Annotated in this window: 43 protein-coding genes and 4 pseudogenes; 18 read left to right on the top strand and 29 right to left on the bottom strand. The window is 73.7% G+C overall.

Going from position 1 to position 41,702, the window contains the following annotated elements:
• Nucleotides 1-50: 50 nt before the first annotated feature.
• Complete coding sequence (locus ACQEUR_RS23385) at nucleotides 51-506, top strand: SSI family serine proteinase inhibitor (protein WP_433034878.1); 456 nt, start codon at nucleotides 51-53, stop codon at nucleotides 504-506.
• Between the two features lie 12 nt (nucleotides 507-518).
• Here ACQEUR_RS23385 and ACQEUR_RS23380 read toward each other — a convergent pair whose 3' ends face one another.
• Nucleotides 519-992, bottom strand: coding sequence for a hypothetical protein (locus ACQEUR_RS23380; RefSeq protein WP_433034875.1), 474 nt, complete (start codon nucleotides 990-992; stop codon nucleotides 519-521).
• A 238-nt stretch (nucleotides 993-1,230) separates the two neighbouring features.
• A pseudogene (locus tag ACQEUR_RS23375) lies at nucleotides 1,231-1,674 on the bottom strand (amino acid permease); the annotation flags it as partial.
• 231 nt (nucleotides 1,675-1,905) lie between these two features.
• Here ACQEUR_RS23375 and ACQEUR_RS23370 point away from each other — a divergent pair.
• Nucleotides 1,906-2,379, top strand: coding sequence for an Lrp/AsnC family transcriptional regulator (locus ACQEUR_RS23370; RefSeq protein WP_433034872.1), 474 nt, complete (start codon nucleotides 1,906-1,908; stop codon nucleotides 2,377-2,379).
• An 85-nt stretch (nucleotides 2,380-2,464) separates the two neighbouring features.
• Here the strand turns inward: ACQEUR_RS23370 and ACQEUR_RS23365 are convergent, their stop codons facing one another.
• Together ACQEUR_RS23365 and ACQEUR_RS23360 are read right to left on the bottom strand one after the other, a co-directional pair.
• Complete coding sequence (locus ACQEUR_RS23365; RefSeq protein WP_433034869.1) at nucleotides 2,465-3,328, bottom strand: MBL fold metallo-hydrolase; 864 nt, start codon at nucleotides 3,326-3,328, stop codon at nucleotides 2,465-2,467.
• Between the two features lie 134 nt (nucleotides 3,329-3,462).
• Nucleotides 3,463-4,107 carry a response regulator gene (locus tag ACQEUR_RS23360; protein WP_433034866.1) on the bottom strand — a complete coding sequence of 215 codons (645 nt, stop codon included), beginning with the start codon at nucleotides 4,105-4,107 and terminating at the stop codon, nucleotides 3,463-3,465.
• A gap of 164 nt (nucleotides 4,108-4,271) precedes the next feature.
• Between ACQEUR_RS23360 and ACQEUR_RS23355 the strand changes: the two genes are divergently transcribed.
• The 3 genes and pseudogenes from ACQEUR_RS23355 (at nucleotide 4,272) to ACQEUR_RS23345 (ending at nucleotide 6,365) form a co-directional block, all read left to right on the top strand.
• Nucleotides 4,272-5,138, top strand: coding sequence for a manganese catalase family protein (locus ACQEUR_RS23355; RefSeq protein WP_433034863.1), 867 nt, complete (start codon nucleotides 4,272-4,274; stop codon nucleotides 5,136-5,138).
• Between the two features lie 74 nt (nucleotides 5,139-5,212).
• Nucleotides 5,213-5,362, top strand: a pseudogene (locus tag ACQEUR_RS23350) (hypothetical protein); the annotation flags it as partial.
• A gap of 37 nt (nucleotides 5,363-5,399) precedes the next feature.
• The gene (locus ACQEUR_RS23345) at nucleotides 5,400-6,365 is read left to right on the top strand and encodes a putative manganese transporter (RefSeq protein ID WP_433034860.1); all 966 of its coding nucleotides are present in this window, start codon (nucleotides 5,400-5,402) and stop codon (nucleotides 6,363-6,365) included.
• 408 nt (nucleotides 6,366-6,773) lie between these two features.
• Here ACQEUR_RS23345 and ACQEUR_RS23340 read toward each other — a convergent pair whose 3' ends face one another.
• Nucleotides 6,774-7,352: a hemerythrin domain-containing protein gene (locus tag ACQEUR_RS23340; RefSeq protein ID WP_433034857.1), complete on the bottom strand. Its 579-nt coding sequence runs from the start codon at nucleotides 7,350-7,352 to the stop codon at nucleotides 6,774-6,776.
• A 153-nt stretch (nucleotides 7,353-7,505) separates the two neighbouring features.
• Here ACQEUR_RS23340 and ACQEUR_RS23335 point away from each other — a divergent pair, with 153 nt between their 5' ends.
• Complete coding sequence (locus tag ACQEUR_RS23335) at nucleotides 7,506-7,805, top strand: hypothetical protein (RefSeq protein ID WP_433034854.1); 300 nt, start codon at nucleotides 7,506-7,508, stop codon at nucleotides 7,803-7,805.
• Between the two features lie 75 nt (nucleotides 7,806-7,880).
• Here the strand turns inward: ACQEUR_RS23335 and ACQEUR_RS23330 are convergent, their stop codons facing one another.
• Together ACQEUR_RS23330 and ACQEUR_RS23325 are read right to left on the bottom strand one after the other, a co-directional pair.
• The gene (locus ACQEUR_RS23330) at nucleotides 7,881-8,576 is read right to left on the bottom strand and encodes a phosphodiesterase (protein ID WP_433034851.1); all 696 of its coding nucleotides are present in this window, start codon (nucleotides 8,574-8,576) and stop codon (nucleotides 7,881-7,883) included.
• The gene (locus tag ACQEUR_RS23325; protein WP_433034848.1) at nucleotides 8,573-9,310 is read right to left on the bottom strand and encodes a YqjF family protein; all 738 of its coding nucleotides are present in this window, start codon (nucleotides 9,308-9,310) and stop codon (nucleotides 8,573-8,575) included. Before ACQEUR_RS23325 ends, ACQEUR_RS23330 begins: the two co-directional genes overlap by 4 nt.
• Before the next feature lie 237 nt (nucleotides 9,311-9,547).
• On the opposite strand from ACQEUR_RS23325, the gene ACQEUR_RS23320 reads away from it, so the two are divergent.
• The gene (locus ACQEUR_RS23320; RefSeq protein ID WP_433034845.1) at nucleotides 9,548-10,189 is read left to right on the top strand and encodes an SRPBCC family protein; all 642 of its coding nucleotides are present in this window, start codon (nucleotides 9,548-9,550) and stop codon (nucleotides 10,187-10,189) included.
• Nucleotides 10,186-11,366 (top strand): annotated as a pseudogene (locus tag ACQEUR_RS23315) (zinc-dependent alcohol dehydrogenase). Before ACQEUR_RS23320 ends, ACQEUR_RS23315 begins: the two are co-directional and overlap by 4 nt.
• A gap of 54 nt (nucleotides 11,367-11,420) precedes the next feature.
• Here the strand turns inward: ACQEUR_RS23315 and ACQEUR_RS23310 are convergent.
• The 3 genes from ACQEUR_RS23310 to ACQEUR_RS23300 are packed head-to-tail and all read right to left on the bottom strand — an operon-like array spanning nucleotide 11,421 to nucleotide 13,488.
• Nucleotides 11,421-12,257: a cytochrome c oxidase assembly protein gene (locus ACQEUR_RS23310; RefSeq protein ID WP_433034842.1), complete on the bottom strand. Its 837-nt coding sequence runs from the start codon at nucleotides 12,255-12,257 to the stop codon at nucleotides 11,421-11,423.
• Nucleotides 12,254-12,724, bottom strand: a complete 471-nt coding sequence (locus ACQEUR_RS23305; protein WP_433034839.1) for a DUF2243 domain-containing protein — start codon at nucleotides 12,722-12,724, stop codon at nucleotides 12,254-12,256. The genes ACQEUR_RS23310 and ACQEUR_RS23305 overlap by 4 nt, the downstream gene beginning before the upstream one ends.
• The gene (locus ACQEUR_RS23300) at nucleotides 12,685-13,488 is read right to left on the bottom strand and encodes a hypothetical protein (RefSeq protein WP_433034884.1); all 804 of its coding nucleotides are present in this window, start codon (nucleotides 13,486-13,488) and stop codon (nucleotides 12,685-12,687) included. The genes ACQEUR_RS23305 and ACQEUR_RS23300 overlap by 40 nt, the downstream gene beginning before the upstream one ends.
• Between ACQEUR_RS23300 and ACQEUR_RS23295 the strand changes: the two are divergent.
• A pseudogene (locus ACQEUR_RS23295) lies at nucleotides 13,423-13,734 on the top strand (GNAT family N-acetyltransferase); the annotation flags it as partial. The gene ACQEUR_RS23300 and the pseudogene ACQEUR_RS23295 sit on opposite strands and share 66 nt — an antisense overlap.
• Before the next feature lie 192 nt (nucleotides 13,735-13,926).
• Here ACQEUR_RS23295 and ACQEUR_RS23290 read toward each other — a convergent pair.
• From ACQEUR_RS23290 to ACQEUR_RS23260, 7 genes are all read right to left on the bottom strand, one after another.
• Nucleotides 13,927-15,189 carry an extracellular catalytic domain type 1 short-chain-length polyhydroxyalkanoate depolymerase gene (locus ACQEUR_RS23290; RefSeq protein ID WP_433034881.1) on the bottom strand — a complete coding sequence of 421 codons (1,263 nt, stop codon included), beginning with the start codon at nucleotides 15,187-15,189 and terminating at the stop codon, nucleotides 13,927-13,929.
• Between the two features lie 131 nt (nucleotides 15,190-15,320).
• A complete protein-coding gene (locus ACQEUR_RS23285) occupies nucleotides 15,321-16,361 on the bottom strand; it encodes a LacI family DNA-binding transcriptional regulator (protein ID WP_433034836.1) in 1,041 nt (346 codons plus the stop codon).
• 154 nt (nucleotides 16,362-16,515) lie between these two features.
• Nucleotides 16,516-17,508 (bottom strand): asparaginase, encoded by a 993-nt coding sequence (locus ACQEUR_RS23280; protein ID WP_433034833.1) that lies wholly within the window; start codon nucleotides 17,506-17,508, stop codon nucleotides 16,516-16,518.
• A 190-nt stretch (nucleotides 17,509-17,698) separates the two neighbouring features.
• Nucleotides 17,699-18,460, bottom strand: a complete 762-nt coding sequence (locus tag ACQEUR_RS23275) for a Clp protease N-terminal domain-containing protein (RefSeq protein ID WP_433034830.1) — start codon at nucleotides 18,458-18,460, stop codon at nucleotides 17,699-17,701.
• A gap of 69 nt (nucleotides 18,461-18,529) precedes the next feature.
• Nucleotides 18,530-18,934 (bottom strand): hypothetical protein, encoded by a 405-nt coding sequence (locus ACQEUR_RS23270; RefSeq protein ID WP_433034828.1) that lies wholly within the window; start codon nucleotides 18,932-18,934, stop codon nucleotides 18,530-18,532.
• A gap of 64 nt (nucleotides 18,935-18,998) precedes the next feature.
• The gene (locus ACQEUR_RS23265) at nucleotides 18,999-19,649 is read right to left on the bottom strand and encodes a hemerythrin domain-containing protein (RefSeq protein ID WP_433034825.1); all 651 of its coding nucleotides are present in this window, start codon (nucleotides 19,647-19,649) and stop codon (nucleotides 18,999-19,001) included.
• Between the two features lie 55 nt (nucleotides 19,650-19,704).
• Complete coding sequence (locus tag ACQEUR_RS23260; protein ID WP_433034822.1) at nucleotides 19,705-20,052, bottom strand: DoxX family protein; 348 nt, start codon at nucleotides 20,050-20,052, stop codon at nucleotides 19,705-19,707.
• A 123-nt stretch (nucleotides 20,053-20,175) separates the two neighbouring features.
• On the opposite strand from ACQEUR_RS23260, the gene ACQEUR_RS23255 reads away from it, so the two are divergent.
• The 3 genes from ACQEUR_RS23255 to ACQEUR_RS23245 all read left to right on the top strand — a co-directional run bounded on the left by ACQEUR_RS23255 (nucleotide 20,176) and on the right by ACQEUR_RS23245 (nucleotide 22,279).
• Complete coding sequence (locus tag ACQEUR_RS23255) at nucleotides 20,176-20,640, top strand: MarR family winged helix-turn-helix transcriptional regulator (protein ID WP_433034819.1); 465 nt, start codon at nucleotides 20,176-20,178, stop codon at nucleotides 20,638-20,640.
• Between the two features lie 109 nt (nucleotides 20,641-20,749).
• Nucleotides 20,750-21,211 carry a pyridoxamine 5'-phosphate oxidase family protein gene (locus ACQEUR_RS23250; protein WP_433034816.1) on the top strand — a complete coding sequence of 154 codons (462 nt, stop codon included), beginning with the start codon at nucleotides 20,750-20,752 and terminating at the stop codon, nucleotides 21,209-21,211.
• Nucleotides 21,212-21,490: 279 nt separating this feature from the next.
• Nucleotides 21,491-22,279 carry an SDR family NAD(P)-dependent oxidoreductase gene (locus tag ACQEUR_RS23245; RefSeq protein WP_433034813.1) on the top strand — a complete coding sequence of 263 codons (789 nt, stop codon included), beginning with the start codon at nucleotides 21,491-21,493 and terminating at the stop codon, nucleotides 22,277-22,279.
• A gap of 85 nt (nucleotides 22,280-22,364) precedes the next feature.
• Here ACQEUR_RS23245 and ACQEUR_RS23240 read toward each other — a convergent pair whose 3' ends face one another.
• Both ACQEUR_RS23240 and ACQEUR_RS23235 read right to left on the bottom strand, forming a co-directional pair.
• A complete protein-coding gene (locus ACQEUR_RS23240; protein WP_433034810.1) occupies nucleotides 22,365-23,165 on the bottom strand; it encodes a hypothetical protein in 801 nt (266 codons plus the stop codon).
• A 76-nt stretch (nucleotides 23,166-23,241) separates the two neighbouring features.
• A complete protein-coding gene (locus ACQEUR_RS23235; protein ID WP_433034807.1) occupies nucleotides 23,242-23,709 on the bottom strand; it encodes a hypothetical protein in 468 nt (155 codons plus the stop codon).
• 358 nt (nucleotides 23,710-24,067) lie between these two features.
• On the opposite strand from ACQEUR_RS23235, the gene ACQEUR_RS23230 reads away from it, so the two are divergent.
• Nucleotides 24,068-24,754: an alpha/beta hydrolase gene (locus ACQEUR_RS23230; RefSeq protein WP_433034804.1), complete on the top strand. Its 687-nt coding sequence runs from the start codon at nucleotides 24,068-24,070 to the stop codon at nucleotides 24,752-24,754.
• A gap of 11 nt (nucleotides 24,755-24,765) precedes the next feature.
• Here ACQEUR_RS23230 and ACQEUR_RS23225 read toward each other — a convergent pair whose 3' ends face one another.
• Nucleotides 24,766-25,884 (bottom strand): nucleotide disphospho-sugar-binding domain-containing protein, encoded by a 1,119-nt coding sequence (locus ACQEUR_RS23225; protein WP_433034801.1) that lies wholly within the window; start codon nucleotides 25,882-25,884, stop codon nucleotides 24,766-24,768.
• A 92-nt stretch (nucleotides 25,885-25,976) separates the two neighbouring features.
• Between ACQEUR_RS23225 and ACQEUR_RS23220 the strand changes: the two genes are divergently transcribed.
• From ACQEUR_RS23220 to ACQEUR_RS23205, 4 genes are all read left to right on the top strand, one after another.
• The gene (locus ACQEUR_RS23220) at nucleotides 25,977-26,315 is read left to right on the top strand and encodes a PadR family transcriptional regulator (protein ID WP_433034798.1); all 339 of its coding nucleotides are present in this window, start codon (nucleotides 25,977-25,979) and stop codon (nucleotides 26,313-26,315) included.
• Nucleotides 26,312-27,154, top strand: a complete 843-nt coding sequence (locus ACQEUR_RS23215) for an ATP-binding cassette domain-containing protein (protein ID WP_433034795.1) — start codon at nucleotides 26,312-26,314, stop codon at nucleotides 27,152-27,154. The genes ACQEUR_RS23220 and ACQEUR_RS23215 overlap by 4 nt, the downstream gene beginning before the upstream one ends.
• A complete protein-coding gene (locus ACQEUR_RS23210) occupies nucleotides 27,151-27,843 on the top strand; it encodes a hypothetical protein (RefSeq protein ID WP_433034792.1) in 693 nt (230 codons plus the stop codon). Before ACQEUR_RS23215 ends, ACQEUR_RS23210 begins: the two co-directional genes overlap by 4 nt.
• 209 nt (nucleotides 27,844-28,052) lie before the next feature.
• Entirely contained in the window at nucleotides 28,053-29,306 is a 1,254-nt protein-coding gene (locus tag ACQEUR_RS23205) for an MFS transporter (RefSeq protein WP_433034789.1), read from the top strand.
• Between the two features lie 44 nt (nucleotides 29,307-29,350).
• On the opposite strand, the gene ACQEUR_RS23200 is transcribed toward ACQEUR_RS23205, so the two are convergent.
• The 9 genes from ACQEUR_RS23200 to ACQEUR_RS23160 all read right to left on the bottom strand — a co-directional run bounded on the left by ACQEUR_RS23200 (nucleotide 29,351) and on the right by ACQEUR_RS23160 (nucleotide 39,956).
• Nucleotides 29,351-30,313 (bottom strand): hypothetical protein, encoded by a 963-nt coding sequence (locus tag ACQEUR_RS23200; protein WP_433034786.1) that lies wholly within the window; start codon nucleotides 30,311-30,313, stop codon nucleotides 29,351-29,353.
• A 97-nt stretch (nucleotides 30,314-30,410) separates the two neighbouring features.
• Entirely contained in the window at nucleotides 30,411-32,450 is a 2,040-nt protein-coding gene (locus tag ACQEUR_RS23195) for an amylo-alpha-1,6-glucosidase (protein WP_433034783.1), read from the bottom strand.
• Nucleotides 32,447-32,872, bottom strand: coding sequence for an SCP2 sterol-binding domain-containing protein (locus ACQEUR_RS23190; RefSeq protein ID WP_433034780.1), 426 nt, complete (start codon nucleotides 32,870-32,872; stop codon nucleotides 32,447-32,449). The genes ACQEUR_RS23195 and ACQEUR_RS23190 overlap by 4 nt, the downstream gene beginning before the upstream one ends.
• Before the next feature lie 33 nt (nucleotides 32,873-32,905).
• Nucleotides 32,906-34,966: an amylo-alpha-1,6-glucosidase gene (locus tag ACQEUR_RS23185; protein ID WP_433034777.1), complete on the bottom strand. Its 2,061-nt coding sequence runs from the start codon at nucleotides 34,964-34,966 to the stop codon at nucleotides 32,906-32,908.
• On the bottom strand, nucleotides 34,963-35,337 hold the full coding sequence (locus ACQEUR_RS23180) for an SCP2 sterol-binding domain-containing protein (RefSeq protein WP_433034774.1): 375 nt from the start codon (nucleotides 35,335-35,337) through the stop codon (nucleotides 34,963-34,965). Before ACQEUR_RS23180 ends, ACQEUR_RS23185 begins: the two co-directional genes overlap by 4 nt.
• Before the next feature lie 221 nt (nucleotides 35,338-35,558).
• On the bottom strand, nucleotides 35,559-35,975 hold the full coding sequence (locus ACQEUR_RS23175; protein WP_433034771.1) for a CBS domain-containing protein: 417 nt from the start codon (nucleotides 35,973-35,975) through the stop codon (nucleotides 35,559-35,561).
• Between the two features lie 207 nt (nucleotides 35,976-36,182).
• Nucleotides 36,183-37,214 carry an aspartate-semialdehyde dehydrogenase gene (locus ACQEUR_RS23170; RefSeq protein ID WP_433034768.1) on the bottom strand — a complete coding sequence of 344 codons (1,032 nt, stop codon included), beginning with the start codon at nucleotides 37,212-37,214 and terminating at the stop codon, nucleotides 36,183-36,185.
• Nucleotides 37,215-37,281: 67 nt separating this feature from the next.
• Nucleotides 37,282-38,628, bottom strand: a complete 1,347-nt coding sequence (locus tag ACQEUR_RS23165; RefSeq protein WP_433034766.1) for a M16 family metallopeptidase — start codon at nucleotides 38,626-38,628, stop codon at nucleotides 37,282-37,284.
• On the bottom strand, nucleotides 38,625-39,956 hold the full coding sequence (locus ACQEUR_RS23160; protein ID WP_433034763.1) for a M16 family metallopeptidase: 1,332 nt from the start codon (nucleotides 39,954-39,956) through the stop codon (nucleotides 38,625-38,627). The genes ACQEUR_RS23165 and ACQEUR_RS23160 overlap by 4 nt, the downstream gene beginning before the upstream one ends.
• 303 nt (nucleotides 39,957-40,259) lie before the next feature.
• On the opposite strand from ACQEUR_RS23160, the gene ACQEUR_RS23155 reads away from it, so the two are divergent.
• The coding region (locus ACQEUR_RS23155) for a M12 family metallo-peptidase (protein ID WP_433034760.1) at nucleotides 40,260-41,702 on the top strand (1,443 nt) is incomplete at its 3' end.

Raw genomic sequence — 41,702 nt, 5'->3', positions numbered from 1 at the left:
CGACCAAATGTGAGACTATTTATCGGCGAACATGGATATCTGGAGGTGCCGTGAAGAATCTCGTTGCCGTTCTCGCTGCGGTTGCCATGGGGGTCAGCGCTGCCGTGCTGCCCGCCGGGCCCGTCCGGGCCGATGGACCGGTCGCGGCCACCCCGTCGGGCACCACCCTTCAGGTGGTGATCGGGGTGCCCCGCGGGTCGGGTCCCAGCGACCGGACCCGGCCGATCGTCGTGTCGTTGCGGTGCGACCTGGTCGGCAACGAGCATCCGTACCCGGTCGAGGCCTGCGCCGAGGTCGAGGCGGTCAAGGGTGACATCGACGCGATCCCGCCCACGGGTGCGGGGTGCACGGACGTGTGGCAGCCGGTCCGGATCAGCGTCTCCGGCACCGTCGCCGACCAGCCGGTCCGGTGGTCCGAGGAGGTGTCGAACGAGGGCTGCGCGGTGATCGCGCACGGACACGTGTTCCGGCTCCCGCTCGACAAGACGGTGTCACCCGCCGGCTGAACAGCGGAGGGCTCAGCTCCGACGGCTCTCCACCGGGATGGTCGACCGCGCCTCGGCAGGTGGCGCCGCCGGGCGGGTGGCCGCCGCAACGGGCCCACGCCGACGGGCGAGGACGGCCAGTACGGTGACGGCGGCGGCCGGGATGAGCGCGTACCCGCTGAAGGCCAGGATGGCGACGACGGCGACGTGCGCGACGGCGGCGGCGATCCGCGCGGGTCCGCGCAGCAGCCGGCAGGCCGCCGCCGTGCAGCCGAGATAGACCACCAGGAAGAAGGTGGTCGGGACGGCGACCAGGTCTGGCATCGAGACGGTGCCGGCGGCGGCCGGTCCGATCAGCGCGCCGCCCGAGACCAGGATGATGGCGAGGTACCAGGCCGGCGGGGTGTCCTCGCGTGCCGCCCGGCGCGCCTGCACCGGACGCACCGAACGGGCGAGGGCGGCGGCGCCCGACAGGTAGGCGTTGGTGGTGCCGACGGTGAGGATCACGGCGCTGACCGCCGCCACGGCGGGCCCAGCGGGCCCGATCGCGATGCCGAGCAGGGCGGCCAGCGGTACCGGGGTGTCGGCCTCGGACCCGAGGGCGGTGACGGTGACCGTGGCCAGGGCCAGGTAGATCAGGCTGGTCGCCTTGCCGTGCCGATGACCAGGCGTTCGCTGTTCGACAGCGGTCAGCGGCGCGATCGCCTCCCAGCCGACAAAGGAGGAGCATCAGCACCGACGCCGCCGGGCCGATGGCGGACCAGCCGTACGGGGCGAACGGCGTCCAGTTGCCGGTGCGGCTCGCCGGCGCCGCTCCGACGATCGCCACGACGACGATGAGCACCAGCAGGCCGACCAGGCCCAGTTGCACCGTCGCCGAGGCGCGGACGCCGCCGAGGGTGAGGGCGAGCACGAAGAGCAGCAGCACGGCCGCGGTCCCCGCGGCGAACCGGGCGTCGGCGCCGAGCAGGTCGGCGACGTAGGTGCCGCCGACCACGCAGACGATCGGGGCGCCGGTGACGATCCCGCAGAGGAAGCACCAGCCGACCGCCCGCCCGGCCCAGCTGCCGAGCCCCGCTTCGGCGTAGGCCCGGACGCCGGTGGCCGAGGGGTGGCGGACCCCGAGGGCGGCGAAGACCACCGCGAACAGGCCCGACAGGACCAGCAGCGCCGCCCAGGCCAGGATCGACGCCGGGCCGGCCCTGGGCTACCCGGCGAGCCGAGGAAGCGAAGCCGGTGGCCGGCCGCCTCGCGGTAGAGCTGCCGCGCGCCGTCCAGGTCGACATCCGTCGTGCCGTCATTCCCCATGCGGTGCAGTTTCGCAGCGCGGGCACCGCACACGATGGCAAATTCGGCCATGCTAGAGGCGCGCGACGCAATCTTGTTTCGCGAATATGCTCGATGGCGGCATGATGTGCGGATGGCCGAATACGACGCGACGGACCGGGCGATCCTCACCCGGCTACAGACCGACGGGCGGATCGCCAACATCGACCTCGCCGAGGCGGTCGCCCTGTCACCGTCGGCGTGCCTGCGTCGGGTACGGGCGTTGGAGCGTGCCGGCCTGATCGCCGGCTACCGCGCGGAACTCGACCGGGCACGGCTCGGCCTGGACCTGACGGTCTTCATCGAGTTGCAGGTCGAGGGGCACTCCCGGCAGACCTCCGCCCGGATCGAGGCGGCGCTGGCCGGGATCCCGGAGGTGGTGGCCTGCCACGTCATCTCCGGCGCCGCCGACTTCCTGGTCGAGGCCGCCGTGCCCAACCTCGCCGGCTACGAGCGGCTGCTGCTGGACCAGATCCTGGTGATCCCCTCGATCACCGACGCCCGGAGCACGTTCGCCATCCGTACGGTCAAGACCCGTGGTCCGCTTCCGCTCAGCCACCTGCGCTGAGGCTGCCCGGCTCAGGCGTCGTCGGCCAGGCCCCGCAGCAGGAGGGCGACCCGCACGGCGACCGGTGACCGGCGGGAGGGACGCCTCAGGCCGGCGGTACCGCGACATCCGGCGGTGTTGGGTCCTCCGGCGGCCCGGAAGCCTCCGGCAGCAGCACCGTCGTCTCCCCGCGCACGATGGGCCGGACGATCGGGGCGATCCCCCGGTCCCGGACCCAGTCGAGGAAGTCCCGCAGCGGCGACCGGAACACCGGGTAGTCGTCGTAGTGGATCGGCACCGCCAGGCCGGGCCGGATCAGCCGGACCAGGTCGCTGCCCTGGCGCCCGTCCATCGTGACGAGGAAGCCGAGCAGCCGGGTGCCGCCGAGATGGATCAGCATCGCGTCGATGTCGGGAAAACGTTCCGGGATCTCGGCCAGACAGGGCCGGTTGAGGGTGTCGCCGGTGATGTAGAGGCGCAGCCGTCGCCGGCCGCGCTCCTCAAGGTCGATGATCGTGCCCATCACCGGTGGCAGCAGCCGGTTCAGCGCGCCGGGCCCGTGCCGGCCCGGAACCGCCGTGATCCGCAGCGTCTGGTCGCCCCGCCGCGTCTCGTGGCTCTCCCACGTCGTCAGTGCCTCCGCCGAGGTGAAGCCCCAACGGCGCAGCCGGCGCTGCGCCTGCGGGGTGGTGATGATCGGCAGGCTCTTCGACAGGCCGGCCCGGGCCACCCGGTCGAAGTGGTCGCCGTGCAGGTGCGACAGAACCACCCCGTCCAGCGCCGGTAGCTCCTCGACCCGGAGCGCGGGATCGGTACGACGCCGGGTCCAGAGCCCGTAGCCGAGGTAGGCCCGCTGGCCGGCATGCAGAAAGTTGGGATCGGTCAGCAGGGTGAACTCGCCCAGATGCAGCACGGTCGTCGCCGTACCCACGAAGGTGGCGGTCGCCCGTGCCGTACGACTCTGCGTCATGCCTGCTCCCCGGGAGGCGGTCGCTGACGTCCCCACCGCTGATCGGCCGACCACGGCAAAAGGTGACAGCTACCGCGTATTCGACCATGTCCACCAGGCTCCTGCCACCGGAGTCGGCACCTGGCGGCGTACCGCTAGAGCAGGCCGGCGTTGCCGGCGAGCGCCGCGGCCTCGGTACGGGTCGACACCCGCAACTTGCGCAGCAGCGACGCGGTCAGCCGTTTCACCGTCCGCTCCGAGACGTGCAGCTCGTCGGCGATCTCCAGCGTGCTCCTGCCCTTGGCGATGAGCCGCAGGAGCTGCCGCTCCTCGTCGTCGAGCAGGGCCGCCGCCGGCAGGGGGGTACGGGCCGGCGCGACGAGCGCCCCGAGCAGCTCCGCGGGCAGCACCGCCCACCCGTCCAGGACCGCCAGCAGGGGCGGCAGCAGCTCCTCCGGTTCGCTGCTCTTGGGCAGGTAGCCCTCGGCGCCCGCCCGCAGCGCCTGCACCGCCAGCTCGGGCTCGGCCAGGCCGGACATGGCGACGACGCGTACCCCCGGGGTGGTCCGGCGGACGGCGGAGATGGCCCGGATCCCACCGGGCGGCGGCATGTGCAGGTCGACCAGGGCCAGGTCGGGCAGGCACCGCCGGACCAGCGCCGCGGCGGCCGACGCGTCCCCGGTCGAGCCGCTGCCCTCGGCCCGGCCCCCGGTGATGCTCGGCAGCAGCAGTTCCAGACCCCGGACGAAGAGGGGATGGTCGTCGACCAGGGCGATCCGGACGGTGGCCGGGGCGGGCACGGGGCTCGTTACCCCCGTGCGGCCGGTTCATGCCCGCCGCCGGGGGCCACGTACCGGCCGCGGGCCCGGCCGGTACGTGGCCCCGGTGGGCCGGTGGTTGGCCTCGGCGGGCCGGGCGAACGGGAATGAGCCGGTGTCTGCCCGCCGTCAACCAGGAGGACGCCGTGTTCAGTCACATCAAGGATCTTCAGTTCGAGGCCAAGCCGGACGGCCCGGACGCCGCCTTCGCCCGGCGCCTACAGGAGGTGCTGGGTGGCAAGTGGGGCGAGATGACCGTCGCCAACCAGTACCTCTTCCAGGGCTGGAGCTGCCGGTTGCCCGGGAAGTACAAGGACCTGCTGCTCGACGTGGGCACCGAGGAGATGGGCCACGTCGAGATGATCTGCGCCATGATCGCCCGGCTGCTGGACAGCGCACCGCTGTCCGTACAGGAGGCGGCGGCCGAGGACAACCCGATGCTGGCCGCGATCTACGCCGGGTCGAACCCGGCGCACTTCATCCACTCCGGGGGCGGTCCGCTGCCGACGGACAGCAACGGGGTGCCGTGGAACGGGGCGTTCATCACCGCCAGTGGCAACCTGCTCGCCGACTTCCACCTCAACGTCACCGCCGAGGCACAGGGCCGGTTGCAGGTGGCCCGGCTGTTCAACATGACCGACGACCCGGGTGTCAAGCAGATGCTGCGGTTCCTGCTGGCCCGCGACACCATGCACCAGAACATGTGGCTGGCCGCCATCGAGCAGCTGAAGGAGGACGGCCTGGAGGAGATGCCGGTGCCCGAGGCGTTCCCGGACGCCGAACAGGAGAACCGGTTCGCGTACCAGTTCATCAACTTCTCCGCCGGCGAGGACTCCGCCGAGGGGCGCTGGGCCTCGGGCCCGAGCCCGGACGGCAAGGGCGAGTTCAGCTACGAGGCAGCGCCCACCGCGTACGCCGGGCCGCCGGAACTGCCGCCGGGTGACCCGCGCCTGCACGGGACCCCGCCGCCCACCGCCGGCGCCAAGGCCGGGGCGGGCAAGAAGAAGCGCTGACCCGATTCCCGCCGCGCCGGGTCGTCCGGTGACCCCGGCCGCCCCGGCGCGGCGCAACCTCGGAGAGGTGGAGCATGGTTGAACTGCTGGTCCGTCCCCTGGCGGACGCCTTCATGCAGGTCGGCGTCTACGTCGCCGTGCTGGTCGCGCTCTTCGGCTGGCTGCGCTGGCGGTACGGCGACCGGGTCACCGACGGGCTGACCCACCGGCCCCGGCTCGGCCCGCTGGTCGGCGCCCTGCTCGGGGTGAGCCCCGGCTGCGGTGGGGCGATCATCCTCCGCACCGCTGTACGCGCGCGGCAAGGTCTCCTTCGGCACCGTCGTGGCGGCCCTCGCCGCGACCATGGGAGATTCCTCCTGGGTGGTCATCGCCGCCGACCCCGCCTTCGCCCTGAAGATCCACATCTTGCTCTTCGCCGTGGGCCTGGCCACCGGCTACGTCGTCGACCTGCTCGGCATCGACCCCGCCCGCCCACTGCGCCGACCGACGGCGACGCCCCCGCCCGCCGAGGCCCCCCGATCCCCGGTGCCGGTGCCGGCCGTACCGGCCGCGCTCGCCGCGCCGCCCCGGCCGGCACCGCTGGCCGTGCTCGCCGGGGCGGACCCCTCGCGCGGCCGGCGGGCGACGCTCTCCGCCGCGTTCTGGGGCCTGACCACGCCGGCCTTCCTGGTCTCCGTACCGGTGGTCTTCCACGCCGTCGACCCGGACGCACTGAGCGCGCCGCTCGGCGGCATCGACCCGTACCTCGGGCTCGGCTTCTGCGGCACGCTGCTGGCCCTGCTGATCTTCTCGGCCGGGCGGGGGCGGTTCGCCGACGACACCCTGGAGACCGCACAGCCGCAGAGCCTGCGGGCCACCTTCCGGCACAGCGCCCACGAGGCGTCCTTCGTCACCGTCTGGGTCGCCGTCGCCTACCTGGCCTGGCAGGTGCTGAGCACGACCACCGGATTCGACGGTTCCCAACTGGCCTTCGCCGGGGTGCTCGGGGTTCTGGTCGGCGCGGTGATCGGTCTGGTGCCCGGCTGCGCCGTGCAGATCGTCTTCACCGGCATCTACGTCAGCGGCGGCCTGCCGATGCCGACCCTGGTCGCCAACGCGATCAGCCAGGACGGCGACGCGCTCATCCCGTTGGCGGCACTGCGCCGTCGGTCCGCCGCGACCGCCACCCTGATCACCACCGTTCCGGCGATCCTCGTCGGACTGGCCCTGCTGCTCCTCGCCCGATGAGCCGCCCGATCCGCTCCGGCGCCGGGTCCGACCGCCCGGACCCGTCCGGCGGTGCGCGCCGCCACCCGGCCCCGGCCGGCCGTCGTCGGGGCCGCCCGAACACGTACAGCGGGGCGGGCCGCCGGCCGGCGGCCGCGGACCTCGGCGGTCGGCGGCCGGCCACCCGGCGGCCCGCCCCGGCACCCGGGCCGCTGGCCCGGACCCGGGTGAACCTGCTCGTGTTCGCCACCCTGAGCACGGTCGCGCTCGCCGTCGACCTCCGGCCGTGGCAGTCGCTCGCACTGCTGGCGACGACCGCGCTGATCCCGGCGGCGGTCGCGGTCCAGGACGGCCGGGCCGGGCTACGCCGGCTCCTCCTGCCGGGAACCGGGTCACCCCGGCTGTTCGGCCCGGGTACGGCGGGCCGGCTCAGTCCTCCCGGTCGCGGTTCTTCTCCCGCCAGTCCCGTACGGCGTCCCGCGTCCGGTCGAACACGGCCAGCGGCGGGCCGGCGATGAGGTTCGCGGACGCCGACTCGCCAGCGTGCGGGTGGGGTCGGGTCGGCGCCGTCGCCTCGGCGGCGCGCAGCGCACCGGCCATCCGACGCAACTGCCCCGGCGAGGCGTGCTCCCGCAGCGACGGGAACTCCTCGGTCTCCTCCCGGGTGGCGTGCTCCAGGACGGCGTTCGAGAACGCCGTCAGCCGCGCGTCGAAATCGGGGTGGTCGACCCCCATCTGGTACAGCTCGTGCAACTCCTTCTTGGCCTGGTCCTCCTCGTGCCGGAGCGTCTCCACCACCGCCTCGCCCCGATCGATCTTCCGCTCGGCGTTCGGGTGTACGACGATCTCCTCCGCGCTCTCGTGCACCGCGAGCAGGCGTACCAGGTCCTGGAACAGTTCCCGCTTCTCGGTGCCCTTCGCGCGGTGCAGCTGACTGAACAGCGCCTTGATCTGGTTGTGCTGCTCGATGAGCAGGTCCACGACATCCTGTTTCACACCTGCTGTCACGGTCTTCCCCCTCCTCCGGCCGGGTTCGGTCCCGCTGGTTGTTCCCCCTGCCGGGCCGTCCATGTCCTCCCCCGCCGGCGGCCGCGCGGGCGCCGCCGCACCCGAGGGGGCGGTGGCCGAGTACCAGGGCACCGGAGTGGGTAGTGGGCAGCCATGACGACACGTGATGACGCGATCCTGGTCGGCGGTCCCCGAGACGGGACCTCGGTGCCCGCCGGCGACGCCGGCCTGATCGAGCTGAAGATCGAAGGGCTGATCCACCGGTACATCCGGACCACCAAGCAGCGCGAGCACGACGGCGCCGAGCTGGCCGTCTACAACTACGACGGCGAGGTGCGCCCGACCGGCGGCGAGTCGGGCTCCGAGAGCGGACCCGACCGGGTCGCCTCGCCGATGGCCTCCGGCCAGGCCGTCCCACTCGACTCGGAGGACGTCAACGGCTCCCGGTCCTGACGGCACCGCCGGGAGGGGTTCCGCCCTGGCTCGACGCACGGGCGGGACCCCTCCGGGCGCGCGGGTGCAGCGGGGTCACCGCCCCCGGGTCTCGCTCGCCGCGTCCGCCGGTGGCACCGGGTCGGCCACGGCCCGGGTGTGCCGGGAGGCGGCGTACGTGGCGACCCGCATCCGCTGGATCAGGCCGACCGTACGCAGGTCGTCCGGGCGGTTGCCGATCGGATCGAACGCCAGCGCCGCGTCGACCTCGTCCGGCGCCGGCTCGCCGAAGCTGATCCGGCCGAACTGGCGCCACCGGCCGGCGACGCTGGCCACCGCCAGCCGCAGCCCCGCCCCGCCCCCGGTGGCGATCGAGGTCACCTGGTCCAGGGAAGTCCCGAGCGGCCGTTCGGGGAGGGCGGCCAGGTAGACCCGGCGTCCGTAGAGCCGGTACGACAGGATGCTGGTGTACGGCCCGCCGAAGTCCCGCCGGGGCGTCGGCAGGTGCCGGAGCAGCGGCAGCCGCCCGGCGCTGGAGACCAGCAGGTCGACCGGGTCGGCGTGCCGGTGGATCCGCACGGCGAGCCCGAGCAGGTCCGGCCAGCCCTCCGGGGTCGGAGTGCCCCGGGAGAGGCGTACGGTCGCGGGCCACCGCCCCGGGCCGCCGGCCAGGTGCGCGGCGAACGGCCCCCAGAGTTCGATCTCGCCGCAGAACGAGCGGCCGCGCGGGTGCAGCAGTCGCCCGCCGCGCAGCCGGGAGATGATCCGCCCGAGCGGCGGCCGCCCCGTCACGGGTGCCACATCCCCACCCGCACCGGTACGCCGAGCGAGGCGTGCGTGAGCGGGTCCCCGGTGGGTGCCGGCAGTCCGGCGGCGGTGACCAGGTCCTGGTCCAGCCGCAGCAGTTCGGCCCGGTGCAGGGGCCAGGGCACGTGCTCGGCCTCGGCGGCGACGAGCCGGCCGGCGATCCTCGAGAAGAGCCGGTACCGGGCGGTCAGGAAGTGGGCCAGCGGGTCGACCTCCGCCCCGGTCAGCGCCGGACCGATCCGGGTCTCCGCGTCACAGCGCGCGCCCCGGGGCCCGGGCCAGCGCCGGCGGCACCGGTAGTCGACCCGGTCGCCCTCGACGCGTACCCGCATGTCGGACCAGAAGTAGGGCAGCCCGTACCCGGCCCGGGCGGCGAGGACGGCCGGCAGGCGCGCCGCGTCCAGGGACAGGAACCAGATCCCGCTGCGACCGCGCCGGTCCCGCACGTACGTCCGGACGTTGATTTCGGGAAACTCGGAGAGCCACGGTACGGCCGGCAGCGCCGGCGCCCGGACCTCCTGCATCAGGAACGGGGTCAGCCCGATCCACGCGGAGCCGTCGCAGGTCTCCACCGTCAGCCCCTCGGGCAGCAACGCCTGGAGCGTCGGGGACGGGTAGCGCCAGTGGATGAACGTGATCCAGTTCCACCGGTGGTACATCACCGGCCGGGACACCCGTGGCGGCGGTGGTGCCGGCGTCGGCCCTCCCCCGTCCGTCATCCGCGTCCCTCCCCGGCGTCAGGTTCCTCCATCGATCGAAGTGTCCCTTTCCCGCGCCGCCGGTGTCGAAACACCGCCCGCCCGGGGCGTGGCGGCCCGCCACGGCACGCCCGGGCGGTTTCTCCCGGTCGCCGTCGGGTAGCGCCGTAGTGGCGGCACCGTGGTCGCTCGCGTGGTTCGGGGCGCCGGAGGCGCGAAGCGTTCGGGGTGCCGGAGGCGGAGAAGCGGAGGAGTGCGATGGCGAGCAGGGTCAGATGGTTGATGGTGGGCGTGGCCGGGGTCGCCGGCGTGGCCGGGGCGGGTGCGTTGGTCGCCCGCCGCCGGGCGAAGGAATCCCTTCCGGTACGCCGGGGCGACGGGTACGCCACCGAGCGGGCGCTGACGGTGGACCGGCCCGTGGGGCTCGTCCGGGCGCTGTTCCGGGACCCGGAGCAGCTCTCCGCGGTGCTCGACCGGCCGGTGACGGCGGAACGCCTCGGGGAGAGCCGGTGGCGCTGCGTGGTGCACGGGGGCCCGGACGGGGCCGGCCGGGTCGCGATGGCGACCGCCGAGGAGCGGGACGGGTCGATCCGGTGGCGGGTCGAGGAGGGCCCGACGGCCCACGAGGGACACCTGCGGCTCGTACCCGCCCCCGGCGACCGGGGCACCGAGATCCGGGTGGAGCTCAGCTACCCGGGCGGCCGGCTCCGGCACCGGGCCTCGATGCTGCGCGGACAGGATCCGGACCAGGTGCTGCGTACCGCGCTGCGCCGGGCCAAGTCGGTGCTGGAGTGCGGCCGGGTGATCTCGACGATGCACGAGCCCTCCGGACGGGGCGCCGCCGCGGAGCGGCTCACCAGGGCGGTCCGGGAGAAGCTGACGACGGGAGGGCGGCCGTGAAGGCGCTGTGCTGGGAAGGTGTCGGCAAGCTGGCGGTACGCCAGGTACCGGATCCGACCGTCCAGGACGACGGCGACGCCGTCATCCGGGTCCGGGCGAGCAGCGTCTGCGGCTCCGACCTGCACCTGATCAACGGCTACCTGCCCGCGATGCGGGAGGGTGACATCCTCGGCCACGAGTTCATGGGTGAGGTGGTGGAGACCGGTCGGGGGGTGCAGCGGCTCCGGCGCGGCGACCGGGTGGTGGTGCCGTTCCCGATCGCCTGCGGCAACTGCTTCACCTGCCAGGCCGGCTGCTACGCGATCTGTGAGAACTCCAACCCGAACGCCGCCATCGCCGAGCGGGTGATGGGGCACTCGCCGGCCGGCCTCTTCGGCTACTCCCACATGCTCGGCGGGTACGCCGGCGGCCAGGCGGAGTTCGTCCGGGTGCCCTTCGCCGACGTCGGCCCGATCAAGATCCCGGACGAGCTGCCGGACGAGCAGGTGCTCCTCCTCTCCGACATCCTGCCCGACCGGCTACATGGGCGCCGAGATGTGCGACCTGCGCGGCGGCGAGGTGGTCGCGGTCTGGGGCGCCGGCGGGGTGGGACAGATGGCGGCCCGCTCGGCCCAGTTGCTCGGCGCCGAGCGGGTGATCGCGATCGACCGGCTATCCGTACCGGTTGGAGATGGCCCGGGAGGGAGCCGGTGCGGAACCGCTGAACTACGAGGAGGTGAACGTCATCGAGGCGCTGCGCGAGATGACCGGCGGACGGGGGCCGGACGCCTGCATCGAGGCGGTCGGCCTGGAGGCGCACGACACCGGACCGGCGTACGCGTACGACCGGGTCAAGCAGGCGGCCCGGATGCAGACGGACCGGCCGACCGCGGTACGCCAGGCGATCATGGCGTGCCGCAAGGGCGGCACCGTGAGCATCGTCGGCGTGTTCAGCGGCTTCGTCGACAAGTTCCCGCTCGGGGCCGCGATGAACAAGGCGCTGGTGCTGCGGATGGGCCAGATGCACGCCCAGCGCTACATCCCGATGCTGCTGGAGCGGCTGGCCAAGGGCGAGATGGACCCCGGCTACCTGGCCACCCATCCGATGTCCCTCTCGGACGGGGTGCACGGCTACGAGATCTTCGAGAAGAAGCGGGACGGCTGTCTCCGCTCGGTGCTGCACCCGGCCTCCGGCTGAGCGGGGCCGCCACGACCGGCGGCCACGGTGGTGCCGGAGAGACCGTCGGGGTGCTCAGGGCGCCGAGGCGGCGGCGGGGGCGCAGGGTTCGCCGGGCGCTGGCGCGGCCCGGCGGGCCCGCCGCCGGTACCACCCGGCGAAGAGCACCACGGCCAGCAGCACCTCGGCGAGGTCGCCGCCGTAGTACATCAGCCGCGCCGCGTCGCGCAGGGCGTCGGGCTCGAATCCGGCGCCGGACGGCCAGCGCGGTGCCCCGGCGTAGAGCAGCTTGGCCAGGATCGAGTGCGCGGCGGCGGCCAGGACCAGCACGGCGACCCGTACGCCCGGGCCCGGGCGGCGCGGAGCCGGATCCGGGCCGGCCAGGGACCACGCGAGGAGGTACCCGGCGGCGAAGAGGTGCACGTGCACCACGACGTGCAGCACCGGATCGTCCTGGGCGGCCGCGTAGAGCGGGGTGAGGTAGAGCAGGTACAGGCCGCCGACGTTGAGGACCAGCGCGGTGGCCGGATGGCCGAGCAGGTGCGGCAGCGGGCTCCGGTAGGCCAGCGCGGCGCCGCGCCGGGCCCTCGCCGGCAGGGTACGCAGGGCCAGGGTCACCGGCGCCGCCAGCACGAACGCCAGCGGCGCGTACATCCCGACGAGCAGGTGCTGCAGCATGTGGAACCGCGGGTCGTGGTGGGCCCGCGCGGCGACCAGCGGGGAGAGGGCCACCGCCAGCAGTACGGCACCAATGCCGAAGGAGACCGTCCGGGCCGTACGCCAGCCGGGCGGGGTGTGCCGGGCGCGGTTGGCGGCGGCCAGGTAGCCCACGGCCGCGAGGACCGGCACGAGGACCGGCAGCCACCCCGGCGTCCCCGCCCCGGCCGGCGGGTGGCCGAGGATGATGCTCACCGGTCGGCGCGGCGGACCCGCAGCGCGAGCACCACCCCGATCGCCACCAGCAGCAGGGCGCCGAGGTTCCAGGCGACGTCGTACGGGGTCAGGTCGACGCCGTACCGGATCTGGTGCACCCGCAGCAGCTTATGGTCGACGATGCCGTCGAAGAGCTGGAATCCGCCCAGCCCCAGGAAGAGTCCCGCCCACGCGGCGCGCGGTACCAGCCGTCCGTGCCGGCGCAGGTCGGCGAGGAGGAAGAAGCCGGCGACCAGCGCCACCAGTTCGGCGGCGTGCAGCAGCCCGTCGGAGAAGAGCCCGACGGTCGGGGTGGACCGATCGTAGAAGTGGTGCCAGGCGAGCAGCTGGTGGAAGACGATCTCGTCGATCGCCGCCATCGCGCCGACCCCGACCAGGGCCGCCGAGGCCGCCGACCGGCGCGGGCTCACCCGGCCGGTCGGCACGTCCCCGGGTCTGGCAGCCACAGCGGGTTCCCGTCCTCTTCGGCGTCCTGCGTCCGGTCCGGCGCCTTTGCGTCCGGTGTCCGGATCGGGCTACCCGCTCCGCGCCCGCGCAAACCCGCCGGAGGGCCGGGCCGGCGCGCGGCGGGCGGGGCGGTCAGCTGAGGCTGCGGCAGGCGGTGACCGGCCTCGGTACGCAGCAGGAAGCCGTTCGGCACCACCACCTGGCGCGGGCGCGAAAGCCGGTTGCGGACCGGCCGGCGATGCCCGACGTTGTGGGGATGCGACGGGACTACGCCGGCGAGGACGACCTCCGGGCACTGCTGCTCCTCACCCAGCGGCTCTGGTCGGTACGCGCCCGGTGGCACGTCGGCGACCTCGCCTGGCACCTGGCGCAGGTGCCGGAGGGCCGGCCGGAGTGGCCGACGGCGCTCTGGGAGAGCGGCGGCGAGCTGGCGGCGTGGGGTTGGCTGGAGCTGCCCGGCGAGCTGGCTCTGCTGGTCGACCCGGCCCGGCCGGAACTCGTCGCCGAGGTGCTGGACTGGGCCGAGGGGTTGGCGACCGCACCGCTGGCGGTCACCGTGCTGGACACCGAGACCCACCTCGTCGAGGCGCTGCGGCGGCGGGGCTGGGAACCCGACCCGGGGGGCCCGTTCCTGCTCGCGCAGAGCCGCGGCCTCGCGGAGCTGCCACCGGTACCGCCGCTGCCGGACGGGTTCACCGTGCGGCCGGTACGCGGGGCGGTCGACCTCGTCCGTCGCGCCACCGTGCACCGGGAGGTCTGGCACCCGTCCGCCGTGACCGACGAGCGCTTCCGCAGCGTCAGCGCCGGCTGGCCGTACCGGCCGGAGTTCGACCACGTGGTCGAGGCACCCGACGGCCGGTTCGTCGCCTACTGCCTGGGCTGGTACGACGAGGTCAACCGGGTCGGGGCGTTCGAGCCGGTCGGCACCGTACCGGCGTGGCGCCGACGCGGGCTGGCCCGGGCCGCCTGTGCCGCCACGCTCCGCGCGTTCCGGGACGCCGGCGCCCGGACCGCACTGGTCAACTCGCGTGGTGACGACGACTACCCGGTCCCGAGACAGGTGTACGCCGCCCTCGGCTTCACCGCGCACGCCCGCACGGTGCGGTACCGACGGCGCGACCCGGGTGACCCGGACGGTGGTGCCGGGCGGGGGCGGTCGTCCGGCTGCGACCGTCCCCGCCCGGCACCGGGCCTGCCCGACTCAGGCCATGGCGCAGGTGGCGCCGTTGAGGGTGAACGAGGCGGGTCGGCCGGTGTCGCCGGTGTGGCTGGCCTGGAAGCCGATCCCGACCGAGGAGTTCGGGTTGAGCGTGCCGTTGTGCGCGGAGTTGCGGGCCGTCACCGCGCCGCTGGCCGGGCTGTAGGAGGCGTTCCACCCGGAGGTGATGGCCTGCCCGGCCGGCAGCGTGAAGCCGAGGGACCAGCCGCTGACCGCCGCGGAGCCCCGGTTCGTGATGGTGATCGCGGCGGTCAGCCCGCTGTTCCAGGCGGTGACGGTGTAGCTGACCACGCAGCCGGAGGCCGGTGGTCCGGTGGTGGGGGGTGGTGTGGTGGTGGGTGACGGCGTCGTGGTGGGTGACGGGTTGGTCGGGGTGGTGCTGTCCAGTCCGAAGAAGCGGATCGCCTCGGCCGCGTTCACCGGCAGGTTGTGCGGCACGCCCTGCATGCTGATCGCCTCGACCGGGGCGGTCGGTCCACTGCCGCCGTACCGGGTGCGGGTGTAGCCGGACTGGGGCGTGTCGGTGAAGGTCGGGGTCTGGCTCAACCCGTGGACGTTGGTCCACTGTTTGATCTCTTCACCGAAGTTGGGGTACCGCAGTGTCTCGTCGTTCGTGCCGTGCCAGAGCTGCATCCGGGGCCGGGCGCCGGTGTAGCCGGGGTAGGCGGCCCGGACCAGGTCGCCCCACTGCTGCGCGGTGCGGATGATCTGACCGTTCGCGCACTCACTGTTCCAGGTGGAGCCGCCGGTGGTGGCGAAGCAGCTGTGCGGTACCCCGGCGAAGGCGGCACCGGCGGCGAAGACGTCGGGATAGTTGCCGAGCAGGACGTTGGTCATCATCGCGCCGGAGGAGACCCCGGTGGCGAAGACCCGTCCCGGATCGGTGTTGTAGCGCTGCTGGACGTAGCGGACCATCGACATGATCGACACGGGGTCGCTGCCGCCGTCGCGGCGCAGCGCCTGCGGGGAGTAGACGTCGAAGCACTGGCCGCTGCGGGTCGCCGAGGGGTAGATGACGATGTACCCGTACCGGTCGGCCAGCGAGGCGAACTGGGTGCCGGAGTGGAACGCCGGGCCGGTGCCGGTGCAGTAGTGGATGGCGACCAGGATCGCGGGTCGGGCGGCGACCCGGTCCGGCACGTAGAGGTGCATCCGCAGGTTGCTGGGGTTGGTGCCGAAGCTGGTTACCTCGGTCAACGTGGCGGCCGAGGCCGGCGCCGACGTGATCAGACCCACCAGCGCCATGGCCACCGCGGCAGCCGCCGCGCAGAGTGGGCGTACGAAGCGTCGCACGAAATCTCCTCCGAAACGTTCCGAGGTGGACCAGAAACGTTTCAGCACACAATACATAGACGCTTGTGATTACGGAAGGGTGTTCAGCGGACTCGGGGCGGTGCCGTGCTCTCCCGTACCACCAGCCGGGTCGCCAACTCGACGCGGAGCTGCTCCGGGGTGCGACCGGCGGCCAGATCCACGATCATCCGGGCGGCGGTGGCCCCCATCTGCTCCAGCGGCTGCCGCACCGTGGTCATCGGCGGACCGGACCAGCGGCTGAACGAGAGGTCGTCGAAGCCGACCACGCTCAGGTCGTCCGGGATCCGCCGCCCCGCCTGCCGGGCCGCCTCGTAGACGCCGAGCGCCTGCAGGTCGTTGGCGGTGACGATCGCGGTGGGCAGCGACGGCAGCCGCAGCAGCTCCCGGCCGTCGGCCAGGCCCCCCTCGACGTAGAGCGTGCTCACCCGGACCAGTTCCGGATCCACCGGTACGCCCGCGGCGTCCATGGCCGCCCGGAAGCCGTCCAGCCGCGCCCGGCAGCACGGCCACTCCGTCGGCCCGCTCACCATCGCGATCCGGCGGTGGCCGAGGTCGAGCAGGTGCCGGGTGGCGGCCAGCCCGCCGTTCCAGTTCGTCGCCCCGACCGAGGGGGTCTGGTGCAGCGGCTCGCCCGTGGGGTCCACCACGACGAGCGGGATCGCCCGGGTCGCGAGCTGCGACTGCTGCGCGACGGTCAACTCGGAGAAGACCGCGATCACCCCGGTCGGTCGCCGGGTGAGCACCTGCTCGGTCCAGGCCCGACCCGGGGTGAGCCGGCCCTGCATCTCGGTGAGCACCACGGCCAGGTCGTGCTCCCGGGCAACCCGCTCCACGCCTCGGATGATCTCCAGCGCCCAGAGGCTCTCCAGCGCGTGGAAGACGAGCTCCAGGATCGCCACCGCGCCGGACCCGCCCGGCCGGCGGTAGCCGTGCTCCCGCAGCACCGCCTCGACCCGTTCCCGGGTCTCCAGCTTCACCCCGGCCTGCCCGTTGATGACCCGGGAGACGGTGGGAGCGGAGACCCCGGCCATCCGGGCGATCTTGGCGACCGTCAACGCCCGGGCGCGCCGCCCGGAGTCCAACGGTTGATCGATGCCGGTCATCGCCGCAGCCTATTCGACAGCGGCCGGGGCCAGCACGACGGCGTCGCCACGGCGGGACCGCGACGACCGGCCGCACGCTCCGGGCGCGGCCCGGGGGCGACACCCGAGAAGCCCATCCGCACACCCTGGCACGTCCGCCCCGGCATCCCAAGCGCTACCGCCACCGGTGGAACCAGTCGCGGGCCGCCGCCAGGGCGCCACCGGCGGCGTCGGCGCCGCCCAGGGCGACCATCAGGGCGATCCGGGCCTTGGCCGGGGCGAGGTCGCGGGCGCCGATCGCGCCCAGCTTGGCGGCCAGGCCGACGCCGAGCGGCAGTTCCGTCAGGTCGGCCCGCCGGGTACGGCAGCGGGACGCGACGACCACCGGGACGTCCCATTCGATCAGGTCGCTGATCGTCGCGAAGAGGTAGGCGGGCACGTTGCCCAGCCCGGTCCCCTCCAGTACGACGCCACGGGCGCCCGCGTCGACGATCGAGGTGAGCAGCACCGGGTCCATGCCCGGATACGTCTTGACCAGGGCGACGTCCGGCTCCGGCGGTCCGCCCGCCTCGGGTGGCCGGGGCGGTGCGGCGCCGATCGTCTCGACCCGGTCGCCGACCACTCGGGCCACCGGGGCGAAGGGGGCGGACGAGAACCCCCGTACCGTGGTGGCGTCGGCCAGGGTGACCCAGCGGGCCGCGTGCAGTTCGTCGTCGGCACAGACCAGCGCACCGGCCCCGCGCAGCTCCGGAGCTGTCGCGGCGACGATCGCCGAGGCCAGGTTGCGCGGACCGTCGCTGCCGAGGTCGTCCAGGTGGCGCACCCCGCCGGTCAGCACGATCCCGCCGCGCGTCGCGGCCGGTCCGGCCAGCAGGTCGACGAGGAATGCCGTCTCCTCCAGGGTGTCGGTGCCGTGCGTGACCACCACCGCGTCGAACCCGTCGGCCAGGATCGCGGAGCGGACCCGGCGGGCGAGTGCCAGCATGGTCGCCGCACCGGTGTCCCAGCTCGGCTCGGCGGCCACGTCCACCACGGTCACCTCGGCGCCGAGCGACTCCGCCGGAACCGCCCGGAGCAGGTCGGCGCCGGAGGCGAGGCCCTCCCGGCCCGGGCGGGTCGAGTACGCCATCGTGTCCCCGGTCGCGAGCAGCAGCACCCGTGCGGTCACGCCGATCCCTCCTTCCGTTCCCACGCCCGCCCGTCGGGGCGGGTGTGACCGCGCACGGCGGTCCGACCGTGCACCATGGACCCCGCCGCACCCGGCTGTGGGGTCAGGGCAGCTCGGTCAGCAGGGGCAGCGCGACGAGCAGCAGAAAGACGGCGGTGGCCGCCGCCACGACCAGGCGGGCGCGCACCCCTCACTGCCCGGTCCGCGCGCCGACCCGCTCCTCCAGCCGCTCGATGCGCCGGACGAGCGGCTCCACCTCCTGACGTACGGCGGCGGCCAGCAGGGCGCCGGTCTCCGCCGTACCGGTGGCGGCGCCCTGCTGGGCCTGGGCCCGCAGGTGGACGTAACCGGCCAGGGCCGCCGCGACGGCTCGACGGGTCAACCGCAGCTCGGCGCCGACCGAGCGCAGCACCTGCCCGGCGACCCCGTCGGGCTCGGCGATCAGCCCCAGGAGCAGGTGCTCGCCGCCGACGTAGTTGTGGCCGGAGGCGGTCGCCTCGGTGACGGCCAGCTCCAGGGCGTTGGCGGCGGCCCCGCTGAAGTGCGCGGTGTCGTCCGCCGAGGCCGTGCCCGTCTCCACCGTCGTCTGCCGGGCCAGCTCGCGACCCACGCCGTCCGGCTCGATCTCCATCGCCCGCAGCACGTGCAGGGCCAGGTTGGCGCCCTCGTCGAGCAGGCCGCCGAGCAGGTGTCCGGTGCCGACGGCCGGCGACCCGTCGGTGCGGGCCCGCTCGATGCCGAGCCTGAGCACGGTACGGGCGCGGCCGGTGAAGTGCGGCAGCCGGGCGGCGAAGTCGGCGTCGTCGAGGTCACCGAGGGCGGTCTCGCGGATCGCGGTCACCCGGCGTACCGCCTGTTCGAGGGCGCGTTGACAGACGGCCGAGACCGGCACGTTGGACTCCCGGACCGCCTCGGCCAGCTCGTCCGGCAGGTAGATGTTGATCTTTGGCATCCGGTGCCCCCTGGCTCGCTCCGACACGTGCGCACACTATAACCCCGAGGGGGGTATAAGTGTCGAGGCTCAACGCAGCTCCGCCTCGTCGTCGGGCACCGGGCCGCCGAGTTCCCCGGTGCCGTACCGGTCCAGGGTGGCCAGCACCCGCCGACCCCACCGCTCGTGCGCGGCCTGCCGGCTGACCCCGGCGGCGCGGGCGATCAGCTCCCAGGTCACGCCCCAGCGCCGCAGCCCGACCACGCTGGGGAACGGGTCGACTCCGGCGGCGAGCACGATCCGGAAGTGCAGCAGTTGGGCGGCCACCTCGGACCAGTGCGCACCGTCGGGCCCGACCGGCCCGTCGCCGGGCACGGGACGACCACCGAGCAACAGGTCCGCCTGCCGGCTCGCCTCGTTGACGGCCGCGTCGGCGGCGACGACGGCGGCCCGGGTGACGTCGACGGTGAGCGCGGTTTCCAGGAATCGGTCCATGTCGTCAAGGTAGCCCTGACACGGCCACTCGTCAAGGCAACCCTGACACCGCCCGGCCGGGACCTCAGAGCTGGCCGGGAAAGAAGCCGTGCCGGGAGAGCGGAGCGATCAACTGCTGCTCCTCGTACGCGAAATGCGACAGCAGCGTGTCGGTGAGCAGGTCGATGGCCTCGGTGATCGGGCCGTAGTCGGTGGGGTTGGCGGCCAGGTGCACCAGGGCGGCGTCGATCTCCTCCAGTACCCGGTGGATCGCCAGGTGCTCCTCGTGCAGCCGGTCCAGTACGGCGGCCAGGTCGCCCTGCCGGTGCCGCAAGTGCGGGAAGATCCCCTCGCTCTCCATCGTGTGGTGGTTGGTCAGCGAGCGGCACTGCGCCTGACACACGCCGCCGAGAGTCCAGTCGTTGGCCCGGATGGTCATCATGTTGAGCTGGCCGCGCGCGTCACCGAGCTCCGCCGTACCCTCCTTCACCTGCCGGAGGAGGTCGCGCACCTGGCTCAGCTCGGCGCGGTAGTGATCGTGCACGTCGACCAGGTGCCGCCCGGCGTAGCGGCCCCGGGGCGTGAACGCGACCTCCGGCGGCGGCTCCGCCGCCGTCGGCCGGGTGGTCTCGTCCAACACGCTCTTCGGGCTGAGCCTCTCCGTCGGCACCGCGCTCGGCACGATGCCGGTCCGCCGGGTCAGCCAGTGTTCTTCGCCGGTCATGTCCTGTCTCACGCGATCCACCCTGACGATGATCTGTTACGCCTGCCCACCGCCGGTCACCGGGCCGTCAGGCGAGGATCCGCAGCACGAGCGCGGCCACGGCGAAGGCGAGCGGCGGCAGCGGGGCGGCGAGGCCCTTCGGGTCACCGGCCCGGAGATGGGCGAGCACGGCTCCGACGAAGTAGAGGACGACGCCGGTCGCGGCGGCGATGCCGAGCGGCGCCAGCCAGATGCCGGCGACGAGCCCGACCGCTCCGGCGATCTCCAGCGCGGCGAGCGGCGGGAACATCCGCAGCGGCACGCCGGCCCGCTGGAGGCTGGCGACGACCCGCTCGTCCCGGACCAGCTTGGCGCGCGCGGACATCACCAGGACAGCTCCGAGGAGCACCGCGACGACGAGGTAACCGATGAACATCTGTGGGCCCTTCCCGGGGTGGCGGCTCCATGGAGCCGGAACAACTTCTTCACGTTAGCAGATAGTTGAAGAACCTCTACGATCTGAAGGGCTCGACCATTACACCCCTGGTACCGTGACCGGATGACCGCAGGTGAAGCGCACGCGTCGAGGGGGACCGAGCGCCTCGGCTTCCTCCTCGCCCGGCACGGCGCGATCACCAACGCCCGGCTGCGCCACGTCCTCGCCCTGACCGGGTTGGGCCCCCGGCACGGCATGGCGCTGACCCGCCTCGCCGAGACCGGCTCGGTGACCCAGCAGGGGCTGCTGGAGGCGCTCGGCGTCGACGCCAGCGTGCTCGTCACGCTGCTCAACGACCTCGAAGGGGCCGGGCTGGTCCGACGGCGCCGGGATCCGGCCGACCGGCGACGCCACATCGTCGAGATCACCCCGGACGGCTCGACCGCCCTCGAACGGGTGGACGCCGCCGTCGAGCAGGTGGAACGGGACCTCTTCGCCGACCTCACCACGGATCAGGTACGGCAGTTGCACCGGTTGCTGAGCCGGGTCCGCACCTCGGTCAACGACCCGGCCTGCGCCGAGGACTGACCCGGCACGGGCACCCCCGGCCGGGCCGGCGGGTCACCCGCGGCGGCCACGAGGGCGGGATACTGACCCGGCGGCACCCGCAGGGAGCGGGCGGAACGGAGGATCGACCGTGGCGAGTTGGGGCGAGATCGCGAAGCAGGCGCCGGAGTTCACCACCCGGGTCCGGGAGAGATTCGCGGCCGGCACGAACAAGACGATCGCCACGCTCCGCCGGGACGGGTCACCCCGGATCAGCGCCTCGGAACTGGAGTTCAGCGACGAAGAGGTCACCCTCGGCATGATGGGCGGCTCGATGAAGCTGCTCGACGTCCGCCGGGATCCCCGGATCGCCGTACACAGTCCGACGATCGAGCCACCCGTGGACGCCCCGGAGAGCTGGCCGGGGGACGCGAAACTCGCCGGTACGGTGGTGCCGGTCGACCCGCCGGCCGACAACCCGTACGAGGGCGCCGGGTTCTTCCGGATCGACATCACCGAGGTCGTGCTCACCTACGTCGGGACGCCCGCCGACCACCTCGTGATCGAGTCGTGGCATCCCGTCCAGGGCTGGCGGCGCCGCAAGCGCCACTAGCGGATCGCCTCGCGAACCGGGTGAAGACCTCGCGGAGTGTGGATCCCGGGAAGGTGCCCGAGACACCGATCCGAACCCCGACGAGGTCGTCGCCGCCGGTCTAGCTCCACCCCGGGTGCGTCACCGGCACAGGACCCGGCGACCCGCTCAGCAGTCCCGCCACCGCCCGGTCCACCCCGAACCCGGATCGCTGGTCGGCGGTACCGGTCGACGTCCAGCCGGGAAAGTGTCAAGCCGGACTTTCCTGGTGCCGGGCGGCGGCCCCGGTACGTTTGACCAATGCCGCACACCCCGCACTCCGTACGGTCCTACGTGGTCACCGGCGGCGGCCGGGGGGTCGGCCGGGCGCTGGTCGAACGCCTCCTCGGCGGGCACGACCACGTCGTCGTGATCGAGCGTGACCCCGCCGCGCTGGCCTGGACGGCCGGGCACCCCGCCGGGCGCCGGGTGGTCGCGGTGGTGGGCGACGCGGCCGACGAGGCGGTCGCCGAGCGGGCCGCCGACGCGGCGACCGCCGCGGGCACCTTCGCCGGTTGGGTCAACAACGCGGCGGTGTTCCGGGACGCGTCGGTGCACGACACGCCCGCGCGGCAGGTACTGGAGCTGATCTCGCTGAACCTCGACACCGCGCTCGTCGGCTGTTCGACGGCGATCCGCCGGTTCCTCGGCGCGGGCACGCCGGGGGCGATCGTCAACGTCTCCTCGCACCAGGCCCAGCGGGCCGTACCGGGATGTCTGCCGTACGTGACCGCGAAGGCGGCCATCGAGGGGCTGACCCGGGCCCTCGCCGTGGAGTACGGCCGGCACGGCATCCGGGTCAACGCGGTCGCCCTGGGATCGATCCGGACGGAGCGCTACGCCGACTTCCTGGACCAGCGGGATCCGGCGGACGCCCGCCGGGTCGAGCACGAGATGGAGCGGCTGCATCCGCTCGGCCGGGTGGGCCAGCCGTCCGAGGTGGCCGCCGCGGTCGCCCACCTGCTCTCGGCCGAGGCGAGCTTCATCACCGGCGCCGTGGTGCCGGTCGACGGCGGCCGGTCGGTACTGGCCCAGGACCCCGAGGCGTAGCCCACCGACCGGCCGGAGAACGCCGGGCGCGCAGCTCGACAGAGACGGACGTCGACCGTCCGGCACGGCGCGCGCGCCGGACGGGTCAGCCGGCCCGGGCGGTGCGCCACCGGACGGCGCCCCGGCTCTCCCGGGCTGTCCCCGAAAGGTCGCCGGTGGACGCCTCCGCCGGCCCGTCCGCCGGCAGCCAGCGTCGGGCCTGCGCCGCCCGCGCCGCCGCGGTGAACGCCTCCGTACGCAGGCTCCGGGCGGCGGTCGCGGCGAGGTCGCCGTCCCGCCACGCGGCCCGTTCCCGCTCCGCCGCCGCCCGGTAGGCGCTCAGCAGGCTGTCCCGGGCCGCCCGGCGCAGCACCACCTCCTGCTCGACCGGGTGCCGCCGGGGGTCCCACCCGTTGCGGTGGGCCAGTACGTCGCTCAGTTGCAGCACAGACAGCTCGCGTCGCCAGCACGCGGCCATCGCCGCCCTGTGCAGGTAGCGCTCGCGGTCGGCGTACTCGGCCGGTGTCTGGGGCGTACGCGGTGCGGGGAGCACGGCTGCGGCGTCGACCCGGCGGGCGGCGGTGTCCGCGTCCTCGTACGCCTGCCAGGCCGCCTCCGCCGCCTCCTGCGCCGCCAGCCACTCGTCGCGATGCCGTCGCGCGGTGACCGTCGAGCGCTCGGCGGCGACCGCGACCTCCTCGGCGTAGCGGTTCAACTCCTCCGCCCTGGCCGCCAGCAGCGCGTCGCGTCGCTCGGCCTCCCGGACCGCCACGTCGTAACCGGGGCGGTCCCGAGCCGGGCGGACGAGCAGCACGATGGCCGCGCCCACCGCGAGGCCCATCAGGACCACCCAGATCGTCGCCGCTCGCGGTACCTCGACCAGGAAGTTGTACAGCACTCTGTCCATTACCAGCACCTCATGGGTGAACGATGCGAACGGGGTCGGCGGATCCGGACCGGGCACGGTCAGCCGCGACCGGTCCTCAGCCGCGCGGTGGTGCGCGCGCTCCGACCGCCCCCGGGTACGCCTCGTCGGCCGGCCGCTGCCGGGCGGTGGCGCCGGGCGCCGTCACCGGCTCCGGCCAGCCGCCGGGCGCCGCTGGCTGCTCGGCCGGGATCGAAGCCTCCTCGACCTCCCCGACCTCGTCGGTGGCGGCCGAGGCCCGCTCGGCAGGGGCGGCGTCCGGGCCCGGCGCCGACGACCGCGCCTCGTCCGGGACCGACCGGCCCGGGTCACCCCGGAGCGATGACCGCGCTTCCTCCGGGACCGACGGCCGCACGGCCTCGTCCGGGGAACTCTGCGCACCGGCCGGGTCGCCACCGGGCGCCACGGACCGCGGCTGCGTCCCCGGAGCGGCGACGGCACCGGGAGCGTCGGCCAAGCCCAGCGGGGCGCCGGCGCCTCCACCCAGCAGCAGGGCCATCAACACGAGGGCGGTCACGAACCGCACCGACCGGCACGCTATCCACCAGACGGGGCGGACCAGCGCGACGGAAACCACGCATTCCACGTTACCCCCGCCCGGTGCGCGGCGCCCGGCGTACCGCGCCAGGTCACATCGGTGACGGGCGCCGATGCGGGTCGGATCGGAGCGGACACGGAGCGGAAGGACCACAGTGGACGGTGCGACGCGGATCGGGGCCGCTCAGGCCAGGCTCAGCACCAGGGTCGCCGGCCCGGACATGGCGGCGGGTCCTCCTTCCTGGGGCGCGGCGACGGCCGGGCCCGCGACCTGTCGCGTTACGCCGTCAGCGGAGCGGCGCCTCGGCCACTGGCCCCCGGAGTGACCCGGCGACCAGGATGGGGTGATGGCGGAGATGGCGGAAGGTACGACACCGCGCGGCGGCATCGTGCTCTGGCTCCCCGGCGGCGGCTGGCGCGCCTGGGCGACGGAGGACGGCACGGCCCTGGCAGAGCACGGGCTGACCGTGGTGCAGGGCCGGTTCCGGCTGGCGCCCGAGGCGACGTGGCCGGCGCAGCTGGCGGACGTCCGGGCCGCCGCGCGTCCCCTGCTGGCCCGGGCCCGCGCGGCCGGGGTGCCGTTCCTGGTGGCCGGGGACTCGTCGGGCGGCCATCTGGCGCTGCACCTCGCCCTGCGCGGGGTGGACTCCCCCGCGGACGTCGACGGCGTGCTGGCGTACTGGCCGCCGGTGGAACCCCTCTCCGCGCGGTGGCGGCAGGCGCGGGGCGACGACGACCCGTGGGTGGGGTTGCTCGGGCACCGGCCGGCGGCGGACGACCCGACGACCGTGGACGCCATTCCGCTGACCCACGTCGACCGCAACCGGGTGCCCGTACTGCTCGTGCACGGTGCCCAGGACACCGCCGTACCGGTCGGGCAGACGGTCGCGCTCACCGCCGCCCTGCTCGACGCCGGGCACCCGGTGCACTCGCTGGTGACGCACGGCGGTCATGAGCTGGCCCTGGACCGTCCGGACATCCGGGCCGTCACCCGTGCGTTCCTGACGGCCACCCTGGCGCCGGCCGACGGCTGACCGGCCCCGCCTCAGCCGAGCAGGGCTTCGAGCCGGGGCACCAGCTCGGCCGGGGTGGGCATCGCGGCCATCTCCGCGCTGACCTGTCCGGCCGACGCGGCCAGACCGGGGTCGGTCACCAACCGGTCCAGTTCGGCGGCCGTGATCGCGCGCTCCGGCACGGCGAGCCCGGCTCCCCGCCGCGCGACCAGGGTCGCGTTGCACCTGCGGTCGCCGGGGCCGGGCACCACCAGCTGCGGTACGCCCGCGGCAAGCGCCCCGAGCACCGAGCCGGCCCCGCCGTGGTGCACCACCCCGGCGCAGGTGGCCAGCGCCGCGTTGAGCGGGATCCACTCGACGGTACGGACGTTGGGCGGCAGCGGTCCCCGGCTCAGCACCCGCCGGTCGGGGCGGACGAGTACGAACTCGGCGGCGACCCCGGAGGCGGCCCGCACCACGGCGCTCATCAGGCCGCTCCCGCCCGGGCCGGCGACCGTGCTGCGGGTGACCAGGATCCGGGGCCGCGCCGAGGGCTCCCGCAGCCAGTCCGGCAGCTCGCCCACGCCCTGGTAGGGCACGCCCCGCATCGGCCACCCGGCGCGCTCGCCGACCACGCTCGGCGGTGCGATGGTGAGCACGGCCGCGCTCGGCCGCAGCACCCCGACGCCGCTGCGCAGTTGCGCCCGGACCAGCCGGGCGGCCGTCGCCCGTACCAGCTCGGGGCCGTCGAACAGGGAGTTCTCGTGCAGCACCGGGGGTACCCCCCGGCGGGCCGCGGCCAGCGCCCCGGCCACGGCCAGCGGCTCGTGCACGACGAGGTCCGGCTTCCACCGGTCGGCGAGCCGGACCACGCCGTCGGCGAACTGGTCGTTGGCGGCGCCGAAGAGCAGCGCCACGCCCCGGGTGCCGCCCCGGCCGGCCAGTTCGGCCCGGGCGATCAGCGGGTGGCGCAGCAGCGTACGGCGGGCGATCCGGTCGAACCGGAACCCCGGCGCGATGTCCTCGACCGGCAGCCCGGTGCGGTGTACGGCGAGGGCGTCACCGCCGGTCCCCACCAGCACCTCGTGGCCGTCGGCCCGCAACGCCTCGGCCAGCGGCACCATCGGAAAGACGTGACCGAGCAACGGCGCCGACACGAAGAGCACTCGCATCGGGTCAGGCTACCCAGCCCGGCAGGGCGGTGTGGACCTCTCCACTGACTAGGTGGGCATCCAATCTAGATGGCTGTGCTACCTTCTTCGCCGTGGATCAGGAACGCCGCGCCCAGTGGCTACGCGGGGTGCTGGACCTGTGTGTGCTCGCCCTGTTGCAGCGCCGGGAGTCCTACGGATACGAGCTGGCCCAGTCGCTGGACGCGGCCGGCGTCGGGCCGATCCAGGGCGGCACCCTCTACCCGGTACTGCTGCGCCTGCAACGCACCGGGCTGGTCACCGCGCAGTGGCGGGAGGGCGCCGCCGGGCCGGCCCGCAAGTACTACCGGATCACCGGTGCCGGGACCGAGACGCTGAGTCGGACGGCCGCCGACTGGAACGCCTTCACCGGCGGGGTCGGCGGGGTCCTGCGGGAGGTACAGACACGATGAACCACGACGGATGGCTGAGCGCGCTCGCCGGCGAGCTGCGCCGGCACGGCGTCGATGCCGACCTGTCCCGGCACGTGGTCGCGGAGACCGCCACACACCTGCGGGACAGCGGAGAGGCGCCGCTGCGGGTCTTCGGCCCGCCCGCCGTCTATGCGGCGGCGGTCGCGGACAGCGTCGGCGTGGGGGCGGTGGACCGGCACGCCGGCACCGCCCGGGTGCACCGTCCCGGCCCGGTCCGGCTGGAGGTCCGCGGGGTCGGCAAGCGCTACCGACGGCACCGGGTGCTGACCGACGTCGACCTGACCGTACGGGCCGGTGAGATCGCGGCCGTGGTCGGCGCGAACGGCTCGGGCAAGAGCACCTTCCTGCGGATCTGCGCCGGCCTGGCCAGCCCCGACCAGGGGCAGGTCCGGGTGCACGGCACCCTCGGCTACTGCCCGCAGTCCGGCGGCACCAACGACTACCTCTACCCCGAGGAGCACTTCGTGCTGGTCGGCGCGGGCCGGGGGATGCCCCGGCCGGCGGCCCGGGCCGCCGGCCGGGCGCAGGCCGCCGCGCTGGACTGGGATCCCGCCCGGGGACAGCAGGCCCGGCACCTCTCCGGGGGCACCCGGCAGAAACTCAACCTGGTGCTGGCCGGTCTCGGCGAGCCGGACGTGCTCCTGCTGGACGAGCCCTACCAGGGCTTCGACCGGGGCAGCTACCTCGACTTCTGGCAGCAGCTCTGGCAGTGGCGCTCGGCCGGCAGGGCGATCGTGGTGGTCACCCACCTGCTCAACCAACTCGACCGGGTCGACACCGTGCTCGACCTGACCCCGGCCCGGGAGATGGCGTCATGACCAAGACGTACACGGTGGCGGAGCTCGCCCTGCGGGAGATCCTGCGGCGGCGCTCGGTGCTGGTGATCCTCGTCCTCCTGCCGCTCGCCTTCTATCTGAGCCGACGCGGTGACCACCTGGGACAGTCCATCCGGTTCGTCTGTCTCGGCATCGGCTGGGCGCTGAGCACGGCGGCCCTCTTCGCCGGCAGCGCCGCCCGGGGCATGGAACCCCGGCTGCGGCTCTCCGGTTACCGGCCGCACCACCTGCATCTCGGCCGGCTGCTCGCGCTCTGGACGGTCGGCGCCGGCCTCTGCGTGCCGTACTTCCTGCTCATCCGGTTCGACCAGCACGACGTCCGGTACGGCGCGATCGCCCTGATCATGGCCCTGACCGTCGCCACCGCCGCGCCGTTCGGGCTGGCGCTGAGCGCCGTGCTGCCCAGGGAACTGGAGGGCACGCTGGTGCTGCTGACCGTGGTCGGACTGCAAATGATCATGGATCCGGCCGGCACCGCCTCCCGGGCCCTGCCGTTCTGGTTCAGCCGGGAGATCGGCACGTACGCCATCGACCACACCGACACCGGCTATCTCACCCGGGGGCTGGTGCACGGCGTCACGGTCGCCCTCGTGCTCACCGCGCTGGTGGCGGTCGCCTCCGGGATCCGGCTGCGCCAACGCTCCCACCTGCGCTTCGTCTCGGCCCGCTGACCGGCGCCCCGGCATCACCGGGGCCGACCGGCGGCTAGAGTGGTCCGGTGATCCGACTGGAGGCCACCGCCGCCGCGTACGCCCGGTGGATCACCCCCGATCTCCCGCTCTACGGCAACGACCACGAGCGCGCCGACTTCGCTCCCTGACCGGCCGGCACCACCCGCCAACCGGCCCGTCACCCCCACCCCCTCCGGGAGCGCTCCGCCATGTCGTCGACCCTGGACACCCCGCACCCGGGCCCCTCGGAGCCCGGTACCCCGCACCGGGTCCCCGCACCCTCCGACACCTCGGCCCTCGCCGTCCTGCGGACCCCGCAGACCGCGCGGGTGCTCGCCGCCAGCCTGCTCGGGCGGATCCCGCTCGGCGCGGCGCCGCTGGCGCTGCTGGTCTTCGCCCGGGAGACCATGACCCTGACCCTCGCCGGCCTGCTGGTCGGCGCGTACACCGCCGGGATGGCGGTCGGCCAGCCGCTGCTCGGCCGCCTCGCCGACCGCTGGCGGCAGCCGCCGGTGATGTGGCTCGGAGTCGCCGTCTCCACCGCCGGCTTCGCGCTGGTCGCGGCGGGACTCGCCCGGCCACTGACCGTCCTGGCGGCGGTGCTGGCCGGGCTGGGCGCGCCGCCGTTCGAGGCCTGCCTGCGGGTCCTCTGGCGGGACCTGCTGCCCGAGAAGCAGGTGCACACGGCGTACACGTTGGACACCGCGACCCAAGAAATAATCTTCGTGGCCGGTCCGGTGCTCACCCTCGGCGCGGTCGGCGTCGCCGGTCCCACCGGCGGGCTCGCCGCCGCCGCGCTCTGCCAGGCGGTCGGCACGGCCTGGTTCACCACCGCACCGGCGGTCCGCCGGTGGCGCGGCGTCCCGGCGGTACGGCACTGGGCGGGGCCGCTGCGGGCCGGGAGACTGGGGGTGATCCTCGGCGCGCTGGTGCTGGTCGGTGCCGGCATCGGCAGCGTCGCGGTGGCCGCCACCGGCTACGCCGAGGCCTCCGGCGGACGCTCCTGGGCCGGCTGGCTGCTGGCCGCCCAGGCTGTCGGGGCGCTCGCCGGCGGCCTGCTCTACGTCCGGTCCGCCACCGCCCGTCGGCACGGCACGCTGCCCCGGGCAGCGGCCGTGATGGCCCTCGGCTACCTGCCCCTGCTGCTGACCCCGGACCCGCCGGTCATGCTGGCACTGATGGCGCTCAGCGGGCTGGCCCTGCCGCCGCTGCTGACCATCACGTTCGTCACCATCGACCAGGTGGCACCGGACGGCACGGCGGCCGAGGCGTTCGCCTGGGCCGCCACCGCCTTCTCGGTCGGCAGCGCGGCCGGCTCCGCGCTCACCGGACCGCTGCTCGACCACACCGGCAACGTCACCGCCGGCTTCGCGATCGCCCCCGTCGCGGTCGCGCTGGCCTGCGGCATCCTGGCCCTGACCGGCCGGCCGGGAAACCGGACGAGCGAGGACCGGAGCGGCTAGGACCGGCTAGGTCCGGACCGGCCGGGACCAGAGCCGGCGGCCGGTCAGCGCGCCGGCGGATCGAGCGCCAGGGCCAGCCGGTCGACGCTGAGGGCGGTGGTCAGCAGCCGCTCCTTGCCGTTGCCGAGCAGCCGGCGCGTCCAGTCGACGAATCCGCCGTCACCGAGCACGACCCGCTGACCGTTTAGCACGACGGCGATGGTGAAGCAGCAACCCGTGTAGTAACCCCGACCGCCGGACCGGTCCGGGTCGTCGCGCACCACCACCGCCGGCCGGCCAGCCAGCGCGGCCCGGACCTCCTCGGCGACCGGGACCGCCGCCGGCTCCAGCACGGTGAGCGCGATGTCGACCGTCCCGGCCCCGGCGCCCTCCAGCGCGGCGCAGAGGATGTCCAACTGCTCCACGGCGTACCGCCGCTCGAAGGCCAGGCCGCCGGTGTCCCGGCCGGCGGTGACCAGCGCGAGGAGGCCGAAGTGGGCGAACCGGCCCGCCCCGGAGAACCGCTGGGCCCGGATCACCCGTTGCAGCGCCGCCAGCCGCACCGGCGGTGCCGACCGGCCGTCACGCTCCAGCAGCTCGCGACGCCGTACGGCCGCCTCCAGCGCCAACCCGTTGGTCGGGTCCGCCGCCACCTCGCTGCCCCGCACGGTGGTGAGGACGTTGTTCTGGCTCACCCCGGCGACGGCGGAATGGCTGCCGAGCGGCACCACCGGGGCCAGCGTCAGCAGCTCGTACGCCTCGGGGAGCCCGGCCAGGAGCAGGTCCTCGGCCCGGCGCAGGTGGCGGGCCCCGGTCTGCGCCGGCGCGACGAAGCGGTCCTCCGTGTACCGGCGCAGCACGTCGGCCGGGGTCACCAGCCCGGCCCGGGTCCGGAACGCGGCGAGCAACAGCGTGACCAGTTCCGAGCCGGAGAGCCGTACGCCCAGGGTGTTGAGGATCTCGGCGCCGCCGGCCTGGCGCAGCACCCGGGCCAGTGCCCTGCCCTCCGACCGATCGGGATCCCCCATGGCCCTATCGCTACCACGGTGGATCGTCGGCGACCACCCGCATTCCGGCCCGGCACCCGACCGGCGGCCGGCGCACCGGAACCTCCCGCCGCACCGGCTACCGCGACACCGGCCCGCTCCGGCCCCGGCCGAAGGCGTCGGACCGGCCCCACCTCCCCGGTATGCCGATCACCTCCATCCGACCCAGCTCGGCCGGGATGGCCGGTTCGACCCGCAGGTGGTCGCCGTGCGGCCGCAGGCCCAGCAGGCTGCGCAGCAGCAGCAGCGGCGCGCCGGCCGACGAGGCGAACGGGCTGCACGCCCGGGGATACTGCACCGGGAACCGGGTCAGGGTGCGGTCGTAGCCGGCGAACGCCTCCGGCAGTCGCCCGCCGAAGTACCCGGAGGCCTCGATCATCGTCTGGGCGAGCCGGCCGGCCTCCTCACCGAAGCCGTAGCGGCGCAGGCCCCAGGCGATGATGGAATTGTCGAACGGCCAGATCGTGCCGACGTGGTAGCCGATCGGGTCGTAGCGCGCATGGTCGCTGGCGAGCGTACGGATCCCCCAACCGGAGTAGAGCCGGTCGCCGAACAGGTGCTCGGCCACCTTCGCCGCCCGCGACTCCGGGACGATGCCGCTCCACAGCAGGTGACCGATGTTCGACGCCAGCGCGTCGACCTGACCGCCCTCCGCGTCGAGCGCGAGTGCGTAGTACTCGCCGTCGGCGACCCAGAAATCGCGGTTGAACCGGGCCTTCAGCTCGGCCGCCTCCCGCTCCAGCCGCTCCGCGTACGGGTGGTCGTTCCAGAAGGTACGGGCCAACCGGGCGCCCCGCACCTTCGCGTCGTACGCGTAGCCCTGCAACTCACAGCTGGCCCGGGGACTCCCCGGCATCTGGCCGTCGGCGTAGCGCACCGCCTCCGCGGAGTCCTTCCAGCCCTGGTTCTCCAGCCCTCCCGGACTGCGCCGCTCGTACCAGATGTAGCCGTTGCCGACCAGGTCGCCGTAGGTGTCGATCCAGTCCAGCGCCGCCCTCGCCTCGTACTCCAGGCGCCGCACGAGGGAGGAGTCCCCGGTCCACAGCTCGTACTCGTCGAGCAGGATCACGAACAGCGGGGTGGTGTCGGCCGCGCCGTAGTAGACGGTGTGCGGCCGCTCCTCGAAGGCGCCGGGCTCGCCGTAGCGCACCTCGTGCACGATCTTCCCGGGCTCCTCGTCGCGAAAGTCGTCCACCCGGCTGCCCTGCAACAGCGCCAGCACGGCGAGCGCGCTCCGGGCGATATCCGGCACGAAGGGCAGCGCCTGAAGCCCGGTGATCAGGCTGTTGCGTCCCATCAGGGTCATGTACCAGGGCATGCCGCTCGCGGTCAGCCGCGTCTCGCCGGTCAGCCCCGCGTACTGGAGCGCGAGCAGGTCCACCAGGCTCCGCTGGTACGCCTCCGCCAGCCTCGCCGAGTCGCAGGTGAGCCGCGGCGCCCGGTCCACCCACTCCGCCAGCCTGTTCCGCATCTCCGGACGGATCCGCCGGTAGCCGAGCAGGTTCTCCCGGACGTCGCGGCCCCCCTCCGGCCGGATCGTCGCCACCGCCTCGAGGGTGGTGAACCACTGCCCGTGCGCGTCCAGTTCGACCTGGAAGGTGAGGCCGCTCTCGTCGATCTCCGCCGGGGTCGTACTGGAGATGATCGTCTCGTTGATGTGCCGCCCCCGCTGGTAGCAGAGCCGCAACCGGTCCTCCTCGACCACCGTCACGGTCCCGCTCTTCTTCGGCCGGGCCTCCCGGGCGTCGAAGAGGTCGGCGAAGTCGCACTCGATCTCCATCCGGACGGTCAGCGTCACCGGCTCGTCCCGGTGGTTCAGCACCGTCAGCCGCTCCTCGAAGGTGCCGCCGACCGACCGGTGCCGGATCACCGAGACCTTCGCGTCCACGTAGTGGGTCGGCGCTCCGGGCACCAGGAAGAACCGTGACTCGAAGTACTGGAGGTCGTCGATGGATAGTTCGTGCAGCCGCTCGCCGTCGATGGTGAGCGCCCACTTGGAGAGGAACCGGGTGTCCCAGGCGAAGAGCCCGGTCGGATAGTCCGCGGACCAGTCGACGTCACCCCGGGTGTCGCTGAGCATGAACGTGTTGCCGGCGAGGATGCCCACAAGTTCCTTCATCGTCGCCGCTCCGGTTCAGCGGGGACGGTCCGTACCTGACCGCGGGCCCTGGCCGCGAGCCGCTCACGGACCCGCTCCCGTGGGTCGCGGGTGCCCGGCGGCGACGGGAAGGCCCGGCGGAACATCAGCAGCAGTGGGAAGTTGCCCTGCACGGTCACGTCACTGCGGTTGTACGCCGCGATCACCTGCGCCTCGCCGAGCACGAACCGGTCGAAGAGGGCCTGCTCGGTGCCGACCACGCAGTCGGCCTCCCGGTACTCCCGGGAAACCAGCACGTTGCCCCGGTTGATCGAGACGAACCAGTGGTGGGTCCGGTCCTGGTCGGCGAGGTCGAACCGGATCGAGCCGCGGGCCTTGTCGGGCAGCAGGTCGGGCCCCTGCCGCTCCAACCGGGCGAAGAACTCCGCCGTCACGTTCGTCATCGAGTCGTCTCCTCCCTCCCCTGCGTACGGCGGTCAGTCGGGCCCGGCACGCCGGTGGCCGTGCTCCGAGCGGCCCCGGCCGAACGCGTCGATGTAGCCCCACCGCCCGGGGATGTCCAGCACCTCGATCCGCCCCATCGACTCCGGCATCGCCGGCTCCACCACCAGGTGCTCCTGGTGCGGCTCCAGCCCGAGCAGCGTCCGGATCATCAGCATGGGCGTGCCGGTGGACCAGGCCTGCGGGCTGCACGCCGTCGGGTACTGCACCGGGTACTTGGTCAGTGCGCGGTCGTACCCGGCGAACGCCTCCGGCAGCCGCCCCCGGAAGTACTTGCCCGCGTCGATGATGGCCTCGGCGATCCGGCCGGCCTCGCTCCGGAAGCCGTACCGGCGCAGGCCCCAGGCGATGAGCGAGTTGTCGAACGGCCAGACGGTGCCGACGTGGTACCCGACCGGGTTGTACCGACCCTCCCCCTCGGCCAGGGTGCGCACGCCCCAACCGGAGAAGAGCCGCGGCCCGAGCAGGTGCTCGGCGACCTTCGCCGCCCGGCTCTCGTCGACGATCCCGCTCCACAGCAGGTGCCCGATGTTCGACGAGAGGGCGTCCACCTGGCCGCCCTCGGTGTCCAGGGCCAGCGCGTAGTACTCGCCGTCGGCGACCCAGAAGTCCCGGTTGAACCGCGCCTTGAGGTCGGCGGCCTCCCGCTCCAGCCGGTCGGCGTAGAGCGGGTCCTGCCAGACCAGTCGCGCCAGCCTGGCCCCGCGCATCTTCGCGTCGTACGCGTAACCCTGCAGCTCGCAGGTGGCGCGGGGAAAGTCGGGCAGCCGACCGTCCGAGTAGGAGATTCCGTCCCAGGAGTCCTTCCAGCACTGGTTCTCCAGGCCGTTGCGCAGGTTCCGCCGCTGGTACCAGATGTAGCCGTTGCCCATCAGGTCGGCGTAGTCGTCGATCCAGTTCAGCGCGGCCCGCGTCTCGTGCTCCAGTTCGGCGACCAGCGCGACGTCGCCGGTCCAGCGCTCGTACTCGTCCAACAGGATCACGAAGAGCGGTGTGGCGTCGGCGGAGCCGTAGTACGGCGAGTGCGGCTGCTCCTCGAACGCGGTCGACTCGCCGTACCGGATCTCGTGCAGGATCTTGCCCGGCTCGCGCTCCCGGAAGTCGTCCAGGCTGACGCCCTGGGTCAGCGCCAGGTAGCGCAGGGTCGGCCCGGCCAGTTCCGGCGTGAACGGCAGGGTCTGCAGGCAGGTGATGATGCTGTCCCGGCCGAACAGGGTCATGAACCAGGGCAGGCCCGCGGTGGGCAGCAGCTCCCTCGTGGCCAGCGGCGTGTAGCGCAGGGCGGCCAGATCGGTGAGGCTGCGCCGGTACGTCTCGGTCAGCGGCTCGCAGTCGCAGGTCAGCTTCGGTGCCCGCGCCAACCACGCGTCCAGGTCCTGCCGCATCTGCCCCTGCCCGCGGCTGTGGTGCGGCTGGATGCTGAGCCGGAGGTCCTGGCCGCCGGCGCCCTCCACCAGGGTCTCCACGTGCAGCCGGGTCTTCCACTGCTGGTGCGGGCCGATCCGCAGCGTCCAGCTCAGGCCCTGCTCGTCGTAGTCGGCGGGCTCGCTGGACGAGATGATCGCTTCCCGCTGGAAGGTTTCCCGCTGGTAGAAGAGCCGAAGCCGGCCCTCCTCGGCGACGGCCACCGTGCTACCGCGCTTCTCCCGTACGTCCTTGATCTCGAACAGGTCGGCGAAGTCGCTCTCGACATTCATCCGTACCGCGAGTTCGACCTGCTTGTCCTCGTGGTTGAGGATGGTCAGCGTCTCGTCGAAACTGCCGCCGACGGTGCGGTGCCGGATGATGGAGAGCTTCGCGTCCACGTAGTGTGTCGGCTCGCCGGGCACCAGGAAGAACTGCGCCTCGAAGTACTGCAGGTCGTCCACTGACAGGGCGTTGAGCCGCTCCCCGTTGACCGTCAGCTCCCACTTCGACAGGAAACGGGTGTCGAACGAGAAGAGCCCGGTCGGGAACGACGGCGACGGGTCGATGTCGCCGCGGTTGTCGCTGACCACGAAGGTGTTGCCGTCGAGGATGCTGACCAGTGGCTTCATCGGCGCAGCCCCCGTTCGCGCGCCCATTCCCGCGGGGTGTGTGCGTCGGACGGGCCGGGCACCAGGTGGTTCAGATAGCTGTACAGGAGGAGCTTTCCCTCCACGCTGACCCGGTTGCGCAGCAGCGAGGCGAACGGGTTGGCCTCGCCCTTGGCGATCAGGTCGAAGAATCCCCGGTCCGTGCGGACCGTGCAGTCCGCCGGGCGGTCCGCCTGGGTCGCGCTCACGCTGCCCGCGCTCAGCACCAGCAGCCAGTGCTCGACCTTTTCCCCCTGGGTCAGCTCGAACCGCAGGGTGCCCCGGACCCGGGTGAGCAGCGGATCCGGCGGCCGGTGGTTGAGCCCCTCGAAGAAGTCGGTGGTCGGATCCATCGCCTCAGGCCCTCTTCCCTCCATGAGCATCCCCGCGCCTCGTGCGGCATTCCCCTACCTCCGGGCCGGGACCTCCTGGTGCCGGACCGGTCGCGGCACCAGGAGGTGTGGCGGATCCTCGGCAACCCGGGCGCCCTGCTGGTGGACGGCGAGATCGCCGGCACCTGGCGGGCCCGGGTCGCGCTCGGCGGATGGTCGCCTCCGCTGGCGTGCCGACACCCTCAGTTGTTGGGCTCGTCGGCGCTGATGTCGGCGAGCACCGACTGCGGCTCCCGCTCGACCGCCAGGTCGCCGAGGGAGACCAGCCCGATCAGCCGGCCGTCCTCGACCACGGGCAATCGGCGGACGCCGTACGTCCGCATGAGGTCGGCCGCCGCCACCGCGTCGTCGTACTGGGTCACGGTGATGACGTCCTGGGTCAGGATCTGGTTGAGGGCGGTGCTGGACGGATTCAGCTCCTCCGCGACCCCGCGTACCGTGATGTCGCGGTCGGTGACGATACCGATCACGTCGTCCCCGTTGGTGACGATCACGTCACCGATGGCACTGTCGCGCATCTCCTGCGCGGCGGCGGTGAGCGTGTCGGTGCCGTCCATGGTCACCAACCGGGTCGTCATGAACTCTCCGACGGTGGTCATCCTGCTCCCCTCTCGTTGCGGCCGACCCGGTCTACCCGGGCTGACCCCGGCATAACGCGACCGCGTGGGTGGGCCCCGGTGCGAGTGGGTCGGGCGCGGAACGGTGGTGGACGGTCCGGCGGTGATGCCTCAGAGGCATGAATATGACTCAGAGGCATCACATTCGTCCCGCACATGCCCTCCCGCGCCCGATCAGGGACACCTGACCTACGACGCTCTCAGTTCCCGGGCCACCAGCTCGGCGATCTGTACGGCGTTGAGGGCCGCGCCCTTGCGCAGGTTGTCGTTGGCGCAGAAGAGCGACAGCCCGTGCTCGACGGTCTCGTCGGCGCGGATCCGGCCCACGTACGTCGGATCCTGCCCGGCGGCCCGCAACGGCGTCGGCACGTCCGCCAGCGCCACCCCGGGGGCACCGTCGAGCAGCTGCCGGGCCCGCTGCGGGGTGACCGGCCGGGCGAACCGGGCGTTGATCTGCAACGAGTGCCCGGTGAAGACCGGCACCCGCACGCAGGTGCTGGAGACCCGCAGCTCGGGAATCTCCAGGATCCTGCGGCTCTCGTTGCGCAGCTTCTGCTCCTCGTCGGTCTCCTCCGAGCCGTCGTCGACGATCGAACCGGCCAGCGGCAGCACGTTGAAGGCGACCGGCTCGGCGAAGACCCGGGGGGCCGGGAAGTCGACGGCCCGGCCGTCGAAGGCCAGCGCGGCGGCGCCGTCGGCCACCTTGCGCACCTGCTCGTCCAGCTCGGCCACGCCGGCCAGGCCGGCCCCGGAGACCGCCTGGTAGGTCGAGATCACCAGGCTGACCAGTTGGGCCTCGGCGTGCAGTGGGCGCAGCACCGGCATCGCGGCCATCGTGGTGCAGTTGGGGTTGGCGATGATGCCCCGGGGACGGGTCGCGGCGGCGTGCGGGTTGACCTCGGCGACCACCAGCGGAACGGCCGGGTCCATCCGCCAGGCCGACGAGTTGTCGATCACGACCGCGCCCGCCTCGGCGACCCGGGGGGCGAGCGCCTTGCTCGTACCCTTTCCGGCCGAGAAGAGCACGATGTCCAACTCGCCGTAGTCAGCGGTCTCCGCGTCCTCGACGGTGATCTCGCCGTCCCGCCAGGGCAGGGTCCGGCCCGCCGACCGGGCCGAGGCGAACAACCGCAACCGCTCCACCGGGAACCGCCGCTCGGCCAGTATCTGCCGCATCACGCCGCCGACCTGCCCGGTCGCTCCCACAATGCCGATCCTCATACCCGCGAGGCTACCCAGCACCCCGGGCGGCCCGGCAAGGCGATTCCCGATCGGCGCCGGACGCGGGTCAGTTCGCGGTGTCGATGACCTCACCGAGACCGCTGGCGACCAGCTCGTCCCGGATCAACGCCACGTCGCCCTCGACCACCAGGGTCAACCCCTGCGGGTGCAGGTGCGTCGCGGCCGCCGCCGAGACCTCCGGCTCGGTGGCGGAGAGCAGCCGGTCCCGCAGCGTCGCGTGGTAGTCGTCCGGCAGGCCGTGCACCACCAGCGTGCCGAGGGCGTTCGCGATGGCCCGCGGCGTCTGCAACTCCACCGAGAGCTGGCCGGCCCGCCAGGAGCGCGCGACCTCCAGCTCCGCCTCGGTCACCCCGCCCTCCCGGGTACGGGCGATCTCACCCACCGCGTCGACCAACGCGGGCGCGGTCACGGCGGTCTGCACCCCGGCACTGACCACGAACCGGCCGAACCGCCGGGATTGCCCGAAGTCGGAGCGGATCCCGTACGTGTAGCCGCGCACCTCTCGGATCAGGTGGTTCAGCCGGGAGGTGAACGCGCCGCCCAGCACGGTGGCGGCGAGCGTCATCGGCACGTAGTCCGGGTGGGCCCGGTGCGGCGCGACGTGTCCGAGGCGCAGCGTCGACTGCACCGAACCGGGGCGGTCGACCAGGAGGATCCGGCGCCGGTCGGGCACCCGCACCGCGAGCGGCTCGCCGACCGGGGCCGCCCCGCCGTCGGCACCGGCGAACGCCACCGTGGCGAGCGCGTCCAGGTCGACCCGGTCCAGGTCGCCGACGACCAGCAGGGTGCCCGGTCGGGTCAGCCAGTCGGCGTGGAAGGCGGTCACGTCGTCCACCGTGACCTCGGCGACCGACTCGGGGTCGCCGTCCATCGGCCGGCCCGCCCGCTGCGCCGGACCGAAGAGGTCGGCGCGCAGCGCGGCGTCCGCCCGGGGTCCCGGGTTGGCCCAGTACATCCGCAGCGCGGTCACCTCGTCGTCGCGCACCCGGGTGATGTCCGCCGGGTCGAGGCGCGGCGCCCGGAGGGCCTCCGTCATCAGCTCCACCGCGGCCGGCAGCCGGTCCACCGGGACCTGCACACTGACCTGGAAGGCGTCCCAGTCGGCCGAGATCCCCAGTTCGGTGCCGAGCCCCTCCAGCGCCAGCGCGTACGCGCCCGCGTCGCGTCGGGTCGTACCCTCCTCCAGCGCCTTGGCCACGACGCCGACCAGGCCCTCGCGGCCCAGCGGCTCACGCTCCGCCCCGCCCTCCACGATCAGCACCGCGACGGCCAGGTTGTGGCCGGGCAGGTGCGCGGCGACCACCTCACCGCCGGCCACGCTCCGGCGGATCACCTCCGGGAACCGGTACGCCCGGGCCTCGCCCGGTACGGGCCGTTCGGTGATCAGCGTCATCGGGTGCCACCTTCCGCGGCCACGTCGCCGCGGCCACTCGTCGCCCGCTCGTCCGGCAGGTACGTCAGCGTCACCCGGTCCTCCGGGCGCAACATCTCGGCGGCGACCTCGGCCACCTGCCCCGCGGTGACGGAGAGCCAGCCGGGCAGCCGGTCCGCCGCACGGGCCGGATCACCGAGCTGCAGGGTGTAACGGCCGAGGAGGTCGGCCCGCCCGTCCATGGTGGAGAGCTGCCGCCACCAGGCCGTGGTGAGCAGTGCCCGGGCCCGGTCCAGCTCCGCCTCGGTCACCCCGTCGGCGAGCCCGTCCAGCACCTCGACCAGGCCGGCCTCCAGCCGCTCCGCCGTCACTCCGGGCCGGGCGGTGGCGGTCACGATCAGCGGGGCGGGCGCGTGCGCCAGGTCGACCCCGTACGCCCCGACGCTGTCCGGCTGGGCGAGCCGCGCGCCGTCGGCGAGCCGTTGGTAGAGCCGGCTGCCCCGGCCGGCGCCCAGCACCATCGCCAGCACGGTGGCCGCGTCGTATCCGGGTGAGCCGAACGGGTGCGTCCGGTGCGCCAGGTAGAGCCGGGGCGCCGGCACGTCGGCGGTCACCGACTCCCGGGCCGGTACGCCGGTCGGGCGCACCACCCGGCCGTCCGGCGCCGGCGGGATGTCGGACCGCGCGGAGAGCTTGCCGAAGTAACGGTCGGCCAGCGCGAAGACCTCGTCCGGCGCGGCGTCCCCGACGACCGTGAGCACCGCGTTGTTCGGCGCGTAGTAGGTGGCGTGGAAGGCCTGGAAGGTGGCCAGGTCGGCGGCGTTGAGGTCGGCCATCGAGCCGATCGTGGCGTGGTGGTACGGGTGCCCCGGCGGGTAGAGCATCGGCAGCAGCCGCAGCCAGGCGTCCCCGTACGGCACGTTCTCGTAGCGCTGGCGCCGCTCGTTCTTGACCACCTCGCGCTGGTTGTCCAGCGTCTCCTGGGTCAGGGCCGGCACCAGGCCGCCCATCCGGTCCGCCTCGAGCCAGAGCGCGAGGGCCAGATGCTCGGAGGGGACCGTCTCGAAATAGTTGGTCCGGTCGGGGTTGGTGGTCGCGTTGAGCGAGCCGCCGGCACCCTGGACCAGCCGCATGTGCTCGGTCTTGGCCACGTTGACCGATCCCTCGAACATCAGGTGCTCGAAGAGGTGGGCGAAGCCGGTCTGCCCCTCGGGCTCGTGGCGCGAGCCGACGTCGTACCAGAGATTCACGGCCACGACGGGCACGCTGCGGTCCTCGCTGACCACCACGCGCAGGCCGTTCTCCAGCCGGGTGGTCTCGATCGGCCAGGGGTAACCGGTCTCGGGCATGGCACGACGCTATCCGATCGACCGGGCCGACCCGGGGGGAACCCCGCCGGGAGGCAGGTCGGGGCGAATCGGCCCGGTCGGCATCCCGACCACACGGAGGCTGTCCAGAGCGCTCCGCGAGCCCTATCGTCTGATCACCCCCCTTTGATCACCCCCACTCTGTTCACCCCCGCTCCGCTCACCACCGCTCTGCTCACCCGCACCGACGATCGCCCTCCACAGCGATCGCCCGACCCCCGACCTGGGTGACAGCCAGCGCCGGCCCGACCGGCCGCCGCGTCCGAAGTCGCAAGGAGACAGAAGTTGACGACCCCCTCGTTACCCGCCGCCCCGCGCGGCCCGGCCGCGCCACGGCGCCTGGCCGGCCTCCTGGTGGCCGCGCTGATGGCCACCGTGCTGCCGGTGCTGGCCACCACCACACCGGGCGCGGCCGCGCCGAGCCAGCCGGGCAACCCCTGGACGAAGCTCGGTGAGAGTTCGGCAGCCGCCCGCGGCGCCGGCCCGACCGACATCCGGGCCACCCGCTTCGCGGGCTACACCCTGGACCGCGCGGCACTGGAGTCCCAGCTGGACCGCGCCCCCCGCCAGCGGCCGGGGGCGACCGGTGCCGAGGCCCTGGTGGTCTCGCTGCCCACGCCCGCCGGCGGCTTCGAGCGCTTCGCGCTGACCGACTCGCCGGTGATGGAGGCCGGACTCGCGGCGGCACACCCGGAGATCCGGACGTACGCCGGCAGGGGGATCGACGACCCGACCGCGACCGTGCGGGCCGACCTCACCCCGCTCGGCTTCCACGCCTCGGTCCGCTCCCAGCGCGGCGTCTGGTACGTCGACCCGTACAGCCGGCAGGACCAGACCCGGTACGCCAGCTACCACGTGCGCGACACCACCAACCCGGACCCCGCCTTCGCCGAACGCGAGGACGTGGAGTCGACCGCCGCGGCCCTCGCCGACGACGTCACGCCGGCCGCCGCCGGTGCCCCGGTGCGGCTGCGGACCTACCGGCTCGCCCTGGTGACCGATCCGTCCTACGCCACCTTCTTCGGCGCCGAGAACGTCACCGCGGCCAAGGTGACCCTGGTCAACCGGGTGACCCAGATCTACGAGGACGAGACGGCGATCCGGCTCGTGCTGATCGACGGCACCGACAGGACCAACCTGAACACCGCGGCGCTGGCCGTCGAGCCGAACGGCCCCTGCGGCGCGGCTGCCTGCTACACCCCGGCGCAGCTCACCTCCTGCGGCAGCGCCACGCTGAACCGCAACCAGATCGTGCTCGGCCAGCTCGTCGGCGCCGGCGCGTACGACGTCGGGCACATCGGACTCGGCGTCAACGGCGGCGGCATCGCCGGGCTGGGCGTCGTCGGCGGTGCCGGCAAGGCGCGGGGCTGCACCGGCCTGCCGACCCCGGTCGGTGACTTCTTCGCCGTGGACTACGTGGCGCACGAGATCGGGCACCAGTTCGCCGGCAACCACACCTTCAACGGCACCCAGTGGAACTGCTCCGGCGCCAACCGCAGCGCGGCCAACTCGTACGAGCCGGGCAGCGGGTCATCGATCATGGCGTACGCCGGCATCTGCCAGCAGGACAACCTCCAGCCGCACAGCGACCCGTACTGGTCGCAGCGGAGCTACACCGAGATCACCACGTACGTCGGGTCGGAGCGGCCGGCGCTCAACGAGGTGCAGACGGTGTCGCTGCGGGACTTCGACACCGTCGGTGACGCGTTCCGGCTCAGCTACGCGGGC

Source organism: Plantactinospora sp. CA-290183, assembly GCF_050936375.1.
In the GTDB taxonomy this organism is placed as follows: domain Bacteria; phylum Actinomycetota; class Actinomycetes; order Mycobacteriales; family Micromonosporaceae; genus Plantactinospora.
Note: the sequence above shows the minus strand (reverse complement) of the source record. Positions and strands in the feature narration are given on the sequence as shown.

Excerpts from the sequence above, each read along its gene's own strand:
- ACQEUR_RS23370 (WP_433034872.1), top strand. The coding sequence starts at position 1,906 with ATGGCCGAATACGACGCGACGGACCGGGCGATCCTCACCCGGCTACAG.
- ACQEUR_RS23365 (WP_433034869.1), bottom strand. The coding sequence starts at position 3,328 with ATGACGCAGAGTCGTACGGCACGGGCGACCGCCACCTTCGTGGGTACG.
- ACQEUR_RS23335 (WP_433034854.1), top strand. The coding sequence starts at position 7,506 with ATGACGACACGTGATGACGCGATCCTGGTCGGCGGTCCCCGAGACGGG.
- ACQEUR_RS23325 (WP_433034848.1), bottom strand. The coding sequence starts at position 9,310 with ATGACGGACGGGGGAGGGCCGACGCCGGCACCACCGCCGCCACGGGTG.
- ACQEUR_RS23320 (WP_433034845.1), top strand. The coding sequence starts at position 9,548 with ATGGCGAGCAGGGTCAGATGGTTGATGGTGGGCGTGGCCGGGGTCGCC.
- ACQEUR_RS23290 (WP_433034881.1), bottom strand. The coding sequence starts at position 15,189 with ATGGCGCTGGTGGGTCTGATCACGTCGGCGCCGGCCTCGGCCGCCACG.
- ACQEUR_RS23285 (WP_433034836.1), bottom strand. The coding sequence starts at position 16,361 with ATGACCGGCATCGATCAACCGTTGGACTCCGGGCGGCGCGCCCGGGCG.
- ACQEUR_RS23275 (WP_433034830.1), bottom strand. The coding sequence starts at position 18,460 with ATGCCAAAGATCAACATCTACCTGCCGGACGAGCTGGCCGAGGCGGTC.
- ACQEUR_RS23270 (WP_433034828.1), bottom strand. The coding sequence starts at position 18,934 with ATGGACCGATTCCTGGAAACCGCGCTCACCGTCGACGTCACCCGGGCC.
- ACQEUR_RS23260 (WP_433034822.1), bottom strand. The coding sequence starts at position 20,052 with ATGTTCATCGGTTACCTCGTCGTCGCGGTGCTCCTCGGAGCTGTCCTG.
- ACQEUR_RS23255 (WP_433034819.1), top strand. The coding sequence starts at position 20,176 with ATGACCGCAGGTGAAGCGCACGCGTCGAGGGGGACCGAGCGCCTCGGC.
- ACQEUR_RS23245 (WP_433034813.1), top strand. The coding sequence starts at position 21,491 with ATGCCGCACACCCCGCACTCCGTACGGTCCTACGTGGTCACCGGCGGC.
- ACQEUR_RS23240 (WP_433034810.1), bottom strand. The coding sequence starts at position 23,165 with ATGGACAGAGTGCTGTACAACTTCCTGGTCGAGGTACCGCGAGCGGCG.
- ACQEUR_RS23230 (WP_433034804.1), top strand. The coding sequence starts at position 24,068 with ATGGCGGAGATGGCGGAAGGTACGACACCGCGCGGCGGCATCGTGCTC.
- ACQEUR_RS23225 (WP_433034801.1), bottom strand. The coding sequence starts at position 25,884 with ATGCGAGTGCTCTTCGTGTCGGCGCCGTTGCTCGGTCACGTCTTTCCG.
- ACQEUR_RS23215 (WP_433034795.1), top strand. The coding sequence starts at position 26,312 with ATGAACCACGACGGATGGCTGAGCGCGCTCGCCGGCGAGCTGCGCCGG.
- ACQEUR_RS23210 (WP_433034792.1), top strand. The coding sequence starts at position 27,151 with ATGACCAAGACGTACACGGTGGCGGAGCTCGCCCTGCGGGAGATCCTG.
- ACQEUR_RS23205 (WP_433034789.1), top strand. The coding sequence starts at position 28,053 with ATGTCGTCGACCCTGGACACCCCGCACCCGGGCCCCTCGGAGCCCGGT.
- ACQEUR_RS23200 (WP_433034786.1), bottom strand. The coding sequence starts at position 30,313 with ATGGGGGATCCCGATCGGTCGGAGGGCAGGGCACTGGCCCGGGTGCTG.
- ACQEUR_RS23195 (WP_433034783.1), bottom strand. The coding sequence starts at position 32,450 with ATGAAGGAACTTGTGGGCATCCTCGCCGGCAACACGTTCATGCTCAGC.
- ACQEUR_RS23190 (WP_433034780.1), bottom strand. The coding sequence starts at position 32,872 with ATGACGAACGTGACGGCGGAGTTCTTCGCCCGGTTGGAGCGGCAGGGG.
- ACQEUR_RS23185 (WP_433034777.1), bottom strand. The coding sequence starts at position 34,966 with ATGAAGCCACTGGTCAGCATCCTCGACGGCAACACCTTCGTGGTCAGC.
- ACQEUR_RS23180 (WP_433034774.1), bottom strand. The coding sequence starts at position 35,337 with ATGGATCCGACCACCGACTTCTTCGAGGGGCTCAACCACCGGCCGCCG.
- ACQEUR_RS23175 (WP_433034771.1), bottom strand. The coding sequence starts at position 35,975 with ATGACCACCGTCGGAGAGTTCATGACGACCCGGTTGGTGACCATGGAC.
- ACQEUR_RS23170 (WP_433034768.1), bottom strand. The coding sequence starts at position 37,214 with ATGAGGATCGGCATTGTGGGAGCGACCGGGCAGGTCGGCGGCGTGATG.
- ACQEUR_RS23165 (WP_433034766.1), bottom strand. The coding sequence starts at position 38,628 with ATGACGCTGATCACCGAACGGCCCGTACCGGGCGAGGCCCGGGCGTAC.
- ACQEUR_RS23160 (WP_433034763.1), bottom strand. The coding sequence starts at position 39,956 with ATGCCCGAGACCGGTTACCCCTGGCCGATCGAGACCACCCGGCTGGAG.